Origin of the sequence: Streptomyces flaveolus, from assembly GCF_000716535.1 — a bacterium.
Classification (GTDB): Bacteria; Actinomycetota; Actinomycetes; order Streptomycetales; family Streptomycetaceae; genus Streptomyces; species Streptomyces flaveolus_A.
The window spans coordinates 1-54908 of sequence record NZ_JNWV01000012.1; the positions used below are offsets into that span (position 1 = coordinate 1).

At 72.3% G+C, this 54908-nt stretch carries 55 protein-coding genes, 3 tRNA genes and 1 pseudogene (1 of these 59 running past the window's edge); 23 read left to right on the forward strand and 36 right to left on the reverse strand.

Features of this window, described 5'->3' with window-relative positions; all coding sequences use genetic code 11:
* Positions 1-179 precede the first annotated feature (179 nt).
* The gene (locus tag OO52_RS14520; RefSeq protein ID WP_030650896.1) at positions 180-1277 is read left to right on the forward strand and encodes an LLM class flavin-dependent oxidoreductase; all 1098 of its coding nucleotides are present in this window, start codon (positions 180-182) and stop codon (positions 1275-1277) included.
* On the opposite strand, the gene OO52_RS14525 is transcribed toward OO52_RS14520, so the two are convergent.
* The gene (locus OO52_RS14525; protein ID WP_030650899.1) at positions 1256-3058 is read right to left on the reverse strand and encodes a putative bifunctional diguanylate cyclase/phosphodiesterase; all 1803 of its coding nucleotides are present in this window, start codon (positions 3056-3058) and stop codon (positions 1256-1258) included. The genes OO52_RS14520 and OO52_RS14525 overlap by 22 nt on opposite strands.
* Before the next feature lie 330 nt (positions 3059-3388).
* Between OO52_RS14525 and OO52_RS14530 the strand changes: the two genes are divergently transcribed.
* Entirely contained in the window at positions 3389-4639 is a 1251-nt protein-coding gene (locus tag OO52_RS14530; RefSeq protein ID WP_030650900.1) for a M6 family metalloprotease domain-containing protein, read from the forward strand.
* Here the strand turns inward: OO52_RS14530 and OO52_RS14535 are convergent.
* The 4 genes from OO52_RS14535 to OO52_RS14550 form a co-directional block, all read right to left on the reverse strand.
* Positions 4626-5183: a bifunctional DNA primase/polymerase gene (locus tag OO52_RS14535; protein ID WP_078966015.1), complete on the reverse strand. Its 558-nt coding sequence runs from the start codon at positions 5181-5183 to the stop codon at positions 4626-4628. The two genes, OO52_RS14530 and OO52_RS14535, sit on opposite strands and share 14 nt — an antisense overlap.
* Positions 5184-5294: 111 nt before the next feature.
* On the reverse strand, positions 5295-5663 hold the full coding sequence (locus OO52_RS14540) for a hypothetical protein (protein WP_030650903.1): 369 nt from the start codon (positions 5661-5663) through the stop codon (positions 5295-5297).
* A 127-nt stretch (positions 5664-5790) separates the two neighbouring features.
* Positions 5791-6522, reverse strand: coding sequence for a maleate cis-trans isomerase family protein (locus OO52_RS14545; RefSeq protein ID WP_030650906.1), 732 nt, complete (start codon positions 6520-6522; stop codon positions 5791-5793).
* Entirely contained in the window at positions 6519-7304 is a 786-nt protein-coding gene (locus OO52_RS14550) for a maleate cis-trans isomerase family protein (RefSeq protein WP_030650909.1), read from the reverse strand. Before OO52_RS14550 ends, OO52_RS14545 begins: the two co-directional genes overlap by 4 nt.
* Positions 7305-7442: 138 nt before the next feature.
* Here OO52_RS14550 and OO52_RS14555 point away from each other — a divergent pair, with 138 nt between their 5' ends.
* Complete coding sequence (locus OO52_RS14555) at positions 7443-8396, forward strand: D-2-hydroxyacid dehydrogenase (protein WP_030650912.1); 954 nt, start codon at positions 7443-7445, stop codon at positions 8394-8396.
* A gap of 28 nt (positions 8397-8424) precedes the next feature.
* Positions 8425-9831: an amidase gene (locus OO52_RS14560; protein WP_030650915.1), complete on the forward strand. Its 1407-nt coding sequence runs from the start codon at positions 8425-8427 to the stop codon at positions 9829-9831.
* On the opposite strand, the gene OO52_RS14565 is transcribed toward OO52_RS14560, so the two are convergent.
* A complete protein-coding gene (locus OO52_RS14565; protein WP_030650918.1) occupies positions 9812-10306 on the reverse strand; it encodes a DUF3830 family protein in 495 nt (164 codons plus the stop codon). The genes OO52_RS14560 and OO52_RS14565 overlap by 20 nt on opposite strands.
* 47 nt (positions 10307-10353) lie before the next feature.
* On the opposite strand from OO52_RS14565, the gene ehuB reads away from it, so the two are divergent.
* The 6 genes from ehuB to OO52_RS14595 all read left to right on the forward strand — a co-directional run bounded on the left by ehuB (position 10354) and on the right by OO52_RS14595 (position 14465).
* Positions 10354-11268, forward strand: coding sequence for an ectoine/hydroxyectoine ABC transporter substrate-binding protein EhuB (ehuB, locus tag OO52_RS14570; protein ID WP_030650920.1), 915 nt, complete (start codon positions 10354-10356; stop codon positions 11266-11268).
* A complete protein-coding gene (gene ehuC / locus OO52_RS14575) occupies positions 11268-11915 on the forward strand; it encodes an ectoine/hydroxyectoine ABC transporter permease subunit EhuC (protein WP_030650923.1) in 648 nt (215 codons plus the stop codon). The genes ehuB and ehuC overlap by 1 nt, the downstream gene beginning before the upstream one ends.
* The gene (gene ehuD / locus OO52_RS14580; protein ID WP_030650927.1) at positions 11912-12562 is read left to right on the forward strand and encodes an ectoine/hydroxyectoine ABC transporter permease subunit EhuD; all 651 of its coding nucleotides are present in this window, start codon (positions 11912-11914) and stop codon (positions 12560-12562) included. Before ehuC ends, ehuD begins: the two co-directional genes overlap by 4 nt.
* Positions 12552-13334, forward strand: coding sequence for an ectoine/hydroxyectoine ABC transporter ATP-binding protein EhuA (gene ehuA / locus OO52_RS14585; RefSeq protein ID WP_030650929.1), 783 nt, complete (start codon positions 12552-12554; stop codon positions 13332-13334). Before ehuD ends, ehuA begins: the two co-directional genes overlap by 11 nt.
* A 208-nt stretch (positions 13335-13542) precedes the next feature.
* Entirely contained in the window at positions 13543-14295 is a 753-nt protein-coding gene (locus OO52_RS14590; protein ID WP_030650932.1) for an IclR family transcriptional regulator, read from the forward strand.
* Positions 14296-14391: 96 nt separating this feature from the next.
* Positions 14392-14465, forward strand: a tRNA-Lys gene (locus OO52_RS14595).
* 56 nt (positions 14466-14521) lie between these two features.
* On the opposite strand, the gene OO52_RS14600 is transcribed toward OO52_RS14595, so the two are convergent.
* From OO52_RS14600 to OO52_RS14625, 6 genes are all read right to left on the reverse strand, one after another.
* On the reverse strand, positions 14522-16186 hold the full coding sequence (locus tag OO52_RS14600; RefSeq protein ID WP_051818741.1) for an AMP-binding protein: 1665 nt from the start codon (positions 16184-16186) through the stop codon (positions 14522-14524).
* A gap of 40 nt (positions 16187-16226) precedes the next feature.
* The gene (locus OO52_RS14605; RefSeq protein WP_030650937.1) at positions 16227-16691 is read right to left on the reverse strand and encodes a DUF3592 domain-containing protein; all 465 of its coding nucleotides are present in this window, start codon (positions 16689-16691) and stop codon (positions 16227-16229) included.
* 96 nt (positions 16692-16787) lie between these two features.
* Positions 16788-17219, reverse strand: coding sequence for a DUF3592 domain-containing protein (locus tag OO52_RS14610; protein WP_030650940.1), 432 nt, complete (start codon positions 17217-17219; stop codon positions 16788-16790).
* A gap of 92 nt (positions 17220-17311) precedes the next feature.
* Positions 17312-17917, reverse strand: coding sequence for a lytic polysaccharide monooxygenase auxiliary activity family 9 protein (locus OO52_RS14615; protein WP_030650943.1), 606 nt, complete (start codon positions 17915-17917; stop codon positions 17312-17314).
* A 147-nt stretch (positions 17918-18064) separates the two neighbouring features.
* Positions 18065-19201, reverse strand: a complete 1137-nt coding sequence (locus OO52_RS14620; protein WP_030650946.1) for an SPFH domain-containing protein — start codon at positions 19199-19201, stop codon at positions 18065-18067.
* A gap of 71 nt (positions 19202-19272) precedes the next feature.
* A complete protein-coding gene (locus tag OO52_RS14625) occupies positions 19273-20559 on the reverse strand; it encodes a peptidoglycan-binding protein (RefSeq protein ID WP_030650949.1) in 1287 nt (428 codons plus the stop codon).
* Positions 20560-20745: 186 nt separating this feature from the next.
* Here OO52_RS14625 and OO52_RS14630 point away from each other — a divergent pair.
* Positions 20746-20819: transfer RNA gene (locus OO52_RS14630), tRNA-Lys, on the forward strand.
* A gap of 118 nt (positions 20820-20937) precedes the next feature.
* On the forward strand, positions 20938-21627 hold the full coding sequence (locus OO52_RS14635) for a FadR/GntR family transcriptional regulator (RefSeq protein ID WP_030650952.1): 690 nt from the start codon (positions 20938-20940) through the stop codon (positions 21625-21627).
* A gap of 497 nt (positions 21628-22124) precedes the next feature.
* On the opposite strand, the gene OO52_RS14640 is transcribed toward OO52_RS14635, so the two are convergent.
* The 7 genes and pseudogenes from OO52_RS14640 to OO52_RS14665 all read right to left on the reverse strand — a co-directional run bounded on the left by OO52_RS14640 (position 22125) and on the right by OO52_RS14665 (position 27836).
* A complete protein-coding gene (locus OO52_RS14640) occupies positions 22125-22790 on the reverse strand; it encodes a class F sortase (protein ID WP_030650956.1) in 666 nt (221 codons plus the stop codon).
* 8 nt (positions 22791-22798) lie between these two features.
* Positions 22799-23368 carry a membrane protein gene (locus OO52_RS14645; RefSeq protein ID WP_030650959.1) on the reverse strand — a complete coding sequence of 190 codons (570 nt, stop codon included), beginning with the start codon at positions 23366-23368 and terminating at the stop codon, positions 22799-22801.
* A 102-nt stretch (positions 23369-23470) separates the two neighbouring features.
* Positions 23471-24250, reverse strand: a complete 780-nt coding sequence (locus OO52_RS14650; RefSeq protein WP_030650961.1) for an HAD-IIA family hydrolase — start codon at positions 24248-24250, stop codon at positions 23471-23473.
* A 156-nt stretch (positions 24251-24406) separates the two neighbouring features.
* Positions 24407-24669 (reverse strand): annotated as a pseudogene (locus OO52_RS52640) (GntR family transcriptional regulator); the annotation flags it as partial.
* A 37-nt stretch (positions 24670-24706) separates the two neighbouring features.
* A complete protein-coding gene (locus tag OO52_RS14655; protein ID WP_051818743.1) occupies positions 24707-25129 on the reverse strand; it encodes a GntR family transcriptional regulator in 423 nt (140 codons plus the stop codon).
* Between the two features lie 17 nt (positions 25130-25146).
* Positions 25147-26112: a hypothetical protein gene (locus tag OO52_RS14660; RefSeq protein WP_030650964.1), complete on the reverse strand. Its 966-nt coding sequence runs from the start codon at positions 26110-26112 to the stop codon at positions 25147-25149.
* Between the two features lie 500 nt (positions 26113-26612).
* Positions 26613-27836 carry an ROK family transcriptional regulator gene (locus OO52_RS14665; protein ID WP_030650967.1) on the reverse strand — a complete coding sequence of 408 codons (1224 nt, stop codon included), beginning with the start codon at positions 27834-27836 and terminating at the stop codon, positions 26613-26615.
* Between the two features lie 56 nt (positions 27837-27892).
* Between OO52_RS14665 and OO52_RS14670 the strand changes: the two genes are divergently transcribed.
* The 3 genes from OO52_RS14670 to OO52_RS14680 all read left to right on the forward strand — a co-directional run bounded on the left by OO52_RS14670 (position 27893) and on the right by OO52_RS14680 (position 30437).
* Entirely contained in the window at positions 27893-28966 is a 1074-nt protein-coding gene (locus OO52_RS14670) for a Gfo/Idh/MocA family protein (RefSeq protein WP_030650969.1), read from the forward strand.
* Positions 28966-29475 (forward strand): heme-degrading domain-containing protein, encoded by a 510-nt coding sequence (locus OO52_RS14675; protein ID WP_030650971.1) that lies wholly within the window; start codon positions 28966-28968, stop codon positions 29473-29475. The genes OO52_RS14670 and OO52_RS14675 overlap by 1 nt, the downstream gene beginning before the upstream one ends.
* A gap of 95 nt (positions 29476-29570) precedes the next feature.
* Positions 29571-30437: an LLM class F420-dependent oxidoreductase gene (locus OO52_RS14680; protein WP_030650973.1), complete on the forward strand. Its 867-nt coding sequence runs from the start codon at positions 29571-29573 to the stop codon at positions 30435-30437.
* 147 nt (positions 30438-30584) lie between these two features.
* On the opposite strand, the gene OO52_RS14685 is transcribed toward OO52_RS14680, so the two are convergent.
* The 4 genes from OO52_RS14685 to OO52_RS14700 all read right to left on the reverse strand — a co-directional run bounded on the left by OO52_RS14685 (position 30585) and on the right by OO52_RS14700 (position 33371).
* The gene (locus tag OO52_RS14685; protein WP_030650975.1) at positions 30585-31442 is read right to left on the reverse strand and encodes a fumarylacetoacetate hydrolase family protein; all 858 of its coding nucleotides are present in this window, start codon (positions 31440-31442) and stop codon (positions 30585-30587) included.
* 147 nt (positions 31443-31589) lie between these two features.
* Positions 31590-32300: a YidC/Oxa1 family membrane protein insertase gene (locus tag OO52_RS14690; RefSeq protein WP_030650976.1), complete on the reverse strand. Its 711-nt coding sequence runs from the start codon at positions 32298-32300 to the stop codon at positions 31590-31592.
* A gap of 163 nt (positions 32301-32463) precedes the next feature.
* The gene (locus tag OO52_RS14695) at positions 32464-32787 is read right to left on the reverse strand and encodes a DUF6412 domain-containing protein (RefSeq protein ID WP_030650978.1); all 324 of its coding nucleotides are present in this window, start codon (positions 32785-32787) and stop codon (positions 32464-32466) included.
* Positions 32788-32831: 44 nt separating this feature from the next.
* Entirely contained in the window at positions 32832-33371 is a 540-nt protein-coding gene (locus OO52_RS14700) for a winged helix-turn-helix transcriptional regulator (protein WP_031024790.1), read from the reverse strand.
* Between the two features lie 179 nt (positions 33372-33550).
* Between OO52_RS14700 and OO52_RS14705 the strand changes: the two genes are divergently transcribed.
* Positions 33551-34942: an MFS transporter gene (locus OO52_RS14705; protein WP_030650982.1), complete on the forward strand. Its 1392-nt coding sequence runs from the start codon at positions 33551-33553 to the stop codon at positions 34940-34942.
* A 57-nt stretch (positions 34943-34999) separates the two neighbouring features.
* Here the strand turns inward: OO52_RS14705 and OO52_RS14710 are convergent, their stop codons facing one another.
* Complete coding sequence (locus OO52_RS14710) at positions 35000-35830, reverse strand: class E sortase (RefSeq protein ID WP_030650985.1); 831 nt, start codon at positions 35828-35830, stop codon at positions 35000-35002.
* A 238-nt stretch (positions 35831-36068) separates the two neighbouring features.
* Here OO52_RS14710 and OO52_RS14715 point away from each other — a divergent pair, with 238 nt between their 5' ends.
* Positions 36069-37541, forward strand: a complete 1473-nt coding sequence (locus tag OO52_RS14715) for a beta-1,6-galactanase (protein ID WP_030650988.1) — start codon at positions 36069-36071, stop codon at positions 37539-37541.
* Positions 37542-37550: 9 nt separating this feature from the next.
* On the opposite strand, the gene OO52_RS14720 is transcribed toward OO52_RS14715, so the two are convergent.
* Together OO52_RS14720 and OO52_RS14725 are read right to left on the reverse strand one after the other, a co-directional pair.
* Positions 37551-38267 (reverse strand): TIGR03943 family putative permease subunit, encoded by a 717-nt coding sequence (locus OO52_RS14720; protein ID WP_030650991.1) that lies wholly within the window; start codon positions 38265-38267, stop codon positions 37551-37553.
* Positions 38268-38299: 32 nt separating this feature from the next.
* On the reverse strand, positions 38300-39325 hold the full coding sequence (locus tag OO52_RS14725) for a permease (protein WP_030650994.1): 1026 nt from the start codon (positions 39323-39325) through the stop codon (positions 38300-38302).
* Between the two features lie 123 nt (positions 39326-39448).
* Here OO52_RS14725 and OO52_RS14730 point away from each other — a divergent pair, with 123 nt between their 5' ends.
* Positions 39449-40465 carry a hypothetical protein gene (locus OO52_RS14730; RefSeq protein WP_030651010.1) on the forward strand — a complete coding sequence of 339 codons (1017 nt, stop codon included), beginning with the start codon at positions 39449-39451 and terminating at the stop codon, positions 40463-40465.
* Here the strand turns inward: OO52_RS14730 and OO52_RS52025 are convergent.
* Positions 40462-41520 carry a YDG/SRA domain-containing protein gene (locus OO52_RS52025; RefSeq protein ID WP_078917897.1) on the reverse strand — a complete coding sequence of 353 codons (1059 nt, stop codon included), beginning with the start codon at positions 41518-41520 and terminating at the stop codon, positions 40462-40464. The genes OO52_RS14730 and OO52_RS52025 overlap by 4 nt on opposite strands.
* Positions 41521-41633: 113 nt before the next feature.
* On the opposite strand from OO52_RS52025, the gene OO52_RS14740 reads away from it, so the two are divergent.
* On the forward strand, positions 41634-44777 hold the full coding sequence (locus tag OO52_RS14740; RefSeq protein WP_030651016.1) for a DUF3427 domain-containing protein: 3144 nt from the start codon (positions 41634-41636) through the stop codon (positions 44775-44777).
* A gap of 81 nt (positions 44778-44858) precedes the next feature.
* Here the strand turns inward: OO52_RS14740 and OO52_RS14745 are convergent, their stop codons facing one another.
* Both OO52_RS14745 and OO52_RS14755 read right to left on the reverse strand, forming a co-directional pair.
* Positions 44859-45338: a DUF2267 domain-containing protein gene (locus OO52_RS14745; protein WP_030651019.1), complete on the reverse strand. Its 480-nt coding sequence runs from the start codon at positions 45336-45338 to the stop codon at positions 44859-44861.
* Between the two features lie 281 nt (positions 45339-45619).
* Entirely contained in the window at positions 45620-46045 is a 426-nt protein-coding gene (locus OO52_RS14755; RefSeq protein ID WP_030651025.1) for an Hsp20/alpha crystallin family protein, read from the reverse strand.
* A 197-nt stretch (positions 46046-46242) separates the two neighbouring features.
* Between OO52_RS14755 and OO52_RS14760 the strand changes: the two genes are divergently transcribed.
* A complete protein-coding gene (locus OO52_RS14760) occupies positions 46243-46548 on the forward strand; it encodes a hypothetical protein (RefSeq protein ID WP_030651028.1) in 306 nt (101 codons plus the stop codon).
* A gap of 10 nt (positions 46549-46558) precedes the next feature.
* On the opposite strand, the gene OO52_RS14765 is transcribed toward OO52_RS14760, so the two are convergent.
* Positions 46559-47515, reverse strand: coding sequence for a GlxA family transcriptional regulator (locus tag OO52_RS14765; protein WP_030651031.1), 957 nt, complete (start codon positions 47513-47515; stop codon positions 46559-46561).
* A 153-nt stretch (positions 47516-47668) separates the two neighbouring features.
* Between OO52_RS14765 and OO52_RS14770 the strand changes: the two genes are divergently transcribed.
* Positions 47669-48142, forward strand: coding sequence for a membrane protein (locus OO52_RS14770; RefSeq protein WP_030651034.1), 474 nt, complete (start codon positions 47669-47671; stop codon positions 48140-48142).
* Positions 48143-48145: 3 nt separating this feature from the next.
* Here OO52_RS14770 and OO52_RS14775 read toward each other — a convergent pair whose 3' ends face one another.
* Both OO52_RS14775 and OO52_RS14780 read right to left on the reverse strand, forming a co-directional pair.
* Positions 48146-49699, reverse strand: a complete 1554-nt coding sequence (locus OO52_RS14775) for an MFS transporter (protein ID WP_030651037.1) — start codon at positions 49697-49699, stop codon at positions 48146-48148.
* A gap of 63 nt (positions 49700-49762) precedes the next feature.
* On the reverse strand, positions 49763-51076 hold the full coding sequence (locus OO52_RS14780; protein ID WP_196944921.1) for a DUF445 domain-containing protein: 1314 nt from the start codon (positions 51074-51076) through the stop codon (positions 49763-49765).
* 195 nt (positions 51077-51271) lie between these two features.
* Here OO52_RS14780 and OO52_RS14785 point away from each other — a divergent pair, with 195 nt between their 5' ends.
* Both OO52_RS14785 and rdgB read left to right on the forward strand, forming a co-directional pair.
* On the forward strand, positions 51272-52606 hold the full coding sequence (locus OO52_RS14785; RefSeq protein ID WP_030651043.1) for an SGNH/GDSL hydrolase family protein: 1335 nt from the start codon (positions 51272-51274) through the stop codon (positions 52604-52606).
* Between the two features lie 26 nt (positions 52607-52632).
* A complete protein-coding gene (gene rdgB / locus OO52_RS14790; RefSeq protein ID WP_030651045.1) occupies positions 52633-53235 on the forward strand; it encodes an RdgB/HAM1 family non-canonical purine NTP pyrophosphatase in 603 nt (200 codons plus the stop codon).
* 43 nt (positions 53236-53278) lie between these two features.
* Here the strand turns inward: rdgB and OO52_RS14795 are convergent.
* The 4 genes from OO52_RS14795 to bcp form a co-directional block, all read right to left on the reverse strand.
* Positions 53279-53363 (reverse strand) — tRNA-Leu (locus tag OO52_RS14795).
* A gap of 11 nt (positions 53364-53374) precedes the next feature.
* Positions 53375-53935, reverse strand: coding sequence for an HNH endonuclease (locus OO52_RS14800; protein ID WP_030651047.1), 561 nt, complete (start codon positions 53933-53935; stop codon positions 53375-53377).
* Entirely contained in the window at positions 53932-54585 is a 654-nt protein-coding gene (locus OO52_RS14805; RefSeq protein ID WP_030651051.1) for an HNH endonuclease signature motif containing protein, read from the reverse strand. Before OO52_RS14805 ends, OO52_RS14800 begins: the two co-directional genes overlap by 4 nt.
* 138 nt (positions 54586-54723) lie before the next feature.
* A protein-coding gene (gene bcp / locus OO52_RS14810) for a thioredoxin-dependent thiol peroxidase (protein ID WP_030651057.1) crosses the window boundary here: on the reverse strand, positions 54724-54908 show its final stretch. The gene runs 283 nt beyond the window's last position; only the last 185 of its 468 coding nucleotides appear in the window; its start codon lies beyond the right edge, outside the window; the stop codon is at positions 54724-54726.

Sequence of the window (54908 nt, forward strand, 5' to 3'; positions counted from 1 at the left end):
CCGCCGGAGGCGGCCGATGGTCACAGCCCCGGACGGCTGGGAGGCCCACCACGCGGTCCTGTCCCACCTGAGGGAACACCGGGTGCCCTGGCGGCCGTAAAGGTCGGCGGGAATAAGCGGGGACTCTCTCCTGTTAGGCGTTTCAGGACAGCTCACGCTCGAATCAGGAGGCCCGCACCGTGTCGGCAGACGAGGCAGACGAGATCCGGGGCACCGCGCTCGGTACCGCCCCCGCCCCCCTCTCCGTACTGGACCTGGTGACCGTGGGCGCGGGCAGTACCGCCACCGACGCCCTGCGCACCAGCGTCGCGCTCGCCCGGTTCACGGAGTCCCGCGGCTTCCACCGGTACTGGGTCGCCGAGCACCATTCCATGCCCGGCGTGGCCTCCTCCTCCCCGGCCGTGATCCTCGCCCACCTCGCCGCCCACACCGACCGCATCCGGCTCGGCTCGGGCGGCGTCATGCTGCCCAACCACGCGCCGCTGGTGATCGCCGAGCAGTTCGGCACCCTGGAGGCCCTGGCCCCGGGCCGTGTCGACCTGGGCCTCGGCCGGGCGCCGGGCACGGACGGGGCCACGGCCGCGGCCCTGCGCCGCACCGACACCCTCAACGAGGGCGCCGACGACTTCCCGCAGCAGCTCGCGGAACTGACCCGGTTCCTGGACGACGACTTCCCGGACGGGCACCCGTACCGGCGCATCCACGCGATCCCGGGACCGATCCAGGGCAGCACTCCCGGCGGGGTCCAGTCGCCGCACCGGCCGCCGATCTGGCTGCTCGGCTCCTCCGGCTTCAGCGCCCGCCTGGCCGGTCTGCTCGGCCTGCCGTTCGCCTTCGCGCACCACTTCTCGGCGCAGAACACCGTCCCGGCGCTCGACCTGTACCGGGAGACCTTCCGGCCCTCCGCCGTCCTCTCCGAGCCGTACGCCCTCATCGGCGTCTCCGTCCTCGCCACGGACGACGAGCGGGAGGCCCGCCGGCAGAGCCGGGCGATGGCGCTGAACATGATCCGGCTGCGCACCGGCCGCCCCGGCCTGTTCCCCGACCCGGAGGAGGCCGAGCGGCACCAGTTCAGCCCGATGGAGGAGGAGTTCGCCGCCTCCTGGACGTCCAACATCGTGCACGGCACGGCCGACGAGGTCCGCGCCGGACTGGACGACCTGCGCAAGCGCACCGGCGCCGACGAGCTGATGCTCACCTCGCACGCGCACCGCGGTGAACTGCGCCTGCGCTCCTACGAGCTGATCGCGGACGCCTACGGATTGCCGACCGCGTAGGCCTGCGCCCCCAGCAGTTCGGAGATACGATCCGGCGGCACCGGACGGGAGTACAGCCAGCCCTGTCCGGTGTCGCAGCCGATCCGGCGCAGCCGGGTGGCCTGGGCGGAGGTCTCCACGCACTCCGCGGTGACGGTCAGGCCGAGCCGGTGGGCGAGCTGGATCATCGCCTCCACGATGACCTCGTCGGCCGGGTTGGGGGCGATCGCCTTCTTGTCGCCCTCGTACTGGAAGCCCCGGACGAAGGAGCCGTCCAGCTTCAGCGTGGAGACCGGCAGCCGGCTGAGGTAGGCGAGGTTCGAGTAGCCGGTGCCGAAGTCGTCGATGGCGATGCGTACGCCCATGTCGCTGAGGGCCTGCAGGGCCTGGAGCGGCCGGCCGGCCGAACCCATCACCGCCGACTCGGTCAGCTCCAACTGCAGGAGCTGCGGGGCGAGTCCGGTCTCGGCGAGGATCTCCGCCACGTCGGCCACCAGGTCCGAGTCCCACACCTGCCGTACGGCGACGTTGACGCTGACGAAGATGGGCGGTTCGCCGGGGTGGTCCAACTGCCAGCGGCGGGCCTGCCGGCAGGCGGTGCGGAGCGCCCAGCGGCCGAGCTGCACGATCGAGCCGTCCTCCTCGGCCAGTCCGATGAACCGATTCGGCGTCAAGGTGCCGAACTGCGGGTGGTGCCAGCGGATCAGGGCCTCGACACCGTTGAGCCGGCCGTCCTCCATGGCCACCAACGGCTGGTATTCGAGGGCGAATTCCTCGCGTTCGATCGCGGGCCGCAGCGTGGAGGACAGCGCCTGGCGGGTCATCCGGTGAGCGTTGCGCTCGGGGTCGAACAGGGTCCAGCGGGCCTTGCCGTCCGCCTTGGCCCAGTACAGGGTCGTGTCGGCCGCCTGCATCAGCCCGGTGGCCGTCGTACCGGCCGCGTGACGCTCGACGACGCCGATGGACGCGGTCAACGACAGCCGCTGACCGGCCAGGTCGAAGGGTTCCTCCAGCGCCTTCAGCGCGGACTCGGCGAGGTCGGCGAGTTGTTCGGTGCCGGTGGAGTCCTCCACCAGCAGGGCGAACTCGTCGCCGCCGAGCCGGGCCACGAGGGGGGTGGCGGCGCGGGCGTACCCGGTCTCGTCGGCGACCCGGGTCAGGCGCTCGGCGACGGCCGCGAGGAGCCGGTCGCCGATGCGGTGGCCGAGGGTGTCGTTGACCGCCTTGAAGCCGTCGAGATCCAGGTAGCACAGGCCGATCCGGCCGGTGCCGCTCTCCTCGTACGCCTCCGCTTCCAGCGCGGCCGTCAGGCGCTCGAAGAACAGCGTGCGGTTGGGCAGCCGGGTCACCGGGTCGTGCATCTGCAAGTGCCGCAGCCTCGCCTGGAGTTCGCGGCGGGAGCTGATGTCGGCGACCGACAGCAGGACGCCGGGTTCGCCGGTCAGCGGGGCGACGGTGACCTGAACCCACAGCGAGTGCCCCTCGGGGTGCTTCAGCCGGCGGGTGCAGCGCAGGCGGGCCTGCCGGCCGCGCAGCACCTCGCGGTAGGCGTGCCAGCTACGGGCGTCCGAGGCCAGGTCCACCAGGTCGGCGGCGACCCGCCCGACGAGGGTGTCCGGATCGGTCCCGAGCAGTTCACCGAAGGCGGTGTTGGCGCTGACGACCACCCCCTCGGGGGCCACGACCGCCATGGCGAGCGGGGCGGTCGCGAAGACACGGTGGTAGGTGGTGTAGTGACTGTCTGTGACGGCTGACCGGTCGAGGTCTGCCGCGGGCGTCGGCCCTTCGGACGTTCCGCTCACCGCTCGCTCCCGCAGTGCACTCGATCTGTGTCCGTGCCTGTCCGTGCCGGAAAGTGTGCCGATCATAGAGGCTGGCTCCGGGCCCTTCCAGCCGGTCTCCAGTGTCCCGGACAGAGCACAGGTTCTGACAGATCGTTTCTGCCCGCACCTGGACGGGTTCTTCAGGCCCCCGACCAGTTGTGACGTTCCGTGAGTGTTTCGGGGGTGTCGAGCGCCGGGGCGCGCCGGGGCGCAATAGGGGCGCGCTCACCCTTCTGGTGCAGGTAAACAGGGCAAAACACATCGATTGCCAGCAATCTGGGTGCGGGTCCCGAACCGCATCCGGAGGTCATGTCCGTGCCCAAGCTGCGCAGCACCGCCGCCGTGTGCACCACGATGTCGGCGCTCGCCGCGACCTCGATCCTCAGCGGCCCGTCGGCCGCCGAACCCTTCTCACCCGCGCCCTGCGCCCTGCACCGCACCGAGGCCCACCACTCGGAGGGCGTCGACAGCTGGAACCCGGGCTACACCCGCCCGACCGGCACGCTGGACGCCGTGATGATCTTCCTCTCCTTCCCGGACGCCGCCCCGCGCACCACCCCCGCCGAACTGACCGCCGACCACTTCCCGGCCACCAGCCGCTTCTACGCACAGGCGTCCTACGGCAGGTTCACCCTGCGCCCGCACCCGCTGAAACGCTGGCTGCGCATGCCGCGCCCGTCGACCTCGTACGCCATGCGGCGGGACTGGGACGCGGAGGACCGGGCCGCCTATCTGCGCGACGCGTTCGCCGTGGCCGACAAGGTGGTCGACTTCTCGCGGTACCCGATCGTGTATCTCGTCGCCGACCCGGACGCGCCCGGCGTCGACTCGGACGCCACGAAGGTCGTCAACCTGGACACGCCCCTGCGCGTCGACGGCACCGACGTCCGGCGGGTCGTCACCGTGTTCGAGCACCATCCGCCGGACCGGCTGGTTCTCGCCCATGAGACCGGCCACGTCTTCGACCTGCCCGACCTCTACCACCGCCCGGTCGACGGCAAGGGGGACTGGGACACCTACGTGGGTGACTGGGACCTGATGGGCAGCCAGTTCGGGCTGGCTCCGGACCTGTTCGCCTGGCACAAGTGGCGGCTCGGCTGGCTGGATCCGCGCCAGGTGGTGTGCGTGCGCGGCGCCGCGCCGACCCGGCTCACCCTGGAACCCCTCGAGGCCGGGCCCGGCGTGCCGGTGCCGGGGCCGGGCGGCACCCCCGCCTTCGGCCTCGGCCACGGCGTCAAGCTGGCCGTGGTGCGCACCGGCCCGGACAGCGCCCTCGCCTTCGAGGCGCGCGGTGCGGCCGGCAACGACCGGGTGTCCTGCCGGCAAGGGATCCTGGTCTACCGGGTGCGCGGTGGCGCCGAGTCCGGCGACGGCCCGATCCGGGTCGTGGACGCCCACCCGCGCACCGAGGCCTGCTGGGAGAACTCGGTCTACGCCCCGCTCGCCGACGCGCCGGTCTCCCTCGGGGAGAGCTTCACGGTCCCCGGCCAGGGCGTGAAGGTGGAGGCGGAGGGGCGGACGGCGTCCGGGGCGTGGACGGTGAAGATCACGCCGGGGTGAGTGACCGACCGGGCGAGGGACCGACCGTGCGACGGCCGGTTCGTATACGAAAACGGCGGGGAACGGCCGCCCAGAGCAGCACCTCGGGCCCCGGCAGCCAGGGGTGCCGGGTGTCCGGGGCGACCAGCCAGCGAGCGGCGCCCCCGGTATCTTCGCAGGTCAAGGGCGGTACGGTGACGGCGTCGCCGACTCCGTGGCACAGCAGCGGCGGCACCTCCCGGGCCCGCTGGGACCCCCACTCCTCCCAGTCCAGCAGCGAGGGCAGCCGCTGGGCCGTCCCCGGGGCGGCGAACAGCAGCGTCCGGCCCCGGAACACCGCGACCGGGCCCGAGCCCGCGCCCTCGTCCCAGAGCCGGTCCAGCATGCGGCGGCCGAAGACCGTGGGGGCGCTCACCACGTCGAAGACGGTGCCGCAGGGCAGGACGACCGGGGCGTCCGGGCGCTCCTCCCACAGGGCGAGGGTGCTCCGGGGGTACGTTCCCGCCGAGGCGAGCCAGGCGACGCCGTCGGAGCTGACACGGGTGACGTTCGGGGCGCTGGTCATGACGCCCATGTGTACAGCCAGTGAGCGGACCGTTCTCCTGGGTTGCCGAAAACCGGGACAGCGGCGTGCGAGGAGGAGTATCTTGCCCGCCTGGCATATGCCGTGCGAGTGCTACAGCGGGTCGGCGGTCGTCCGCCCCTCGCCCTCTCCCCGCATCAGGTCCCGCCCGAACTCGACCATCTTCTTCGCGTAGTCCTCCGTCCACTCCGCCCGCTCGGCGATGTCCGCCGGGGTCAGCCGGTCGAACCGGCGCGGGTCGGCGAGCTGGGCCGCCGCGATGGCCTGGAACTCCACGGCCCGGTCGGCGGCCGCGCGGAACGCCTGGGTCAGCTCCGTCGCGCGGGCGAGCAGCGCCCGCGGGTCCTCGATCGACTCCAGGGCGAAGAAGTGCTCCGGATCGGCGGCCGCCTCCCCGGGCTCGAAGAGCAGGGGCGCGGGGCGTAGCCGCGGTTCGTGACGACGCGGCGTGGGCTCCGCCATGTCTTGTCTCCTCCTCGTACGGTCGGTGGGCGCCGCCTTCAGGTGGGCCACCGTCCATTGTCCCGCGCCGGCGCAAGAGGCACCCACGAGCACCCGGGCGCGCCACGTCCGCAGGAGGAGCCCGGGGCTACACCTGCACCAGCGGCTGCCGGGTGAACAAGGTGCCCAGGGTCGGCGCGTTCACCCGGCGGTCCGCGAGCCTCAGGCCCTCCCACACCGTGACCTGGTTGGCGGTGAGCACCGGCTTGGACAGGGCCTTCTCCAGGAGGGAGAGGTGCGCGGCGGTGTGCAGGGCCGTGTCCGGCAGCAGGACGGCCTCCGCGTCGACGGCGTCCGCCGCGCGTGCCAGCGTCAGCACGTCCTCCTCCCCCCAGGTGCCGACCTCCGCCGCCGTGACGATCCCCGAGGACCGCGCGCCGGTCACCTCCAGGCCGCCGGCCCGGAGGAACTCCGCGAACAGCGCGGTGACCTCCTCGGGGTAGGTCGCGCCGACGGCGACCCGTCGTACGCCGATCTCCCGGGCCGCGTGCACGAAGGCGAAGGACGTCGACGAGGCCGGCATCCCGGCCAGCCGGGCCAGGTTGCGCACCTGCTCCTGGGCGCCTTCCCAGCCGTGCACGAAGCTGCCGCTGGTGCACGCCCACACCACCGCCTCGACGCCGGACAGCCGCAGCCCCTCCATGCCCTGGGCGAGCCGGTCGGCGGAGCCCATCTCGCGCAGCGCGTCCACCCGGTGCGCGTCCTCGCCGATGTCGGTGTGGACCAGGTCCACCCGGATGTCGCTGCCCAGGAGCTGCTCGATGCGTGGATAGTCGTCCTCGGCGGAGTGGCCCGGGTAGAGGAATCCGAGTGCGGTCATGTCCAGCCTTCCTGCGTCTCTTCGGGCAGTACGGGCCATGCGCGGGCGGCCGCGTCCAGCAGCGCCTGGTAAGGCCCCACGGCCCGGGTACCCAATCGGCGCAGCGCAGCCCACATCGTGACCTGGTTGGCCGAGATCACCGGCATCCGCAGCTCCGCCTCCAGCTGGGGGATGACGTCGTAGGTCGGCAGGTTGGTGCAGGAGAGGAAGAGGGCGTCGGCGGAGCCGGGGCGGGCCGCCCGGCGGGCCATGGCGACGACGTCCCGGTACGGCACCTTCCAGATGTGCCGGGTCAGCCCCATGTAGGCGCGGCCGGTGACCTGGACGCCGGCCTCGGCGACGTACTGCTCCAGGGCCCGGGTGACGGACACCGTGTACGGCGTGACCAGCGCGACCCGGCGGGCGCCCAGTTCGGTCAGCGCCTCCAGCAGGGCGCCCGAGGTGGTCAGCGCGGGCAGGGCGCCGGCCAGGGTCATCGCCGCGCACATCGCCCGCTCCCCGGCGATCCCGCCGACGAAGCTGCCGGAAGTGCAGGCGTAGGCGACGACCTCCGGGGCCACCGCGGTGAGCGCGCGGACCGCCTCGCCGAGGGTCTGGTGCTCGCTGACCAGCCGGGCCAGGTCCAGGCTCACCTCGACCGGCACGAACGGGGTCCGGGTCAGGTGCAGCGAGACCTCGTCGGGCACCCAGCGCCACAGCTCCCGGTCGAGGGCGAAGTCGAAGGGGGCCACCACGCCGACGCCGAGCTGGGGGCGGGGGCCGCCGAGAAAGGAGACGTCCATGGCTGGCACCGGCCTCACGCTGGGAGACGAGTGGGCAACGGATCGTGGGTACGCCCGTGTTGACGAAGGTAGGTTCGGGTGCGAGCGTGGTCAATCCGCGCATAATCCGCGCATGTCAGACGCCGGGAGCCGCCCCGCATGACGCCGACCGTCCCCACCGTTGTGGTCCTCGACGCCGACCCGCCGCCCCGGCTCGGCCGCCTCACCGGCCGTGCCCGGATCGTGCGCACGGACGCGGCGCACCTGGCCGAGCGGCTGCCCGGCGCGGACGTGCTGCTGGTGTGGGACTTCACCTCGGACGCGGTGCGGCAGGCGTGGCCCGGCGAGGGGCCCCGGCCGCGCTGGGTGCACACGGCGAGCGCCGGCGTGGACCATCTGATGTGCCCGGAGCTGGCCGCGTCGGACACGGTGGTGACGAACGCGCGCGGGATCTTCGACCAGCCGATCGCGGAGTACGTGGCGGCCCTGGTGCTGGCGGCCGCCAAGGATCTGCCGCGCACCCTGGAGCACCAGCGGGAGCGGGTCTGGCGGCACCGGGAGACCCGGCGGGTGGCGGGCACGCGCGCGTGCGTGGTCGGCTCGGGCCCGATCGGCCGGGCGATCGTCCGGACACTGAAGGCCCTGGGGGTGACGACGGCGCTGGTCGGGCGGGTGCCGCGGACCGGCGTGCACGGCCCGGACGACCTGGACCGGCTGATCTCCCGCGCGGACTGGGTGATCGCGGCGGCTCCGCTGACCGAGCAGACGTACCGCATGTTCGACGCGCACCGGTTCGGCGTGATGCAGCCCTCGGCGTTCTTCGTGAACGTCGGCCGGGGCGGCCTGGTCGACGAGGAGGCCCTCGCCCGGGCGCTGGCCCGGCGCTGGATCGCGGGCGCGGCCCTGGACGTGTTCGCCACCGAACCGCTGCCCGCCAACAGCCCGTTGTGGGAGCTGCCGGGGCTGATCGTGTCCCCGCACATGAGCGGCGACACGGTCGGCTGGCGGGACGAGCTGGGCGCCCAGTTCGTGGAGTTGTACGAGCGGTGGGCGGCGGGCAGATCTCTGCCGAACGTGGTCGACAAGACGCGTGGTTACGTGCCCGGTCACTGAAGGTCTGTCACCGACCCCTGGAGGGTGCATGCAGCTCACCGACCTGACCGCCGTCCGGCTCCTCGACGGTTACCGCAAGGGCGAGTTCAGTCCGGTGGAGGTGACCGAACAGGCGCTTGAGCGGGCGCGGCGGAGCGGGCCGGAGGTGAACGCGTTCGTGCGGCTCACCGAGGAGGACGCGCTCGCCCGGGCCCGGGAGTCGGAGGCGCGCTGGCTGCGCGGTGAGCCGGCCGGGCTGGTCGACGGCGTGCCGGTGACGGTGAAGGACATCCTGCTGCTGCGCGGCCACCCCACTCTGCGCGGCTCCAGGACCATCTCCGAGCAGGGGAGCTGGGACGAGGACGCGCCCCCGGTCGCCCGGCTGCGCGAGCACGGCGCGGTGTTCCTCGGCAAGACGACCACACCGGAATACGGCTGGAAGGGCGTCACCGACTCCCCGCTGACCGGGATCACCCGCAATCCGTACGACCCCACGCGCACCGCGGGCGGTTCCAGCGGCGGCAGCGCGGCGGCCGTCGCGCTCGGCGCGGGCCCGCTGTCGCTGGGCACGGACGGCGGCGGCAGCATCCGTATCCCGGCCGCGTTCTGCGGGATCTTCGGGCTGAAGCCGACGTACGGCAGGGTGCCGCTGTATCCGGCGAGCGCCTTCGGTACGCTGTCGCACACCGGGCCGATGACCCGGGACGCCGCCGACGCGGCCCTGCTGCTCGATGTGATCGGCACGCCCGACCCGCGCGACTGGTCGGCGCTGCCGCCCGCGCCGGGCTCGTTCACCCAGGCGCTGCGGGGCGGGGTGCGGGGGCTGCGGGTGGCGTACTCGCCGACGCTGGGCGGGCAGGTGGCGGTCCGGCCGGCGGTCGCCGCGGCGGTACGGCGCGCGGTGGCCGCCCTCGCGGACCTGGGGGCGTACGTGGAGGAGGCCGACCCGGACTTCAGCGACCCGGTGGACGCCTTCCACACCCTGTGGTTCAGCGGCGCGGCCCGGCTGACCCAGAACTTCTCCCCGCGCCGCCGGCAGTTGCTGGACCCGGGTCTGCGGGAGATCTGCGCGCAGGGCGCCCGGACGAGCGCGCTGGAGTACCTGGCCGCGGTCGACGTCCGGATGGCCCTCGGCCGGCGGATGGGCCGCTTCCACGAGCGGTACGACCTGCTGGTGACGCCGACGCTGCCGCTGACGGCGTTCGAGGCGGGGCTGGAGGTGCCGAGGGGCTGCCTGTCCCGCCGCTGGACGGGGTGGACCCCGTTCACGTACCCGTTCAACCTGACCCAGCAGCCGGCGGCGAGCGTGCCGGTGGGGGTGGACGGGGAGGGGCTGCCGGTGGGCATGCAACTCGTCGCCGCCCGGCACCGGGACGACCTGGTGCTGCGGGCCGCGCACGCGATGTACGAGGCCGGCCTGCCCCTCTCCGGGAAGGTCACGCCCGCCGGAAACTGAGCACCTCCCCCGCCGCCCCGGCGCGCCACAGGTCGGTGCAGGCCTCGGCCATGCGGTCGAGGCCTTCGGTGATCTGGCCCCAGACGATGCCGGGCACCCAGCCGACGTCGCCGTTGAGGAGCAGGTTGTTGCGCTCGTAGAACAGGGCGAGGTCGACCACCGTGGCGCCGGGGCGCACCTCGCGGTCGTAGCCGTAGGCCCGCGTGCCCAGTTCGGTGCCGGCGAAGGAGAAGTAACAGAGATCGCCGGGGATCGGGGTGACCGTCGGGTTCTCCAGTGGGGGTTCCGTGGAGGCGAAGGGCGGGAAGAGGGCGTAGATCTCGTTGCGCGCGTACTTGGCGTGGTAGACGTCGCCCGCGAGCGGCAGTGCCTCCCACACTGCCGCGCAGGTCAGGGGCGCGCGGTCGTCCAACAGTCGTGCCGTGCAGTGCACATCCCGCCGGTTCAGCGAGACGGTGACGAATCGTTCGGCCATGAAAACCAGGGTGCATAGCCCGATTCCGCTTGGGTAGCCGCGCCGCCATGGCTCCACCACTTGGCAACGACGTACACACCATCCGGTCGGAACACAGACACACCCGGCGCTCGGTGCTCGCGGGTCTCGCCGCGTTCGGCGCGCTGGGCGCGGCGGGCTGCACCCGGGTGGCGTCGGCGTCCGGGAAGAACGGCGGCGATCTGCTGGAGCGGCTGCGCGCGCAGGGTGTCGTACGGCTCGGGATCGCCGGGGAGATCCCCTTCGGGTACATCGACAAGGACGGCGAACTCACCGGAGAGGCACCGGAGCTGGCGAAGGCCGTCTTCAAGCGGCTCGGCGTGGACCGGGTGCAGCCGGTGCCGACGGAGTTCGGCTCGCTGATCCCCGGACTGAAGTCGCAGCAGTTCGACGTGGTGGCCGCGGGCATGTACGTCACCCCGGACCGCTGCGAGCAGGTGATCTTCGCGGACCCCGACTACCAGATGCCGGACGCCTTCATCGTCCGCAAGGGCAACCCGCTGGGCCTGCGCACCTACGCGGACGCGCTGCGCAGACACGCCAAGGTGGCCACCGGGACCGGGTACGCGCAGATCCAGCACGCCGTGGAGGCCGGCTACCGGGAGAACGACCTCGTCATCGTCCCCGACCAGGTCGCCGGGCTGAACGCGGTGGAGTCGGGGCGGGTCGACCTGTTCGCGGCCACGGCCGTCACCGCCCGGCTCGTCGCCCGGGGCTCCGCCAAGGCCGAGTCGACCGAGCCGTTCGTGGCGCTCGTCGACGGCAAACCGAAGGTGGACGGCGGCGCGTTCGCGTTCCGGCCGACGGAGACCCGGCTGCGCGACGCGTTCAACGCCGAGCTGCACAAGCTGCGCCGCAGCGGTGAGCTGTTCCGGATCGTGCGGCCCTTCGGCTTCACCAAGGCCGAGATGACGACCCTGACCGCGAAGGAGTTGTGCGGCTGATGACTGCGGGACTCTGGGAACTCGTCCTCCGAGGCATAGGCACCACGGTGCAGTTGCTGGTGTACAGCGCGCTGCTCGCCGCCGCGGTCTCGTTCGTCGCCGGTGCCGCGCGCACCCACCGGTCGCGGCTCGTCCGCTTCGTCGCGGCGTTCTACACCGAGGTGTTCCGCGGCACGTCGGCGCTGGTGATGATCTTCTGGGTGTTCTTCGTGCTGCCGGTCGCCTTCGGCTGGCAGCTCGTACCGATGTGGGCGGGCACGCTCGCGCTGGGCCTCACCTACGGCGCGTACGGCGCGGAGATCGTGCGCGGTGCCCTCGCCGCGGTGGACCCGGCGCAGCGGGAGGGCGGGATCGCGCTCGGCTTCTCGCCCTGGCAGCGGCTGCGGCTGATCCTGCTGCCGCAGGCGGTGCCGGAGATGATCCCGTCCTTCTCCAACCTGCTGGTCGAGTTGCTCAAGGGCACCGCGCTGGTGTCCATCACGGGCATGGGCGACCTGGCGTTCAGCGGCAACCTGGTCCGCCTCGCCCTCCAGCAGAGCGGCCAGATCTACGCGTACCTGCTGCTGATCTATTTCGTGATCGCCTTCCTGCTCACCCGTGGGATGCGCGGTCTCGAGCGCCGGCTGAAGGCGGAGGTGGCCCGATGACCTGGGACTGGACAGCGGTCACCGACTTCCTGCCGTACTTCTGGAAGGGTCTGGCCGTCACCCTGGAGGCGCTGGCCCTGGGGTCGCTGATCTCGTTCGCGCTGGGCCTGGTGTGGACGCTGCTGCTGCGGACGCCGACCCGGTGGGTGCGCTGGCCGGTGGGGGTCTTCACGGAGTTCGTACGGGACACCCCGCTGCTGGTGCAGCTCTTCTTCCTGTTCTACGTGCTGCCCGAGGCGGGTGTGACCCTGTCCCCGCTGACCACCGGTGTCCTCGGGCTCGGGCTGCACTACTCGACGTACACGATGCAGGTCTACCGGGCCGGCATCGAGGCGGTGCCGGCGGGCCAGTGGGAGGCCGCGACGGCGCTGAGCCTGCCGGTGCGGCGCACCTGGACGGCGGTGATCCTGCCGCAGGCCGTCCGCCGGGTGGTGCCGCCGCTCGGCAACTACGTCATCGCGATGCTGAAGGACACGCCGATGCTGATGACCATCGGTGTGCTGGAGATGCTGGGCCGGGCGCGGCTCGTCTCCCAGCAGCACTTCCAGTTCACCGAGCCCCTGACGGTGATCGGGATCGCCTTCATCGTCGTCTCCTACCTGGCCTCCCTTTGTCTGCGCACCCTGGAGCGACGCCTTGTCCGTTGAGACCCGCAAGCAGCCGGCCACGACCGGCACCCTGCCGACCGAGCTGATCCGCCTGGAGGGCGTGACCAAGCGGTTCGGGGAGAACACCGTCCTCGACGGCCTCGACCTGTCCGTGGACGCGGGCCGGCACGTCACCCTGATCGGCCCGTCCGGCTCGGGCAAGACCACGATCCTCAGACTGCTGATGACCCTCGCCAAGCCGGACGCGGGCACGATCACCGTGGACGGGCAGCGGCTGTTCCCGGCGCCGGAGAAGCAGGTCCGGGAGGTCCGCAAGAAGATCGGGATGGTGTTCCAGCAGTTCAACCTGTTCCCGAACATGTCGGTGCTGCGGAACCTCACCGAGGCGCCGGTCCGGGTGCTCGGGCTGTCCAAGGACGAGGCCGAGGCGCGGGCCCGGGAGCTGCTGGACCTGGTGGGCCTGGCCGACAAGTGCGACGCGAAGCCGACCCGGCTCTCCGGCGGGCAGCAGCAGCGGGTGGCGATCGCCCGTGCGCTGGCGATGCGGCCCCAGGTGCTGCTGCTGGACGAGGTGACCTCCGCGCTCGACCCGGAGCTGGTCGCGGGCGTGCTCGACCTGCTCCGGGACATCGCGCGCAGCACGGACATCACGATGCTGTGCGTGACCCACGAGATGGGTTTCGCCCGGGACATCTCCGACCAGGTCCTGATGTTCGACGCGGGCCGGGTCATCGAGGCGGGGCCGCCGGAGAAGATCTTCGGCGACCCGGAGCGGGAGCGCACCCGGGAATTCATCAGCGCGGTGCTGTGAAGCGCGGCCCCGTGCGTGCCGGGTCCGGAGCGGAAGAGCCGAGGTCCGTCCCCTGGGGCATGACTGTGGCATATGCCAGCGGGTTTCCGCCCCGGTTGGCGGCACGGACGCGCGGGGCGCAATCTCGCAACCCCCTCTCCGCAGGGCCTCTTTGACGGCTATCGTGGAGACGATCCGCCGACCCGGGTCGTGGCCGAGGGGGACCGACATGAGGATCGAGCCGACCGCCCCGTATCACTCCGCCCAGGACGCCCTGCGCGTGCTGGAGACCGTGGCCCGGCACCCCGCCGGTGCCAGCGACACCGAGCTGGCCCGCCGCACCGGCCTCGGCGCCGAGCGGCTCATTGCACTGCTGCGCATGCTGCGCCGCGAGGGCTACGTCGAGCAGATCGGCGACGGGGCGTACGTCACCGGCGACACCCTGCGCCGGATCACCTCGGCGCACGACCGGGAGCGGGCCCTGCGCGAGAAGCTCCAGCTCACCCTGGACCGGCTGCGCGACTCGGTCGGCGCGGCCGTCTACCTCAGCCGGTACCTCGACGGCGAGGTCCGGGTCACCCAGTACGCCGCCGGCCCGGCCGCCCCGGCGGTCAACGAGTGGGTGGACTTCCGCTACTCCGCCCACGCCACCGCCGTCGGCAAGAGCCTGCTGACCCAGCTCGACCACAACGCCCGCCGGGACCATCTCTCCCGGCACAAGATGGCCCGCCTCACCTCACGCACCATCACCAGCGACAAGCTGCTGCTGTCCCGGCTGGAGTCGCAGCCGCCGACGGTGCCGGTGCTCGATCTCCAGGAGTACGCGGTCGGCACGGTCTGCGCGGCCGTACCGCTCACCGCGGGCTCCACGGTCGGCTGCCTGGCCGTCTCGCTCCCGCTGGAGCACGCGCACCGGCTGAAGCGGGCGGCGGAGACGCTGAACCGGAACGCGGCTCCGGTGGTCCTGTCGCTGACGATCTGAGGGGCCCGCGGGTGGTCACCAGCACCCCTGAGGACCAGGTAGTATTTTCTTTGTCGCCAGCCGCGGGAGGAAAAACCCGAGGCAGGCGGGGGTCATGCGCCGCTAGCTCAGTTGGTTAGAGCAGCTGACTCTTAATCAGCGGGTCCGGGGTTCGAGTCCCTGGCGGCGCACGATGACGATGGCGAGCCACGTCCGCGGAAAGCGCGGACATGGCTCGCCATCTCTGTTATTGCGCGGCTTCGCCGCGCGCGGTGGGGGCTTCGCCACCCACACCCCCTGAAGCCGGGCCCTTCGCGGAAGCGAGGGACCCCTCGACGTCTTCCCCGGTCAGCCGGCGGTAGGACTCCTCGCCCGGCGGGCGCCACCACACCGGGTCGGGGCACACGCAGCCCTCCCGGCGCAGCCGAGCCCGCTCGATCTTGTTCGTCGCCGTCACCGGCATCCGCTCCACCACCCGCACGAACCGGGGCGCCATCTTCGTGCCGAGGTCCGGCTGGGCCCGCAGGAACGCGGCGAACCCCGCCGGGTCGAAGGTCCCGGCGATGGTCGCCATCACCTGGTCCCCGGTGACCGGGTCCGGGACGCCGTACACGGCGACGGCCTCCGCGCCCGGATAGCGGGCGACGATGTTCTCGATCATCGCGGCGGCCAGGTTCTCCCCGTCGACGCGGATCCGGTCGTCGGCGCGTCCGGCGAAGTACAGGTGGCCGGCGGCGTCCCGGTAGAAGAGGTCGCCCGTCCAGTACGCCCCTTCCCGGCGCCGCTCGGCCTCGGCGGCCGGGTTGCGCCAGTACCCCTCGAAGGGGTTCGGGCCCCGGTTGACCAGCTCACCGATCGCCTCCTCCCCGTTCAGCAGCCGCCCGGCACCGTCGAAGACGGCGGGCGGGCACTCCCGCCCGGTGGCCGGATCCAGCACCACCAGTCCGGGCCCGGCCGGGCCCACCGCACCCGCCGGGGTGCCCGGCGCCCACCGGATCGCCGCCCCGCCCTCCGAGGATCCGTACCCCTCCACCAGCCGCACCCCGAAGCGCCGCTCGAAGGCCGCCGCGTCCACCGCGCCCGCCTCCGTGCCGAAACCGAGCCGCAGCCGGTGGTCGCGGTCGTCGGGGGACGGCTCGGTGGCGAGGAGGTACTGGACGGCCCGGCCGACGTAGGTGAAGTAGGTCGCGCGGTAGCGGCGCACGTCGGGCAGGAAGCCCGAGGCCGAGAAGCGGCGGCGCAGCGCCACCCCCGCGCCGGCGGCCAGCGCGGGCGCCCAGTCCGCGATCACCGCGTTGCCGTGGAACATCGGCATGCACAGGTAGTGCACGTCGTCCGCGCGGACGGCGAACTGACGGACCAGGGCCTGCCCGGCCGCCGCCAGCCGCCCCTGGGAGCAGAGCGCGGCCTTGGGGGCACCGGTGGAGCCGGAGGTGAAGTACAGCAGCAGCCGGTCGGCGGGGGCCGCCCGGGACGGGTCGGGCACGGCACCGGCGTAGGGCGCGAGGAGGGCGGCGTACTCCGGGGTGTCCGTGACGAGCAGCCGCACGCCGGGCAGGTCGAGCCCGGCGAGCAGCGGCAGGTGGACCCGCTCGGTGACCAGCAGCGCGCACTCGGTGTGCCGGATGTCCCGGGCCAGCTCGGGTCCGCGCCGGGTGGGGTTGATCCCGGCGACGGCCGCCCCGGCGAGGGCGGCGGCGCCGAGCCAGAGCGGGAACTCCTCGGTGTTGTCGAGCAGCACCCCGAGGTGCGGTACGGCGCCGGGCGGGAGCAGGTCGGCCAGCAGCGCGGCCCGGGCGGCGGCACCGGCGGCCACCTCGTGGTGGGTCAGCGTCCGCTCCTCGCACCACAACCCCGGCCGGTGATCGCCCCAGCGCGCCGCGACCAGCGCGGCGACCGTCGTGGACTCCATGGCCGGGCACGGTAACTGACACAGCGTCAGAAGTGGAGGGCTACGGCAGCAGGCCGTCCGACTCGGCGAAGATCAGGTGGGCGAGGACCATGAAGCCGACGCAGAAGGAGCCGGCGACGCCGAGGAGGACCAGCCCGACGCCGGTGCCGACGGCGAGCCTGCCGGGCCTCGGCGGCAGCGCGGTGGCCCGCTGGGGAAGCTCCGGGAGATAGCGCACGGTCACGAAGTCGCCCTCCAGGACGGTCGCGGGGCCGCCCTCCTCCTCGAAGCGGAAGGTGCGGCCCTCGCGGGTGGTGAACTCGTAGACGTGGTGCACGGTCGTGCTCACGGAGGTGTCCCCGCCGCCCCCGCTGGTCGTCGTGAACATCCGCAGGCAGCGCGCCTCGGCGGTCAGCCCGTGCGTCCAGGTCCTGCGGAGCCGCCGGGCGCGGCGGACGAGCAGGTACGCGGCGTAGGCGAACCCCGCGATCATGAGGCCGGGCACGGCGTAGAAGAAGAGCTCCATGAGATCCCCCGAGGTCAGGTACGCCGTCCCCGCTCGGCCGGCGTGCGAGGAACGTACCCGGCACGCGGGGCGGACCGCCTCAAGGGAAGCTCAGTATCAGAACTGGGACAATGCGATCCACTCGCGCACGACGAAGACCGCGCAGCCCGCGAGCACCGCCACCCAGACGACGGCGACCGTCAGGTTCCTGCCGGGCCGCGGCTCGGCGACGGTGGCCTTTTCGGGCCGCCCCGGGGCGTAGTGGACGAGGACCTGGTCGCCCACGCCGCGGCCGGCCGGGCCGCCGCTCTCCTTGAAGCGGACGGCACGGCCGTCCTGGGTGGTGAAGTCGTACTCGTGCCACTGCACCCGCCGGGCGGCGTTGTCGACGACCTGGGCGATCGCCCAGGCGCGCACCACCCGGGCCGGTGCGGTGAACCCGCTCTGCCAGGCCGCGAGCCGCTGCCGTGTGCGGAGCACTATCGCCACGGCGCCCCAGGCGAGGACGGCGAGGAGCCCCGCCATGCTGATGTGGAACAAGGCGTCCATGGCGCCTGTCACCCCCGTGTGCGGTTCCCGGACTCACGTGCGCCGGTGCCGGAGCACCGGCCCGGCGCACGCGGACCTTACCCGAAGGGTGATCAGAAGGTGACGTCGGAGCAGGCGTAGAACGCGTTGCCCGTGTCGGCGATCGTCCACACCGCGAGGATGACGTGGTGTCCGCTCAGACCGCTCGGCAGGGTGCCGCTGTGGCTGAGGGTGGCCGGCGGGCGCTGGCCGTTGTAGGGCACCGTCAGGAACGGGGTGAGGTTGAGGTCCGAGCGGGAGAGGTTGTGGTTCTGGTTCCAGCCCGGCTTGGTGACGTAGTACTTGAAGTCCGTCGTGGCGTGCATGGCGGTGAACTGCCAGCGGAACGTGTACGACTGTCCGCCCGTCACCCTGGTCGTGGGCCAGGCGGCTCCGGACGGCGTCTTGGGTGCGCTGAGCTGGGCGAACTGGCTCAGGCCTCCGTTGCAGAGCTGACCGTCGGCGGGCCCGCCGGCCGGGAAGCCCTTGGGGCCCTCGACGCTCTGCGGCTCCCACTGGATCGGGCCGCAGTTCGCCACGGTGCCGTTCTGGCAGAGCTTCTGCCTGCTGATGGGGAGGTCGGTGTAGCCGTGCCCGCTGGCGCCGCCGGTGGAGAGCGCGAACGCTCCGGCGGTCACCGCGCCCAGCACGACCGCGGACAACTTGGTCTTGGTGCGCATGCTGCCGCTCCTGAGAACGTGGGGAGTTCGGTGAGCCGTGCAGATTAGGTCTAGACCAAGTCTCAGATTATTGCCGCCAGTTGAACATGTCCATACCAATCGCGGACCGGCCGCGCGCCCGCTCCGCCCCGGTTCGCCGCGCCCGCTCTACACCGGCTCCCCACGCCCCGAGCAGAACGCCACCGTCAGGTCACGGACCAGCACCTTGCGCTCGTAGTCGTCCAGTTCGACCAGACCGCGCATGGTCAGCCGGGTCACCGTGTCCTCCACCGAGTCCACCACCGAGCTGAGCATGCTGGCCCGCTGCCGGGCGTCCAGCGCGGCGATCCGGCGCCGGTGCATCGCCCCGGCCACCTCGGGGGCGTACTCCACCCGGACCGGCCGCACCGAGAACACCTCCACGCCGACCGGCGCGGTCTCCGCCGCGACCAGCCGGGTCAGCGCCGCCCCGGCCGCCGTCACCCCGCCCCGCGTCCCACCCGCCGGTTCCACCGGCACCCGGGCCAGCGCCGCCTCCACGCACTCCCGCAGATACGTCTCGTGGTCGTCGATGCCGAGCAGGGCCCGCGCGGTGTCCCGCACCCGCCACACCACCAGCACCACCACCCGCAGCGCCAGCCCGTCGGGATCCGCGGCCGGCATCGCCGCGCTGCGCCAGTGCCGCAGCCGCACGTCCACCCGGCGGCGCGGCAGCAGCGGGTTCACCCACAGCAGCCCGGTGCGCCGGACCGTCCCCCGGTACCGCCCGAACAGCCCCAGCACCCAGGCCCGCCCGGTCCGGCCCCGGGCCAGCCCGCCGAAGCCGAACGCCCCGAGCATCCCGGCCCCGGCGTACGCGGCCCACTGCGCGGGGCCGAGACCGGTGCCCGGGCCCGACGGCAGGCCCAGCGCCTGCGCGGCGAGCGGCGGGAGCAACCCCGCCCACCAGGTGGTGGCCAGGCAGCCGGTGACCCCGCAGACCCCGGCGAGCACCCCGGCCGCCCCGGGCAGCACCCGCGCCGGGCGTTCCGCCAACTCCGGGTCGACCTCCGGCAGCGGCCGTCTGCGCACCGGTGCCGGGCGCCGGAGGCGGGGCTGCTCGCCGGTGCCCTGCCGGCGGGCCACCACGGCCGGCCGGAGCGGCACCTTCACCGGGTCGGGATCGTCCCGGAAGAGCAGGTGGACGGGGATCTCGGTGGTGGCCTCGTTCTGGATCAGCCGGGCGGGCCGGATGCAGGGGCCGGTGGCCGCGCCCTCCGACTGCCCCTCGGACTCGGGCGGCGTGTGGGATGTGGTCGTACTCATGCGTGCTCCAGCCTCCGCGCCAGACGCGTCATGAACAGGGGGGTTGGGGTGGGGGTCGGGTGCCGGGCCGGTCAGGCGAACAGACGGCGCCAGGTCTCCGGCCCGGGGTAGCCGTCCGCCGCGCCGCCCCGCCAGCCCTGGGCGCGCTGGAAGGCCTCGACGGCGCGCCGGTCCGCCTCGCCCCAGTGCGGACCCGGACCGAGGGCGTAGAACCGGCCGAACCCCTTCTTCACCAGCTGGGCGCCGAGCCGGGTGATGTGGTCGTTGCTCTGGCCCGGCCGGAAGTAGTTCCGGCCCGGGTAGCCGGGGACCCCGTGCGAGGCGGGTCCGGCGGCCGGGGACGCGATGTCCCTGCCCCGGCCCGTGCTCAGCAGCTCCCAGGTGCGCCGGCCGGGGATCCCGTCGGCGTCCGCGCCGGTCCAGCCCTGGGCCCGCTGGAACGCCTGGGTGGCCCGCAGGTCCGCCGCGCCCCAGACCGGCCCCGGGCCCGTGGCGTAGAAGGAGGCTCCGCCCCGGGCGATCAGCATCTGGCCGAGCAGGGTGACGTACTTGTTGTCGGCGCCGGGGCCGAAGTAGGCCGCGCCCGGGTAGGCCACCACCGCCTTCCCGCCGGCCGCCGGCTCGGCGGCGGCCCCGGCCTTGGTCACGCCCTTGTAGCGGTAGGGGACGTACTTGCCGGCGTTGCTCCAGTACGGGTAGGGGGTGGCCTGGCGGCGGGTGCGCGGGGGCGTCTGCTCGTAGACCGTGTAGTAGGTGTGCGTGTGGTCCGTCCAGCCGCCGAAGATCACGACGTGGGAGCCCTTCTCGGGGTTGTCGGGGTTGTGGTAGAGCAGGATGTCGCCGGGTTGCAGCTCCTCCTTCTTGATCTTGACGCCGAACTGGCCGAGGCTGCCGGTCCACTCGTTGTTCGGCAGCCCCCAGGCCATGGAGACATAGCCCGAGCAGTCCTGCCGGTAGCCGTCGGACCAGAAGTCGTACATGCTGTACGGCACCTTGGCGGCCACCCAGATCTTGGCCCGGTTGATGATCTGGGTCCGGGTGGTGGCGGGGATCGGGACGGTGCCCGGCTCCGCGGGCTGGCCCGCCCGGCCGTGCAGGGGGGCCCTGGCGCCCTGCGGGGTGTCGGGTACGCCGTCGCCGGGCAGGGCCTGCCGGTGCGGGGAGTGTCCGGGGGTGAGGGCGGCGGCCGGCGCCACCGTGCCGAGCGCGGCGGACGCGGCGGCCACGACGACGACGCCGCGGGCCGTCGGACGGCCGCGGGTGGGCAGGAGGCGGGGGGTCGGCCTGCGCCCGTGGACGCAGCCGGGACAGTCACAGTCGCTCGCGGGGTCGATGTCCTCGAACAGCGGAGCGGTCATGCGATCTGCCTCACATTCGGGCGTGGTTTGTCCGCGAGTGTGCACGTTGATCAGTTTCCCAACTGGGTACGAAGCGCGCATTTTGACGGTCCGAATGATGTACGCGGCTCCCCTTGCGGCTGCCGCGCCATCTCCCGGTGGTCGGGAGCACCCCTGGAGGTCGGGTAGAGTTTTCTCCGTCAGCAGGCGCCGCTAGCTCAGTTGGTTAGAGCAGCTGACTCTTAATCAGCGGGTCCGGGGTTCGAGTCCCTGGCGGCGCACCGACCGGAAGGCCCCTCGCGAAAGCGGGGGGCCTTCCGCATGCCCTGTGCCCGCGGGCACTGTGCCGCATGCTCCCGCCGTATCCCCTCCGCCCGAATGGCCGGATACCCTCTGGCCATGGCAGCCCGGGACCTTCAGGAGCGGATCAAGAAGCTGATCGTGGACCAGCGGCTGCCCTCGGGTGCCCCGCTGCCCACCGAGCCCGAGCTGATGCGGCTCCTCGGGGCGAGCCGGAACTCGGTGCGGGAAGCCCTGAAGGCGCTCCAGGCGATGGGCATCGTGGAGATCCGGCACGGGTTCGGCACGTACGTCGGCTCGATGTCGTTCGCGCCGATGATCGAGGGGCTCGCCTTCCGTACCGTCGCCGGCCACTACCGCGGCGAGGACTCCCTGCTCCAGCTGCTGGAGCTGCGCGAGGCCGTCGAGACCGGGCTGGTGTCCCGGCTGGCCGGGCGGCTGCCGGAGGCGGACCTCGTCGAGCTGGAGGCGCTCGTGGAGCGCATGGAACGGGAGGCCGCCGAGGGGACCGGGCTCGGCGAGACCGACCGCGCCTTTCACGCCACCCTCTACCGGGGACTGGACAACGTGCTGCTCGGCGAGGTGCTGGAGGCGTTCTGGGACGCCTTCCACCGGGTGCATCGGGACCTGGTGGACGTGCCGCAGGATCCACGGGTCACCTGCCGGCAGCACCGGGAGATCCTGGACGCCGTGCGGTCCGGCGACTCCCTGCGGGCGGAGCGGGCCATAAGGGACCACTTCGGCAACATCCGCAGCCGGCTGACCCCACTGGCCGCGCCCCACCGGTGACCACCGCCCCCGACTCTCGACCGGCCGTCCCGGTGGGATCCGCCGGTTTCGGTGGGATCCGCCGGTTCCGAGGTGATCCGCCAGTTCCGATGGGATCCGCCCCGCCGGTGACCACCATCGCGGAAGCGCACCGGCCCACCCCGCAGGGCCCGCCCCACCGGTAGCCACCGCTCCGGACGCTCTAACCAGCCCACCCGACAGGATGCGCCCCACCGGGGACCACGGATCCGGAAGCCCAACGGCCCGCCCGGCAGCGTTCGCCCCACCGGGAACCACCATCCCGGGCGCCCAACCGACCCACCCGACGGCCCCACCGGTAGCCACCGCTCCGGACGCTCTAACCAGCCCACCCGACAGGATGCGCCCCACCGGGGACCACGGATCCGGAAGCCCAACGGCCCACCCGCCGGCATTCGCCCCACCGGGAACCACCATCCCGGACGCCCCACCAGCCCTCCCGACGGGATCCGCCCCGCCCGGAGCCGCCGTTCGGACGCTCAGCCGGTCGTGCCGGTGAGGTACGCCGAGACCACCACGTTCGCCGTGTAGCTGCGGCTGGCTCGGTCGAAGGAACCGCCGCAGGTGATCAGGCGGAGTTCCGCGCGGCCCGGCTTGCGAGGGCCGTAGGCCTGCCGGGCGTCGAAGTCGTCCCGGGGCAGCACGCGGACGTCGTCGACGGTGAACTCGGCGACCTTCCCGTCCGCGCGGAACACCCGGACCCGCTCGCCGGGCTTGGCGGCGCTGAGCCGGTAGAAGACGGCGGGCCGGGTCTCGGTGTCGACGTGCCCGACCAGCAGGGCCGCTCCGGCGGCACCGGGCTCAGGGCCGGCGCCGTACCAGCCGACCACGCCCGGCTGGTCGTAGGGCGGCGGGTCGACCGCGCCCCGCGCGTCCAGACCGCGGGCCACCACCGGTGCCTGGACGCCCAGGCGGGGGATGTCGACGCGCTGGGGCACCGCGCCGGTCAGGGGCCTCGCCGCGCGCGGCAGCCGGGCGGGGCCGGCGGCGCGGCCGAGGACGTCACCCGTGGTGAGGCCGTCCGTGCCCCACGGGACGTCGGTCACCGCGCGCCCCCATAGCCACAGCCCGAACAGCAGCAGCGTCCAGGCCAGGCCGGTGACGAACCGGCCGGTACCGGTGGTGCGCCCGTGGTCGTCGGACATGTCGGCGCTCAGCGGGGGGCGCGGCTCCGGCGGGCGCGCAGCCCGACGGCGACCGCGGCGGTCCCGGCGAGCGCCAGACCGGTGGCCGCCTGGACGGCGTCGGGGCCGGAGCCACTGGTGGCCACCGTGGCGAAGTGGGCGGTTCCGCCGCCGCCCGCGGGGACCGGGGCGATCGGCGAGGGGGACTGGGCGGGCAGCCGGATGGGCTCTTCCGGCCGGCCGGCGGCGGCGCCCGGGCGCGCGACCGTGATCATGCCGGTGAGCACGGTGCCTGCGCAGGTGACCTTCACCGGGTAGGTGCCCGGCTCCAGGGCGGACCGGACCCGGGTCTCGCCGCTCAGGCTGCCCTGGGCGCCGGTCAGCCGGGCGTCGGCGACGAAGGCGGACGAGGCGGCGGTGCCCTGCTCACCGGAGCAGCCGCCGACCCGCAGGGTGACGTCGTCGCCCGGCGCCGGGCTCGCCGGGGTCACGGTGACCGCGCCGCCGTCCGCCGCCTGGGCAGACGGGGCGACCGCGGCGACGGCGGCGAGGGCGACCGCGGGGATTGCCGTACAGAGCGTGAGGCGTAGTGAGCCCATCGTGAACCTCCAGTTATCAGGAGGCTCCCCCGCCCAGGGCGCCCCCGCATCCCCGGGAGGCACCGGATTGCTCCGAACGGGTGAGGCCGGTTCCGGCCGGGCTCAGACCAGGTCGACCAGGTCCGCGATGGAGTCGACCACCTCCGACGGGCGGAACGGGTAGCGGTCCACGTCGGTCGGCTGGGTCACGCCGCTGAGCACCAGGAACGTCCGCATCCCGGCCTCCAGGCCGGCGAGCACGTCGGTGTCCATGCGGTCGCCGATCATCGCCGAGGTCTCGGAGTGGGCGCCGATCGCGTTCAGCCCGGCCCGCATCATCAGCGGGTTGGGCTTGCCGACGAAGTACGGCTTCTTGCCGGTCGCGGCGGTGATCAGGGCGGCGACCGAGCCGGTGGCGGGCAGGTCGCCTTGGGTGGACGGGCCGACGTTGTCGGGGTTGGTGGCGATGAACCGGGCGCCGTCGTTGATCAGTCGGACGGCCTTGGTCAGGGCCTCGAAGGAGTAGGTGCGGGTCTCGCCGAGGATCACGAAGTCGGGGTCGTGGTCGGTGAGGATGTAGCCGATGTCGTGCAGCGCGGTGGTGAGACCGGCCTCGCCGATGACGTAGGCGCTGCCGGCGGGCCGCTGGTCGTTCAGGAACTGGGCGGTGGCGAGGGCCGACGTCCAGATGTTCTCCACCGGGACGTCCAGACCCATCCGGCGCAGCCGGGCGTGCAGGTCACGGGCGGTGTAGATGGAGTTGTTGGTGAGCACCAGGAAGGGCCGGCCGGACTCGCGCAGCTTCTTCAGGAAGGCGTCGGCCCCGGGGATCGGGACACCCTCGTGGATCAGGACGCCGTCCATGTCGGTGAGCCATGACTCTATGGGCTTGCGGTCTGCCATGCTGTGCGTCTCCTGGCGTACGTACGGTCGAGAAACGGGGGCGCCGGAACCACGGCGTACCGACGGCCCCCAGCCTAGTCAGGACCGGCCGATCCTGACCCCGTCGATCACCGTGTACCCACTGGTCAGCTAGCGGTGACGGGCTTCCGGGCCGCGCCGCGCGGCGGCGACGTACGTGCTCTCCAGGCCGACCCGCTCGTCGTCGGCGAGCGGCACGCGCTCCAGGTGCCAGACCGGCTCGCCCCGGGGCGCCCGGTCTCGGCGGGGCGTCCGGCAGGGGAACCGGTCGAGGGTGACGCGGGTACGGCCGGGCGTGCGCCCCTGCCGACGCCCGCCCTCGATTTGGCCGGCGAGGGACAGCGCTGGGCCAGTTCGGGCCCGGCGGCAAGGCAAGGCCCCCCGGGGGGAGGACGCCGCCCTCCCGCAGTTCCTCCAGCAACGCGGCGGTGGCCCGGGTCAGCGGCGGCCGCGGGCCACCAGGTGCGCGGTGGTACCCACGGCGACCAGCGCGGCGACGGCCGTGAGCAGGCCGTGGGCGAGTCCCGGGCCGGTGCGGGCCAGCTCGCGCGCCCGCTCTCCGGCCGCCCGGTCTCGGCCGGGAGGGTGTCCGGGCAGGGGAACCGGTCGAGGGTGACGCGGGTACGGCCGGGCGTGCGCCCCTGCCGACGCCCGCCCCGGTGTGGCCGGCGGGGAACAGCGCTGGGCCAGTTCGGGCCCGGCGACATGGCAAGGCCCCCCCGGCCCCGATGCCGCAGCCGCCCGCCCCTCCAGCGCCAGCTCCCGCACGGCCTGCCGTACGGTCTCGCGCGCCATGTCGTACCGCTCGGCGAGATCCCGCTCGGTGGGGAGGACGCCCCCCTCCCGCAGTTCCTCCAGCAACGCGGCGGTGGCCCGGGTCAGCGGCGGCCGCGGACCACCAGGTGCGCGGTGGTGCCCACGGCGACCAGTGCGGCGACGGCCGTGAGCAGGCCGTAGGCGAGTCCCGGGCCGGTGCGGGCCAGCTCGCGCGCCCGCTCTCCGGCCGCCTCGTCCTGGGCGAGGGGCAGCGAGGCGCCCGGGGCGTCGGTACCCGAAGCGCCGGACGTCGGCGAGGCAGCGGACGGTGTGCTGCCGCCGGACGGGGCGGCCGGCAGGCCCTCGGCCGCCTGCGCGTCCGCGGTCGCCTGCGGGTCCGCGGTCGCCTGCGCGTCCGCGGTCGCCCGCACCCCCTCCGACGGCTCCGCGGAGCCCTCCTGCGCGGCCTCCTGGGCGTCCTCCAGGGAACCCTCCGGGACGTCCTCCACTTCCTCGCCGATCCCGAAGCGGTAGGCGTTGGACTGTCCGACCCAGTCGCCGTCCTGGCCGCGCCGCTGCACGACGGCCGCGTTGGCGGTGACCTGGTCGGATTCGGTGTCGGAGGTGAGCGCGAGCCGGACCCGGACGCTGACGGTCCGGCCGGGCGGCACGGTGAACCCGGCGAAGCCGGCGCCGTCCAGCACCCCGACCAGCTCCTGCTCGTCGGTGCTCTCGAAGGTCACCGGCCGGGCCCGGGGGCCGTCGTAGAAGTCGAGCTGGGGCTGCCCCGGCCGCAGGGCGCGCTTGTCGTCGACGAGGACCACGACCGGGTGGATGTCGGCGCAGGTCCGGCCGGTGGTGTTGGTGAGGTCGATGTACCAGGTTCCGTATCCGCCGCCGGCCTCGTAGGACGTGGGGCCGCCCCGGATCCGGGTGGCCAGCGGGAAGGACCGCGCGTCGGCGGCGACGCACGAGGGGGTCGTTTCGGCGGACGCGGCATGCGCCGACGCGGGGACGACGGCGGGGACGACGACGGCGGCGGCTGCGGTGAGGCAGAGGGACAGGGACGTACACAGTCGCATGAACACATGACCATGCCGGGTGGGGCGGGGGACCGCCCGCGCCACTCCGGTGGCGGCGACGAAGTCCGCTCGGTCAGCGCAGCGGGGCCGCCCCGGACAGCCCCAGTCCCCACCGGGATCGGCTCCGGTGGAGGCGCTGACCGGCGGTCCGGTGCGAGCGGAACGCCAGGGCTGAGCGGGGGGGCGGCACGGGGCTGAGCGGGGCGTCCGGCGGAAGGCTGAGCAGAGCACCGGTGCAGGACGAGCGAAGCGCTGGCACAGGGCGAAGGAAGCGACCGGCACGGGGCCGGGCGGAGCGACAACGCAGGGCGAACGGAGCACCGGATCGGGACGAGCTGAGGGCCGGGCCCGGACTGGGCGGAGGGCCCGCGCAACCTGAGCGGGGCGTCCGGCACACGGCGAGTTGAGCACCCGGCGCACGGCGGAGCTGAAGTCGGCACACGGCGAACTGGGCACCCGGCACACCGCGGAGCTGAGCATCGGCGCAGGGCCGTGCGCAGCCCTCCTCAGGCGTCCCCCCGTCCGAACAGCGGCGCCAGCAGCAACTGGGCGGCGCCCTCGGCCACGATCCGCTCCCCGCGCGGAGCGACCCGTACCGGAACCGCGTCCCCGCCCGCACCCTCCCGCCGGGCCAGGGCCCCCAGCACCTCTCCGACCCCGCTCACGTAGGCCTCAGGCGCCCCGGAGACCGTCCTGCCTCCCAGCAGCACCACGTCGATGTCCAGCAGCCCCACCAGGTTGCCGGCCGCCACCCCCAGCACCCGCGCCGCCTCGGCCACCTCGCCACGCCCCACGGCCCCGAGGCACAGCACCTCCACACACCCCCGGTTGCCGCACTCGCACAGCGGCCCGTCCAGTTGGATCACCTGGTGGCCGAACTCCCCGGCCCCGGTCCGCGCCCCGCGGTGCACGCTCCCGTCGATCACCAGCCCGGCCCCCAGCCCGGTACCGAGGTGCAGGTAGGCGAAGGACCGGCCCGCCGCGCCCTCCTCGCCCCCGACCGCCAGCCCGAGCGCCGCCGCGTTGGTGTCCTTGTCCACCACCACCGGCACCCCGAGCCGCTCCGCGAGCGCGTCCCGCAGCGGAAACCCGTCCCACTCGGGAAACCCGGTGACCCGGTGCAGCACGCCGTTCACATGGTCCAACGGCCCCGGCAGCGCGACCCCCACGCCCAACAGGGAGCCCACACCGGCAAGCCCGGCACCACTGGCACCCGTAGCACCGGCACCGACACCGGTACCGGCGCCGGCCTCAGCACCGCCGCCACCCCCCAGCCCCCCGACAACCTCCCGAACCGCCCCGCACACCGCCCCCAGCACGGCCTCGGCCCCCGCGCCCAGGTCCAGCTCCCCGCGCCGCTCCCCCACCACGGCCCCGTCCAGGTCGACCAGCACCACCCGCAGCTCGTCGCGGTCCAGATGCACCCCGACCGCGTGGCCCGCCTCGGGTACCAGCCGCAGTACGGTCCTCGGCTTGCCCCCGGTCGACGCCCGGCGCCCGGCCTCCGCCGCGAGCCCCTGGGCCCGCAGCCGCGCGGTGATCTTGCTGACGGCCTGCGGGGTCAGCCCGGTGCGCTCCGCCAGCTCCAGCCGGCTGATGCCCTCGGCCCCGGCGTCCCGCAGCAGCCCCAGCACCAACGCGGTGTTGTGACTGCGCAGGGCCCCCAGGTTCGCGCCCGCGGCCCCGCCGTTCGCCGACCCCGGCGCCGTCGCCGTCCTCACCCGATTCACACCCCCATTGTCCTCGCCGCTTGCACTTCCGCAACAGCGTTGCCAAAGTGGGAGGCATGACTGCTACCCCCCTCCGCGTCGGTCTGATCGGCTACGGCCTCGCCGGCTCGGTCTTCCACGCCCCGCTGATCGCCGCCACCGAGGGCCTCGCCCTGGACACCGTGGTCACCTCCCACCCGGAGCGGCAGCAGCAGGCCCGCGCCGAGTTCCCGGACGTGCGGATCGCCGCCACCGCCGAAGAGCTGCTCGACCGCGCGGACGAGCTGGACCTGATCGTCGTCGCCTCCCCGAACAAGACCCACGTCCCGCTGGCCACGGCCGCCCTCAAGGCGGGCCTGCCGGTGGTCGTGGACAAGCCGGTCGCCGGCACCGCGGCCGAGGCCCGCGAGCTGGCCGCCCTCGCCGAGGAGCGCGGCCTGCTCCTCTCCGTCTTCCAGAACCGCCGCTGGGACAACGACTTCCTGACCCTCCGGCGGCTCCTCGCCGACGGTGAACTCGGCGACGCCTGGCGCTTCGAGTCCCGCTTCGAGCGCTGGCGCCCGCAGCTCAAGGGCGGCTGGCGCGAGTCCGGCGACCCCGCAGAGATCGGAGGTCTGCTCTACGACCTCGGCAGCCACGTCGTCGACCAGGCCCTGGTCCTCTTCGGACCGGTCACCGAGGTCTACGCCGAGTCGGACGTCCGCCGCCCCGGCGCCGAGGCCGATGACGACACCTTCATCGCGCTCACCCACGCGAGCGGCGTCCGCTCCCACCTCTACGTCTCGGCGACGACCGCCCAGCTCGGCCCCCGCTTCCGGGTGCTCGGCTCCCGTGCGGGCTACGTCAAGTACGGCCTGGACCCCCAGGAAGCGGCCCTGCGCGAGGGCAGCCGCCCCGGCACCACCCCCGACTGGGGCGCCGAGGACGAGTCCCTGTGGGGCCGGATCGGCTCCGGGGAGTCCCCGCTGACCGGTGGCGGCACCCCGGTGCCGACCCTCCCCGGCGACTACCCCGCGTACTACGCGGCCGTCGCCGCCGCCCTGCGCGGCGCCGGCGCCAACCCGGTGACCGCCCTGGAGGCGGCCGCCGCGCTCGACGTACTGGAAGCGGCCCGCAGGTCCGCCCGCGACAAGGTGACGGTGACCCTCTGATGCAGCACCAGCAGATCACCCCGAGGACGACGCCCGAACTCACGCCGAGCCTGGAGGAGCTTCAGGCCCAGGAACGCCGGCTGGTCTTCCGGCAGTTCACCCACGACGACGCCTGGGCGCTCGGCTCCCTCCTGGTGGAGCTGGCCCGGGAGCGCCAGGCGCCGGTCGCCATCGACATCCACCGCGCCGGCCAGCAGCTCTTCCATGCCGCGCTGCCGGGCTCCGCTCCGGACAACGACGCCTGGATCGCCCGCAAGCGCCGGGTCGTGGAGCGCTACGGCTCCGCCTCCTACCTGGTCGGCGCCCGCTTCCGCGCCAAGGGCACGACGTTCGAGGAGTCCTCCCGTCTCGACCCGGACGTCTACGCGGCGCACGGCGGCTCCTTCCCGATCACGGTCGAGGGCGTGGGTGTGATCGGCGCGGTGACCGTCTCGGGGCTGCCCCAGCTCCAGGACCACCGGTTCGTGGTCGAGGCGCTGGAGGAGTTCCTGGGCCGTTCGGCCGACTGAGCGAACGGCGGGAATCCCGCCGGGACGCCCTCCGGTTGGCAGGGAGAGAGGCCGTGGGATCACGGCGCGGACCACCACCGGAGGGCTCACATCCGATGACCGCTTCACTGAAGGAGACCGTCGGGCGCCACGGCGTCTGGAGCGTCGAGCTGCGCTCGGAGGACCCGGCCCGGCGCGGGGAACTGGACGAGGCCGCGGCCGAACTGGAGGAGCTCGGGTACGGCGCCGTCTGGCTGGGCGGCAGCAGCACCGTCGACCACGCGGCCCCGCTCGTCGGCGCGACGCGACGCGTCGTCGTCGGCACCAGTATCCAGAGCGTGTGGCAGCGGGACGCCGCGACGACGGCGGCCGGCTTCGCCGAGGTGGAGGCGGCGCATCCGGGCCGCTTCGCGCTGGGTCTCGGCGTGAGCCACGGCCCGCTGGTGAAGGACTACCGCCGCCCGTACGCGGCCATGGTCGGCTACCTCGACGAGCTGGACGCGGCGGGCGTGCCCGCCGACCGCCGTGTGCTCGCCGCGCTGGGCCCGAAGATGCTGGAGCTGTCCGGGGACCGCGCGGCCGGCGCGATCCCCTACCTGGTCACGCCCGAGCACACCGCGCAGGCCCGGGAGATCCTGGGCGACGGGCCGCTGCTGGCACCGGAGTTCAAGGTCGTGCTGGAGGCCGACCCGGCCCGTGCCCGGGAGACGGCCCGCGCCTACCTGGCCCGCTACCTGCAGTTCCCCAACTACACCCGCAACTTCCTCCGCCTGGGCTTCACCGAGGCGGACATCGCGGACGGCGGCAGCGACCGCCTCGTCGACGCGGTCTTCGCCTGGGGCGACGAGACCCGGATCCGCGAGCGCGTCACCGCCTTCCACGAGGCGGGCGCGGACCACGTGGCCCTCCAGGTGGTACGGGCGGACGCGGGCGACTCCCTGCCGAGGAAGGAATGGCGCACCCTCGCCGCACTGCTGGCGTGAGCCGACCGGCGTCGGGAGCGCGGGGCCGTGTTCGACGTACGGCCCCGCCGCGCGGGCGCGACCGGCCCGAACCTCCCGCGTCCGGCGACGGATCCGGGGCTTCCCGGCGCTCCCGTCCCGGTGCTGCCGGCGCTCCCGGCGGAGCGTCTACGCGTTCTTCAGCTCCTGCCGCTGCCGCCCGAGCCCCGCGATCTCCAGCTCCACCACGTCCCCGCCGCGGAGGTACGGCTTGGGCTCGGGCCGTCCCATGGCCACCCCCGCCGGGGTCCCCGTGTTGATGACGTCGCCGGGGTACAGCGTCATGAACCGGCTGAGGTAGCGCACGACCTCGCCCACCGGGAAGATCTGCTCGGCCGTCGTGCCGTCCTGCTTCAACTCCCCGTTCACCCACAGTTTCAGCGACAGCCGCTGCGGGTCCGGGACCTCGTCGGCCGTCACCAGCCACGGCCCGAGCGGGTTGAACGTCTCGCAGTTCTTGCCCTTGTCCCAGGTCCCGCCCCGCTCGATCTGGAACTCCCGCTCGGAGACGTCGTGCGCGACCGCGTATCCGGCGACGTGCGCGAGCGCCTCCTCGGCCGAGTCCAGGTAGCGGGCCGTACGGCCGATGACGACCGCGAGTTCGACCTCCCAGTCGGTCTTCGTCGAGTCCCGAGGCACCAGCACGGTGTCGTTCGGCCCGACGACGGTGTCCGGCGCCTTCATGAACACCACCGGCTCGGCGGGCGGTTCGGCCCCGGTCTCGCGGGCGTGGTCGTGATAGTTGAGCCCGATGCACACGATCTTGCCGATGCGGCCGAGCGGGGGCCCGATCCGCAGACCGGTGGCGTCCAGCGCGGGCAGCTCACCGGCCTCGGCGGCGGCCCGGACCCGGCCGAGCGCGGTGTCGTCGGCGAGGAGCGCGCCGTCGATGTCGTCCACGAGGCCCGACAGGTCCCGCAGGGTCCCGTCGGCATCGAGCAGTGCGGGGCGCTCCGCCCCCGCCGTACCGACTCGCAGCAGCTTCATGGTCACCATCTCCCTCGATCGGCGGCGCCCGGCCGATGTGTGCAGCCATCGGAGGACTGGCCGATCCTCCAATCACGTCGTCCAGTCCACAAGACCCTGTTCACGTACTGGACCGTAACCAGGGGCAGAAGGAGCAACCTTTACCGATCAGCGGGACAACAGGGACTGTTCCGCCGCGCTCCAGGCCGTGCTGGTGACGACGTACAGCGCGGCGGCGAGCGGGACGACCGCCACGGTGACGAGCGTGAAGAAGGACAGGAACGGTGCGACGCGGTTGACGGCGCCGAGCCCGGGCACCTCGCCGCCGGTGCCGGCGGGTGCCGGCTGCTCGGCCATCGTCCGTCTGGCGCGCCGGTAGTTAACCGTGGCGACGGCCGCGACGACGGCGAAGAGGCCGCAGTAGACCAGTCCGGCCGGGCCGAACGCCCCGCCGTCCGCCAGCGCGTCGGCCCAGTGGCCGCCGAGCGGGGCCGCGAGCAGCCGGTGGCCGAGCAGGCCGTTGGCCTCGCCGCCGATCGTGGTGCTGGAGAAGAGGTGGTAGAGGAGGAAGAACGCGGGGAGCTGGAGCAGGCTGGGCAGGCAGCCGGAGAGCGGTGAGACCTTCTCCTCGGCGTGCAGGTCCAGGACCGCCCGCTGGAGGCGCTGCGGGTCCTTGGCGTGCTTCTCGCGCAGCGCGGCGATTCTCGGCTGGAGCGCGGCGCGGGCGCGGCGGCCACGGGCGGCGGCCCGGGACAGCGGGTGGACGAGGAACCGTACGAGCGCGGTGAACAGGACGATCGCGGCGGCTGCCGCGGAGGCGTGGAAGAGCGGGGCCAGCAGGTCGGCCAGGTGCTCGACCAGACGCGCGAAAACGGACATGGGTGAGCCCTCCGGGGTCTCGTCGTGCCGGGAGTGACCGGGAGCGGACGGTCATGAGGGACCGGGAGCACCTGGTCAGGAGGACCGGGAGGAGCCGGTCCTGGAGGGAGATCGGCAGGACGACCCGCGCGGGGTCACGCGCTGACGTGTGTGCGGACGTGCCCTACGCGGCGGTCGCCGGACCGGTGAGTCCGGGAGCTCTGGGCCGCCGCCGGCCGGGCGCGTCGGGATCGCGCTGGGGCAGGAAGGCCGTACGGCGGGCCCGGTCGCGTATCGCCGTGCGGACGCGCGTCGGCGGTACGGCGGGCACGCCGCGCGCGGCCAGCAGGGCGCAGGCGGCGAGCGTGGCGGCCGCGGTGGCGGTCGCGGCGAGGGCGACGGCGGTGGTGAGGCCGCCGGTGCCGAGCAGCGCGGCCTGGAGCAGCAGGAGCTGCGCGAGGATCAGCAGGAGGGCGAGGGGGCGCGCGGCGCCGACACGGCCGGACATCAGCACTCCCCCCTTAGCACCACTCGTCTTCTTCGCACCGCTCGTCAGCGTGCCGGTTGCAGCGGCTCCGTCTCCAGGGGCTCCAGCAGCCGCTTGGGCCGCAGCAGCGCCCTGCTGACCGGATCCGCCGGCGCGGAGTCGAGTTCCGGCCCCGGCACCATGACAACGTCCGCGACCGGCACGAGAGTTCCGCACGCCGCGCACTTTCCGTACGGCTCGACGTCCCCGCCGCAGTCCGCGTGCCGGAAGGACCGCAGCCGGTGCGCGTCGACATGCTCGCGCCCCCAGTGGCCGAGGGCGCGCAGTACGGGCCACAGGGCGGCGCCGCGCTCGGTGACGACGTACTCGTCCCGGGGCGGGCTCTCCTGGTACCGGCGCTTTTCGAGGATCCCCTCCTCGGTGAGCGTGCGGAGCCGGGCCGAGAGGACGGCGCGGGGGATCCCGAGGTGGACGAGGAAGTCGTTGTAGCGGCGGACGCCGTAGATCGCGTCGCGGACGACGAGCAGCGTCCACCGCTCGCCGACGACCTCCAGCGCGCGGGCGATCGAGCACTCCTGCGTCACATAGTCCTTGCCCAGTGCCATGTCCTCCACTGTAACCACTGGCCGGACATTGGTTCAGCGAACGAACCGACAGTGCTACGGTGGCGAGCACGAGGTTGGTTCAATGACCGAACCAACTACGGACGACCCACATGCCGAACCCCACGGCCAGACCCCGGCGGACAGGACCGGGGCCCGGAAGACAGGACACAGGACAGGCCATGACCCGGCTCGACTCCGCCACCTCCCCCGCCTCACTACGCCGGAGCACACCCCGGGACGCCCCCGCGCGCCCCCGCGCCACCCTCGCCCTGACCAGCGCCGCCACCGCCGTGGCCCTCATGACGTACACGGCCCCGATGGTCACGCTGCCGGACACCGCGGCCGCCCTGCACACCCCGCTGTCCGCCCAGGCCTGGCTGCTCAACGGCGCCCCCCTCGGCCTCGCCGCCCTCCTCCTGGTGGCCGGCAGCCTCGCCGACGACTACGGCCGCCGCCGGATCTTCCTCGCCGGCACCCTGGCCCTCGGCCTCACCACCGCCCTCGGCGCCTTCACCACGTCGACCTGGCAGTTCACCCTGGCCCGCGTCGCCCAGGGCGCGGCCAGCGCGGCCCTGCTGGCCAGCTCCCTCGGCCTGATCGTGCACGCCTTCCCCAGCCCGCGCGGCCGGCTGCACGCCACCGGGGTGTGGGGCGCCTTCGTCAGCGGCGGCATCGCCGCGGGCCCGCTGCTCACGGGCGCGCTCCCCGACTGGCGGGTGGCCTACGGCGTCCTGGGCGCCGCCGCCCTCGTCGTGGCCGCGCTCGGCACCCGGGCGCTGACCGAGTCGCGCGCCCCGCGCGGCGGCCGGCCGGACGCCCTCGGTGCGCTCACCTTCGGCCTGGCGCTGGTGGCCCTGGTCGCGGCCCTGACGCTGGGCCGGGACGGCTGGCTGCGCGCGCCGGTCGGGCTGCTGTTCGCGGCGGCCGTCGTCCTGGTCGCCGTGTTCGTCGCCGTGGAGCGCCGGACCGGTACCCCGATGATCGACCTCGGACTGCTGCGGCACGCCCGTTTCCTGGCCTCCTCGGCGGGCGGCCTGTTCACCGGCCTGGCCGTGATCGGCCTGTTCAGCTTCCTGCCGGCGCTGCTCCAGCAGTCGCTCGGGCTCTCCCCGCTGGCCACGGCCGGACTGTTCCTGCTCTGGTCCGGCCTGAGCTTCGTCGTCGCCCTCCAGGTCAAGCACCTGGCCGGCCGCGTCACCGCCCGCACCCAGCTCGCCCTGGGCTTCGTCCTGCACACCATCGCCATGGTCACGATGCTCGGCGCCATCGGCTCCGGCTCCTGGACCCGGCTGCTGCCCGGCCTGATCGTCGGCGGCATCGGCAGCGGCCTGCTCAACGGCGCGCTGCCGCTGCTCGCCGTCGATTCGGTGCCGCCGCAGCGGGCCGCGATGGGCTCCGGCGCGCAGCAGACCTTCCGCTACATCGGCTCCTGCGCCGGCGTGGCCCTGACCATCGCCATCGCCACGTCGGGCGGCAGCCTGGCCCGGGGCACGAACATCGCCCTGCTGGTGTCGGCGGGGCTGGCGGTGGCGGGCGCGGTGAGCGTGCTGGCGCTGCGGGAGCGGGCGTGAGCAGTGCGGGCATGACCGGACGTGCCCAGGCGCGGACGGGTGCGCGTCGGGCCCGGCTCACCTGGGCCGCATCGACACCAGCTTCCCCCAGACCACCAGCCGGTACCGGGAGGTGAACTCCGGGGTGCAGGTGGTCAGGGTGATGTAGCGGCCCGGCTCGACGTACCCGTACCCCGGCCGCACGAGCGAGCGCGGGACGGGCCGGACGACCGCCGCGTCCACGGGCGACGTGCGCGGCAGGATCCGGTCGACGTCGTACGTGTACGTCGCCGTCCGCGTCTCCACCTCGATGGCGTCCCCGCGCCGCAGCCGGGGCAGATGCCGGAAGGGCTCGCCGTGCGTGTTCCGGTGCCCGGCGAGCGCGAAGTTCCCGGCCCGGCCCGGCTGCGCGGTCCCGGGATAGTGGCCGACGTACCCCTTGTTCAGTACGTCCGCCTTGCTCACGCCCTCGGCGACGGGGACGCGCAGGCCCAGCCGGGGGACGGTGAGCACGGCGTACGCCTGGGACCGCCGGGGCAGGGCTGCGGGGGTGGACGGGCGCCGAGGGGCACGAGAGGCGCCGGGATCCCCGGTTCGCGCGGCGGAGGGCACGCCGGAACCGCCGGGAGAGCCGCCGGCGCCGTCCACCGTGGCGCCGGCCGCGCTCGTCGTACCGTCGTCGCCGGCCGTCGTACCGCCGCGCCACTCCCGCTCCAGCGCCGCCACCTTCCGCTCGGCGCCACGCCGGGCCTCCCGGTTGGTCCACCACATCTGGTGCGCGACCAGCAGCAGGAGGACCAGCCCGGCCGTCACGAGCACCTCGCCCCCGCTCCACAGCACCCGCCTGCGCCGGGCGCGCCGGCGCCGATCGCTGTGCCGTACGACCCGCACGCCCGCCGCAGCCCGCATCCGCGCCCACCTCCACCGGAGCCGCCCGCACGATAGGCGCACCGCCTCCAACTGGCCAGTGACACAAGGGCGGTGGTCCGGAGGCAGGCTTCTTCAACGGGTTTGAGAAAGGGCCGTCACAACCCTCGACAACGCCGTCCGGCACCCCCGATGCTTCCTGTGGCATGCCGGGGGGACGAGTCGGCACCGCTCCCAGGAACGCGGTGCCGGAGCCGCACGGAGAGGCAGCGAACGACCCATGATCCGACGCAGAACTCTGCTGGCCGCCGCGGGCGGCGGCCTCCTCGGCAGCGCGCTGGCCACGGGCACGGCCCGGGCGGACGCGACGATCGCCGTGAACCCGTCCACGACGTACGGCACCTGGGAGGGCTGGGGCACCTCCCTGGCCTGGTGGGCGAACGTCTTCGGCGCGCGGGACGACTTCGCCGACATCTTCTTCACCACCACGAACACCACGTACAACGGCACGTCCCTGCCCGGCCTGGGCCTGAACATCGCCCGCTACAACCTGGGCGCGTGCAGCTGGAACAGCGTGAACGGCGCGTCGATGGCCGTCTCCCCGAACATCCCCTCCTTCAAGCAGATCGAGGGCTACTGGCAGGACTGGACGAACGAGGACCCGGCGTCCGCCGCCTGGAAGTGGACGGCGGACGCCACCCAGCGGGCCATGCTGGTGAAGGCGGCCCAGCGCGGCGCGATCACCGAACTCTTCGCCAACTCCCCCATGTGGTGGATGTGTTCCAACCACAACCCGTCCGGCGCGGCCGACGGCGGCGACAACCTCCAGTCCTGGAACCACCGCCAGCACGCCTCCCACCTCGCCGCGGTCGCCCTGTACGCGAAGCAGCACTGGGGCGTGGACTTCGCCACGGTGGAGGCCTTCAACGAGCCCTCCTCGTCCTGGTGGACGGCGACCGGAACGCAGGAGGGCTGCCACATCGACGCGGGCGTGCAGGCGGCCGTACTGCCGTACCTGCGCAGCGAGTTGGACAAGCGCGGCCTGACGGGCACGCGGATCTCCGCATCGGACGAGACGAGCTACGACCTTGCCCGCACCACCTGGAACTCCTTCTCGGCCACGACGAAGGGCTACGTCGACCGGGTCAACGTCCACGGCTACCAGGGCTCTGGAGGCCGCCGCGACCTCCTCTACACGGACGTCGTCACCACGGCCGGCAAGGCCCTGTGGAACTCCGAGACCGGCGACGGCGACGCCACCGGCCTGACGATGGCGAGCAACCTCCTCTACGACTTCCGCTGGTTGCACCCCACCGCCTGGGTGTACTGGCAGGTGATGGACCCGAGCGCGGGCTGGGCGACGATCGCCTACGACCCGGGCACGCTCCAGCCGGGCGCGGTGCAGACGAAGTACTACGTCCTGGCCCAGTTCACCCGCCACATCCGCCCCGGCATGACGATCCTGGACACCGGCGTGAGCTATGCGGTGGCGGCCCTGGACCGGCCGGCGAAACGCCTGGTGATCGTCGCCGCGAACACCTCCTCCTCCGCCCAGACCCTGACCTTCGACCTCTCCCGCTTCACCGCCGTGACCGGCGGCTCGGGCGGCCTGGTCCCCCGCTGGAACACGGTCACCACGGGGGGCGACCGGTACACGGCCCGCTCGGACACCCGCCTGAACGGCACATCGGTGGCCGTCCCCTTCGCGGCGAAGTCGGTGCAGACGCTCCAGGTCGACGGTGTCACCGTGTGACGGGACTCGTCATCGCAGCGGCAGGGCGTCCTGGTAGCCGTTCGCCGGCCGCGGGACCCTCGTGACCGTGCGGGCGTCCAGCGCGACCGCCGCGGAGCCGGTGCCGAGCCGCCCGCCGGGGTGCCAGGTCCCCGTGACCGTCACCCATGTGTCGGCGGGCAGCTCGGGGCCGCCGTGGATCCGCACCTTGACCGACTGGGCGTCCGCGGCGCAGCAGTTGAGGATGATCCGGGTCAGCTCCCAGCCGCCGCGCGTGCCGGAGAGGGGCGTGACGAACCCGGTCATCCGGATCGTGCGCCCCTTGATGGCCTGCCCGCGGTCCTCCCGCACCCGGCTGGTGAAGTCGGAGAGGGTCATGGGCAGGGGCGAGGTGGCGGGCAGCGGCTCGAAGTCGCTGTCATGGGTGACGGCCTTCGCCGGCTGCCGGGCGGCGGTGTAGGCGCCGAGGGCGGGTGGGGCGTAGAGCAGCAGGCTGAGGGCGGGCAGGAGCAGCAGCCAGGAGACACGGGGCAGGCCCGAGTGGTCGTGCCCGTGACCGGTGCCGGCGTCGCCTCTGTCGAGGGCGGCGCTCGCGATCCCCAGCAGGAGCAGGACGGCCCCGGAGGCGATGAGCGGGAGCCGCATGCCCTCCTTGACGTAGCGCAGGCAGAGGTCGGTGAAGAGGGAGACGTGCAGCAGCCCGAGCCCGCAGAGGACGAGCAGCCCCGCCTGGAGCGACCGTTTCACAGACCCTCCCCCAGCCCCTCTCGCGTACCGGCTCACAGCAGCACCCCTCCGATCAGCGCGCTGCACGTGACGGCGACGACGACGGTCGCGGCGGAGAACCTGACCGCGAAGGCCCGCCCGAAGGTCCCCGCCTGGAGGGCGATGAGCTTCAGGTCGACCATGGGCCCGACCACCATGAACGCCAGCCGCGCGACCGGCGGGAACCCGGTCAGCGAGGCGGCCAGGAAGGCGTCGGCCTCGGAGCACACCGCGAGCAGCACGGCGAGCCCGGCCAGGAAGAGCACGGACAGCCAGGGCGCGGCGGCGAAGGTGTCGAGCACGGAACGCGGGACGGCCACGTTGAAGGTGGCCGCGGCCATGGCGCCGAGCACCAGGAACCCGCCGGCGTGCAGGAAGTCGTGCTGGAACCCGCGCCGGAACTCGTCCCACCGGCTGTGCCCGTGCTGGTGCCCGGTGTGCCGTACGACGGGCCTGAGCCACTCGGCCCGCCCGAACCGGAGCCACAGCCAGCCCATGACGACGGCGGTGGCGAGGGAGGCGAGCAGCCGGGCGAGCACCATGGCGGGGTTGCCGGGGAACGCGATGGCGGTGGCGGTGAGCACGACGGGGTTGATGGCGGGCGCGGAGAGCAGGAACGCGAAGGCGGCGGCCGGGTTCACCCCGCGGCCGATGAGACTGCCGGCGACCGGCACGGAAGCGCACTCGCACCCCGGCAGCACGACCCCCGCGACCCCGGCCACCGGTACGGCCAGCGCGGGCCGCCGGGGCAGGATCCTGTTGAACACGCCGTCCGGCACGAAGGCGTTGATCGCGCCGGACAGGGCCGTGCCGAGCAGCAGGAAGGGCAGGGCCTGCACGGTGACGGCCAGGCACACGGTCCGCCAGGCCTGCACGGCCGGGGCGTCGCCCCAGCGCCCGATGAGGAAGAGGAGGGTGCCGGGCACGACGGCGGCCCCGAGGAGCAGGACCGGCCAGTGCCGGGGCGGCGCGGGGGTGTCAGCCCCCTCCCCGACGCCGGCCGGACGATCGTCCTCGACCAGCACTCCCGCCTTCTGCATGCCGACTCCGCGTGTAGACGTCGGGACAGAAGATATCCAGACGTGCGTACCGGCGGGGCGGCCCCCTCCTCGGCAGCCCTCCGCGCCTCACTTTTGTCGCGTCCCGGCAGTACGGTGTCCCCCATGCGCCCCGACACGCCTGCCGAGAACGTCGACCACACCGCCGAAGCGGCACGCCTGGAGCGGACCGCCGGCCTGTATCCCGAGGACGCCGAGACCCTCCTCCTGCGGGCGGCGGCCCACCTGGAGCTGTCCGGCGACCGCCCCGCGGCGACCACGCTCTACGACCGCCTGCTGTCGTCCGCCGACGGGCTGGACAACCCCGCCCTGGTCCGCGCCCTGAAGGCGTCGAACCTGTGGGAGTACGGCCATGAGGCCGAGGCCAGGGCGATCATCGAGGGCATCCGCGCGACTGCGCCCCGGGACCCGGCCCCGTGGGTGATCGTGGCGGAGGCCCTGGAGTCCCACGACGAGCTGGAGGCGGCGGCGAAGACGTTCAGCGAGGCCGCCGACCTCCTGCTGCCGGACGCGTCGGAGGAACCCCCTCCCGCGACCCACCCCCTCCTCTACGGCCGCCACCGCGTCCGCCGCATGCTGGGCCTGCCGCACGACGACCGGGACACTCTCGCGGACACCCTGCACACGTCCCCGGTCTCCCTGGACGAACTCCACGACCCCAAGCGCGTGTGGTCGCTGGGCTCGGACAACCCGGCGGAACTGGCGGCGGAGATCTCCCGCCTCCGCGCCGAACTGGGCGCCTACCGCGAGGCCCTCTCCCGCCCGTTCCCGGTCGCGGTCCTGCACTGGCCGGCCCCGGAACTCTCCGAGCTCCTGTCGGCGTACCCCGCCCTGTCGTCGGAGTACCCGTCCCACACCGACCACTTGGCGACCATAGAGTCCTCCCTGCGCGAGCTGTCCGCCTCGGGCACGGCCAACCTGGGCATCGTCACGGGCACGGTCCCGTCCTACGAGGCGTTCGCGGCATCGGAGGGCTCGTCCCCGTCGGACCCGACCCTGCTGCCCCAGTACGCGACGACGCTGGCGGCACGGGGGCGGGCGGTGGCTTGGCCGCCGGGGAGGGGGGCTTCTTGCTGGTGTGGGTCGGGCGGGGCGTACCAGGAGTGTCACGGGGTGGACTAGCGGCTCAACCACCACTCGCGGTGGTAGCGGACGTAATCCAGGTGGATCTTGTGCTTCCGGTGCCGCTTGAGCTTCGGCCGAACGTCCACGCCGAAAGCTCCTGCCCGTACGACAATCGACCAGTCGTCCTCGATGACGATGGCGCCTATGTCTAGGCGGACGTGACAGTTCGGGCAGAGGCAGAGGACGTTCGGCTCGACGTCAGGGCCCCTGTGCGGCTTGCTCAGGGGTCGAATGTGGGCGCCTTCGCTGTACGGCTTGCTGTCCGGGCCAAGCAGGCGAAGGCCGCACACTTGGCACTCTCCGTCATGCAGCCTTTTCACGTTCCGTATCACTGCGTCGTCCCGAACCAGACGCTGCACGCGGGCAGTCCGTGCCTGAGGGAACTTCTCACCCGAGGGCGGCTCCTCCTCGGCGTCCCCGGCCTCCTCTTCGGGCTCGTCCTCGGCGCCTTCGTCGTCTCCCTCCTCCTCGGGCACCTGCTCCTGCCGTTCCAGCAAGTCGGCGATCTGGCGCTCCAGGGAAGTCGGATCTTGCCTGTCTTCAGGAAGACGCTTCAGATCGAACTGGCAGATCTCGACAGGCGTACCGTCGGGGGCCGGGGACTGTGCGATGGCGGTACGGATGTCCGTGACCAGGTATAGGCCGTCATACCTGTAGCAGTCGATCGGCGAGTACCGCTTGTCCCCCTTCCAACCGCGGATGACCCGAACGGGATGGCCGCGTTCGTAACTTCGCTTCAAAGCGGCATTGTCCGCATAGTCCCAGGACTGGCTGCGCCGGAGCCTTGGCACGCCCTTGACCTTGTACTTGTCCACGTCCGGTGAGGCTCCCGTGTAGCGGATGCTCTCCCAGTCGTCGTGATCGTCCTCATACCCCCCGTGCAGGACGATGGCGTCCGCGATCCGAGTGCCGTCCTTGTCTACGAGTGTTGAGATGCCCCTGACCGTGTCGCTGTGCAGGTTGTTGCGCTTCACCTGTCTCCGTCGGTGAAACTCCGCGCCTGGAGCGATGCCATCGATGTGACCGATCCTTTGTTCTCCCACGGGCGCCATACTGAACGGAATCGATCACTTGTGTCACTCCAGATTCGCAGTTTGACGCGAACACGGGCTGTCAGTGGTCCCTGTTACAACTGGTCGTACCGCGAGGGACTAAGGGGGCGGGCGTGACGCAGTCAGAGCAGGCGCAGCCAGTGGCAGGGGTGTACGAGGAGCTTGTCACCCGTCGACTGCGAGACCACTTGCAGCAGTTGGGAGCAGCCGGCTGGAGAGCGGTGGATGCGGAAGTCAGTGAAGAGTCCACTCCACACGTGCTCGCCCGCCACATCAGCGAAGCGGTACGCATTCGGCTGAGCCAACTCCCGCATGACAAGCAGGTCAACGCGGCCAACGCGATCCTGCGCTCGCTGGTCTCCCACACTCCTGACCCCGAGGTGGGCGAGGTGGTCGACACGATCGCTGATGGCCCTCGGCAACTGCTCGCGCTGGCCGAGCAGGAAGCTCCAGGTGTCTACGCCATGCGCCCGCTGACCCCGTTGTCCGAGACAGCACTGATCACCAACGCTCCGGATGACCCAAGTCTCGGGACCGAACTGAGGGCGGAGTTGGCCACGGCAGACCGCATCGACCTGCTCTGTGCCTTCGTGAAGTGGTACGGCATCAGGGTCCTTGAAGACTCGCTTCGTGCGGCGAAGGACCGCAAGGTGCCCATCCGGGTGATCACCACCACATACATGGGCGCCACTGATCGGTTTGCCCTCGACCGCCTGGTCCGCGAGTTCGGCGCCGAAGTCAAAGTCAATTACGAGATCCGGTCCACCCGACTGCACGCCAAGGCATGGCTGTTCCGTCGCAATACCGGCTTTGATACGGCGTACGTCGGCAGCTCGAACCTCTCGAAGAGCGCGCTGCTCGACGGCCTGGAGTGGAACGTACGGTTGGCATCCGTTGCCACTCCCAAAGTGCTGGAGAAGTTCGAAGCAACCTTCGATGCCTACTGGGCCGACCCTGCCTTCGAGACGTACGACCCCGACCGTGACGGTGAACGACTCACTGAAGCACTGGCCCACGCAGGCGGCACGGGTAAAGCCGGCGAGCTCAAGATCAGCCTGTCCGGTCTTGAAGTCCACCCGCTCCCCCATCAAAAGGACATGCTGGAGCGGCTTCGCGTAGAGCGCGAGATTCGAGACCACCACCGCAACCTCCTGGTCGCCGCAACAGGTACCGGCAAGACGGTCATGGCAGCCCTGGACTACCGGAACCTGCGCAATGCCGTTGGTGGGAAACTCCCGCGGCTACTCTTCGTCGCCCATCGCAAGGAGATCCTGAAACAGTCACTGCGGACGTACCGCGAGGTACTGGACGACGCCTCCTTCGGCGAGTTGCTGTTCAACGGCCAAGAGCCCCGCGACTGGACGCACGTGTTCGCCAGCGTCCAGTCCCTCAACCTCCGCCGGTTGGAGCAACTTGCACCCGACCACTTCGACATCATCGTCATCGACGAGTTCCACCATGCAACAGCGGACACCTACCGGCGGGTACTCGAACACTTCCAACCCACCGAGCTCCTGGGTCTGACGGCCACTCCTGAGCGGATGGATGGCCGGAATGTGCAAGACGAGTTCTTCAACGGACGTATCGCAGCAGAGCTGCGGCTCTGGGAGGCTCTCGAGAACGACCTCCTGTGCCCGTTCCACTACTTTGGACTACCCGACGGCACCGATCTGACGACGGTGAGCTGGCGATCAGGCAGCTACGAGCGAGAGCAACTGGGCAGTCTCTACACGGGTGATCATGCGCGGGCTCGCATCGTCATCAAACAGGTCCGGGACAAGATCTCCAACCCCGCTGCGATGCGCGCCCTCGGCTTCTGTGTGACCAAGGCGCATGCGCGCTTCATGGCCGAGTGCTTCCGTCAAGCAGGGCTTCAAGCGGCGCATCTCGACAGTGAGTCGGCCCCCGAGGTCCGCGAGCGAACCTTGGAGGACCTGAAGGCCGGCCGCATCCAGGTCATTTTCTCCGTGGACCTGTTCAATGAGGGGCTGGACATCCCAGACGTCGACACGCTGCTTCTGCTCCGCCCGACCAGCAGCGCGACCGTCTTCCTTCAACAGCTTGGACGCGGCCTGCGTCGCACCCCGCACAAGCCCGTGCTCACCGTGCTCGACTTCATCGGGCAGCACCGGGCCGAATTCCGCTTCGAAGAGCAATTCCGTGCTCTCACGAACCTCTCTCGCAACCGCCTTGTCGACAACATTGAGCGAGACTTTCCCCAGTTGCCCTCGGGGTGCCAAATCATCCTCGAAGGCAAGTCGAAGGATCTCGTTCTCGACAATATCCGCACCCAGCTCAAGGCCACGATCACCACGTTGGCCAAGGAGGTCCGGGACTACAGCACGCCCACGTTGGCAGAATACTTGCGTGAGAGCCGGCGGGAGATCCACGAGCTTTACAAGAGTGACAGCTCTTGGACCAAGGTGCTCCGCAGGGCAGGAAAGATCACTGAGCCCGCTCCGCCCGGGGAAGAGGAACTCCTCAAGCGCGTCCACGCCTTCCTCCACGTCGACGACCCCGAACGCGCCAAGGCCTACCGCCGCCTACTGCGGAATGACGCCCCTGACTACGACTCGCTGTCCCCCGCCGACCAGATGTACGCCCGCATGCTGTTCTTCAACCTCTGGGACAAGGCAGGTGGCTTCGCCAGTTACCAGGAAGGCCTGCGATCCCTCCATGACCAGCATGCATTCCGCCGCGAACTGCGCGAGGTCCTGTCGTACGTCATCGACCGGACGGATCATTACCCCATCACGCTGGAGGGTCCCCTCAGTCACCTTCCGCTGAAAATCCACAGCGCGTACAACCGATCCGAAGTCTTGACAGCTCTCAGCCTCGCACGTCTGGGCGGCCAAATGCCGGGCGTCTTCAGTCAAGGTGTCACCTGGGTCGAGAACATCGCCACGGATGCACTCCTCATCACCTTGGAGAAGAACGAACGAGACTTCTCACCCAATGTGCGCTACAAGGATTACGCGATCAGCCCCACGCGCTTCCACTGGGAATCACAGAACAGCACATCGGAGAGCTCAGCGACAGGACAGCGCTACCAAGAGCACGCTGAACGAGGAAGTCACGTCCTACTGTTCCTGCGCCGCTACAAGGAGACCAGCATCAGGAAGGCTGCCCCTTGGATGTTTCTGGGTCCCGCTTCCTATGCGGAGCACTCGGGAAGCAAGCCGATGGCGATCATCTGGGATCTCCATCATGAGCTGCCAGCGGACGTGTGGACTTACTCCTCGATCGCCGCGGGTTAAACCACTCAGGCTCTCCCACACGAGGTCGGCAGGGACGGCGGGCGCCGCGTGCGGTGGCGGCGCCCGGTGTCCTCGTAAGGTCTAGACCGTAGGTGCCAGATCCGCCCGCCCGAACAGCAAGGCGTAGCCCGGAGGGAGTTGGTCCAGGACTCGGGTGGTCAGTGATTCGCCGACGCGGGCTGACAGGACGCTCAGGACCGAGCTGACGTCCCAGCGGGCCGTCGCGGGGGTCGAGCCCTCGATGCGGGTGGCCACCGACTCCACGAACTCGCGGGCCGTCAACGGGTGGGTCGCGGGGATCTGCGAGGCGATCACGCGGCCGGCCTCCCGGGGGAGGGCCTGGGCCAGGGCCACGCGTTCGTCGCCGGTGACGTGGCCGCCGAGGGCCGACAGGACGATGCGCGTGACGCGTTCCGCCTCCGCCCTCGTCGGGTACTGACCCGCGTCTCGCACCGCCTCGGTCAGCTCCAGCCAGTCGGTGTCCTGCGTCTCGTCCTTGGTGCGCGGGCGCAGGGACGGGGCGGGGATGGTGGTTCTGGGCTGCGGGGTCGTCACGGTCATCGTGCTGGCTCCTCCTCCGGGACGCTTCGGGGCACCGGAAGCCCGGTACCCCGTAATGCAGCGGACATGGGCGGGAGTTCGGCCAATGTGCGGCATGGGCTGCATGGACTGCTTGGGCTCCATGCGCTGCATGGGCTGCATGGGCTGCATGGGCTGCTTCGGCTGCATGTGCGTGCCGTGCGCTTCCGTGCCCCGCCGCCGGCGTGGCGTACGGGGCACGTGTTTGTCCTGCGTCGCGAGCGGCATCTGCCTCCTGCCGTCACACGGCCTGTGCGGCGGCCTCAGCCGCTGATCTCCTTGCGGTCGCCGCCCCCGCCGGTGATCTGGATGCGGCGCGGCTTGGCCTGCTCGGCCACCGGGATGCGCAGGGTCAGGACGCCGGCCTCGTACGAGGCGTCGATGCGGTCCGTGTCGAGCGTCTCCCCCAGGAACAGCTGGCGGGTGAACGTACCCGTGGGCCGTTCGGCGACCAGCATCTCCGCGTCCTCGGGGGCGGGGCTGCGCCGCTCCGCGCGGACGTTGAGGACATTGCGCTCGACGTCGAGTTCGATCGTCTCCGGGTCGATGCCCGGGAGGTCGAAGTGGACCAGGAACTCGTCGCCGGAACGGTAGGCGTCCATCGGCATCGCGGACGGACGGGGGTTCGCGCCGAACAACTGCTGCGTGAGCCGGTCGAAATCCCGGAACGGATCCGTACGCATGAGCATCACAGGTCACTCCTTCCATCAGGGGCTGGTGTGCGATGCCCTACGACTTCTTATATAACTCTCCGCCGAAAACTTGACAAGCCTCGACTCAGGTTCGACCCGGGTCGGATTCGCCCACCCACCTGCGCGTCCGTCTCGGGCCGGCGTTAGCCTCGGGCCAGACCCAATGGCAGTGAAACGGACACGAGGAGGCCACCATGGCCACAGTTCCCAGCGCGGTCGTCGCCGCCACCGGGCTCGTCGGCGGTTACGGCGTCGCCCGCTGGACCAAGAAGCGACAGCTCGGCGGGGCCGTCCTGGCCGTCGCCGGCGCCGCGGCCGCCCAGCAGTGGCGCACCCGCGCCGGCGGGAAGGCCGCGGGCGCGCTGACCGCCGCCTACGTCGCCGCGTTCGCCGGCTCCCACCCCCTGGCCAAGAAGGTCGGCGCCTGGCCGTCCGTCCTCGGCGTCGCCGGCGCCGTCGCCCTCGCCTCCTGGGCCGTCGCCGACCGCAAGACCGCCTGAGCCCCCCTCTTCACGACACCCTCTCCCCCGCCCGGAACGCCCTCCGGTACGCCTGCGGGCTCGTCCCCACCACCCTCCGGAAGCGTTCCCGGAAAGCCGTCGGTGAGCCGAAGCCCGTCTGGACGGCGATGCGTTCCACCGGGTACGGGGTGGTCTCCAGCAGGTGCTGGGCCCGCCGTACCCGCGCCCGGTGCAGCCACTGGAGAGGTGTCGTACCGGTCTGCTCCCTGAAGCGGCGGTTGAGGGTACGGGTGCTCATGCCGGCCTTCGCCGCGATCTCGGCCAGCGTCAGATCCTGGTCGCAGTGGTCCTCCAGCCAGGCCAGCAGGGGCTCCAGGGTGGTGCCGGCGGGGGCCGGAGGCAGGTCGTGGACGATGAACTGGGCCTGACCGCCCTCGCGTTCCAGGGGCATCACTGACATCCGGGCCGCGTGCGCGGCGACCGCCGAGCCGAAGTCCTTGCGGATCATGTGCAGGCACATGTCCAGGGCGGCCGCGGCGCCCGCCGACGTCAGGAACTGGCCGTTGTCGACGTACAGGACGTTCGGGTCGACCGTCACCGCCGGGTGGCGCCGGGCCAGGTCCGGGGCCGCGACCCAGTGGGTCGTCGCGCGCAGACCGTCCAGCAGGCCCGTCGCCGCGAACAGGAACGCGCCCACGCAGACCGACGCGATCCGGGTGCCGTTCGCCGCCGCCGCGCGCAAGGCCTCGGCGACCCCGGGCGGCAGCGTCTCCGGAGGCTGTGCCACCCCGGGCAGGATGATCGTGTCGGCCTCCGCCAGCGCCTGAAGGCCGTAGGGCGCCCGGACCGTGAAGGCGCCCGCGCTCACCTCCTCCCGCACCGAGCACACCCGCACCCGGTACGGCTCCCGGCCGTCGGGCAGTCGTGCCCAGCCGAAGGTGTCGATGGGTGCGGAGAGATCGAACGGGATGACGCCGTCCAGCGCCAGTACGGCCACCGTATGCATGGCAGGAAGGTAGCGGTACGACGGCTTCTCGCCAACCGGCGCCCAGCAGCGGGGAAGGGCGGCGCTCCACCCGGCCACCCGCTGGCCGGAACCCGTCGAACCCTGGCAATCTCGCCACTTCTGCAAGATCCCGGCGCCCTCTACCGTCCCCCCGTGACCAAGTTCCTCCTCGCCGTCCACGTCATCGCCGCGATCCTCGCCATCGGTCCCGTCGCCGTCGCCGCCAGCATGTTCCCGCCGGCCGCCCGCCGCGCCCTGACCACCGGGCCCGGCGACGACAGACACGGCCACGGCACCCCCGACCCCACCGCCACCCTGGCCGTGTTCCACCGCATCTGCCGCGTCTACGCCGTCGTCGGCGTCGTCGTCCCCGTCTTCGGGTTCGCCACCGCGAGCGAGATGGGCGTGCTCGGCAGCGCCTGGCTGATCGCGTCGATCGTCCTCACCGCCCTCGCCGCCCTCGTCCTCGCCGCGCTGATACTGCCCGCCCAGTCCGCGCTCCTCGAAGGGAGCGCGGGGACCGGACGGACCGCCCGGCTCGCCATGGTCACCGGGCTGTTCAACCTGCTGTGGGCCGCCGTGACCGTCCTGATGATCGTCCGGCCCGGCTCCACGACCGGCGCCTGACGGTCACGGCCTGCTCGCCGCCGGCGGCGGCGTGGGACCAGGGCCCTGCGAACCCGGCGTACCCCGGGACGGCCGGGCACCCTGGGCCGCCGCCTTGGCCCGGCCGGCCACCGCCGTCAGCGGACGGGCGATGTCCTCCAGGGAGCGCCGTTCGGCCCGCACCGCCAGGAACGCGGCGACCAGCCCCGCCGCGCACATCAGCGCCGCGCCGATGCAGAAGGCGAGGACGGTGTCACCGACCCGGCCCGTGCCCGTGAGGTCGGCGAACAGCAGCGGGCCGCTGATGCCGCCGGCCGCGGTGCCCAGGGCGTAGAAGAACGCGATGGACATCGCCCGCGTCTCCATCGGGAAGATCTCCGACACCGTGAGGTAGGCGCTGGAAGCGCCCGCCGAGGCGAAGAACAGCACCGCGCACCAGCAGGCGGTCAGCGTGCCCGCGCTCAGCGCGCCCCGGTCGAACAGCCAGGCCGTGCCGAAGAGCAGCAGGCCCGAGAGCAGGTAGGTGGAGGAGATCATCACCCTGCGGCCGACCGTGTCGAACAGCTTGCCCAGCAGCAGCGGGCCACAGAAGTTGCCGACCGCGATCACCGCGAAGTAGTAACCGGTGTGGCCGGAGGGCACGTCGAAGAACTTGGTCAGGATCGCGCCGAAGCCGAAAGTGATCGCGTTGTACAGGAACGCCTGGCCGATGAAGAGGGAGAAGCCGAGCACCGCCCGCCTCCGGTAGCGGCCGAACACCGTACGGGCGATCTCCATGAACGACACGCTCTTGCGCTGGTGGATCTCCAGCTCCCCCTCGGGCGCGGGCAGCCGCTCGCCCCGCTCCTCCTCCACCCGGCGTTCGATGCCGGAGACGATCTCCTCCGCCTCCCGGTCCCGGCCGTGGATCAGCAGCCACCGCGGACTCTCCGGGACGTGCCGCCGTACGAGCAGGATGACCAGCGCGAGGACCGTGCCGAGCGCGAACGTCAGGCGCCAGCCGACGTCCTTCGCCAGCAGGCCGGTGTCGAGCGCGACGATCGACAGCAGGGAACCGCCGACCGCGCCCAGCCAGAAGCTGCCGTTGATGATCAGGTCCACCCGGCCGCGGTAGTCCGCCGGGATCAGCTCGTCGATCGCGGAGTTGATGGCCGCGTACTCACCGCCGATGCCGAAGCCGGTCAGGAAGCGGAAGAGGAAGAACCACCAGGCCTCCCAGGACACGGCCGTGAGCGCCGTCGCCGCCAGGTACACCGCCAGCGTGATCATGAAGAGGTTCTTGCGGCCGAACCGGTCGGTCAGCCGGCCCCAGAACAGGGCGCCCGCGCAGGCACCCGCCACATACAGCGCGGCGGCGACGCCGGTGACCTGACCGGAACTGATCGCCAGGCCGCTGCCGGGCTCCGACAGCCGGCTGGCGATGTTGCCGACGACCGTGACCTCCAGGCCGTCCAGGATCCACACGGTTCCCAGACCGATCACGATCGTCCAGTGCCAGCGGGACCAGGGCAGGCGGTCGAGTCGGGCGGGGATGTCGGTGGTGAGGGTCCGGCCGGTGCCGGCCTCGGCTGTGCTCATGGGCGCTCCCTCCGCGTCGAAGGACGGGATAACGGGTGCCCTGGCCCACGCGGAACAGTCCGGTCAGGCCCCCAGCCAGCGCGAGACGCTGTAGATCAGCAAGCCGGCCAGAGAGCCCACCACCGTGCCGTTGATACGGATGAACTGCAGGTCACGACCGATGTGCGCCTCGATCTTGCGGGTGGTGTGCTCGGCGTCCCAGCCCGCCACCGTGTCCGTGATCAGCGACGTGATCTCCTTGCGGTACGTCGTCACGACGTGCACCGCGGCACCCTCCACCCAACTGTCGACCTTGTCCTGCATCTTCGGCTCGGTCGCCATCCGCGTGCCCAACGACAGCAGCGCGGCCCGCACCCGCGTCCGCAGCTCGCTGCGCTCGTCCTCCGCCGCCGCCACGATCATCGACCGTACGGCCGTCCACACGGACGCGATCAGGTCCTGCACCTCACCCCGGCCCAGCACCTCGCCCTTGAGCCGCTCCACCCGCGCCCGGGTGTCCGTGTCGGACTGGAGATCGGAGGCGAAGTCGGTGAGGAAACGGTCCAGCGCGCCGCGCGCCGGATGCGAGGGCATGTCCCGCATCTCCGTGACGAACCGCAGCAGCTCCTTGTAGACCCGCTCCCCCACCTTCCGGTCCACGAACCGCGGCGTCCACCCGGGCGCACCGCCCTCCACCGCCACCATCACGTCGTCCCGGTGCAGCACCAGCCAGTCGTGCGCACGGGCCACCACCAGGTCCACCACCCGCCGGTGCCCGCCGTCGGCGACGATCCTCTCCAGCGTCTTGCCCAGACCCGGGGCGATCTCCTGCGCGTTCGCCCGCCGGGTGATCGCCTCACCGACGACCGCCTGCACATCGGAGTCCCGCAACACCGTCAGCGCGCCCCGCAGCGCCGTCGCCAGCTCGGCCGTCACCCGGTCCGCGTGCTCCGGCTCGGCCAGCCACGCCCCGAGCCGGCTACCGATGCCCACCGCGCGCAACCGCTGCCGAACGACGTCCTCGGAAAGGAAGTTCTCACCCACGAACTCGCCCAGGGAGACGCCGAGCTGGTCCTTCTTCGTGGGGATGATCGCGGTGTGCGGAATGGGCAGCCCGAGCGGATGCCGGAAGAGAGCCGTGACCGCGAACCAGTCGGCGAGCGCACCGACCATGCCCGCCTCGGCCGCCGCCGCCACATAGTCCGTCCACACCCCGGCGCCCGCGTTCCCGGCCGTCTTCGCCACGACGTAGACCACCGCGACGAACAGCAGCATGCCCGTCGCCGTGAGCTTCATCCGGCGTACCCCGCGCCGGCGCTCCTCGTCCGCCGGGGTGAACGCCGTCATCGTCTTGTACGACGCGACCCGCCCCGGTGTTCCCGTTTCGGTAGGTTCCATCAGCTCCACCCGTTCGGTGATCCCGCACACAATTGTCCCTTCCTGACCGACTCCCGGAACGGAACAGGAGTTCCCGGCGTCTGTCTGGAGGGGAGTCGTGGCAGGGTCCTGTCAGTTCTCCCCACCCCATGTCGCATCATGGGTGAGCAAGATCGGAGCCCCCGGCTCCCATCTGTCGAGGAGAACAACACAAGCGTGACCAAGCGTCATGGTTATGCCGTCCTGAGCGCGCTCGTCGCCCTGGTCGCAGCCCTGTCCGCCGCCATATACCTCACCGTCGCCACCGACGACGGCACCCCGCGCGGCACCCTTACCGACAACCGCCCCCACCGGGACCCCAACGCCGCCCCCGCCTCCACCGGCACCTGGGTCGGCGCCTGGGCCACCGCCCCCGTCGGCGGCGAACCCGGCACCGAGACGACCGGCCTCGCGGGCCGCTCCGTCCGCAACGTCGTCCACACCAGCACCGGCGGTACGAGTGCCCGCGTCACACTGTCCAATCTCTACGGCCAGTCCGCCCTCACCATCAGCCACGCCTCCCTCGCCCTCTCCCTGGGCGACGACAGCGCGGCCGCCGACGCGGAAACGATGCGGCGCCTCACCTTCAACGGCGCCCCCAGCGTGGTCATACCCGCCGGCGCGCAAACCGTCAGCGACACCGTACGCATCACCGTCCCGCACGGCGCCGACGTCCTGATCACCACCTACTCCCCCACCCCCTCCGGCCCCGTCACCTACCACCCCCGCGCCCGGCAGATCTCGTACACCGCCACCGGCGACCACACCGAGGACGCCACCGGCACCCCCTACACCGGACAGACCCCCTACTGGCGGTACGTCACGGCCCTCGACGTACTCAGCAACGAGGCCACCGGCACCGTCGTCGCCTTCGGCGACTCCATCACCGACGGCGTCACCTCCACCACCGGCGCCAACCACCGCTGGCCCGACATACTCTCCGGCCGGCTGCGCAGCGCCCTGCAAGACGGACGGCAACTGCCGCGCTACAGCGTCGTCAACGAAGGCATCAGCGGCAACCAGGTCCTCGCCGACGGCCTCGGCCGGCCCGCCGAGAACCAGAGCGGCCTCGACCGCTTCGGCCGGGACGCGCTCTCCCGCCCCAACGTCAAGGTCGTCGTCATCGACCTCGGCGTCAACGACATTCTGCGCAACCGCCGGCTCGCCGACGCCGACCGCATCGTCACCGGCCTGCGCACGCTCGCCCGCCAGGCCCACGCCCGCGGCCTGAAGGTCGTCGGCGCCACCCTGATGCCGTTCCAGGGCCACCGCGGCTACACCCCCGCCCGGGAAGCCGTACGGCAACAGATCAACGCCCAGATCCGGGCCGGCGGGGTCTACGACGCGGTCGTCGACTTCGACAAGGCCCTCCGGGACCCCTACGACCCGCGCCGGCTGCGCCCCGAGTACGACTCCGGCGACCACCTGCACCCCAGCGACCTGGGCTACCGCACCATGGCCGAGGTCTTCGACCTGCGCACCCTGAACGGCGCGGGCCAGGCGGAACTGTGACCGGACGGCGAGGAATACTGGCGGGCATGACCCGCTTGATCCTCGCCACCCGCAACGCCGGAAAGATCACCGAGCTGAGGGCGATCCTCGCCGAAGCCGGGCTCCCCCACGAACTCGTCGGCGCGGACGCCTTCCCGGACGTCCCCGACGTCGAGGAGACCGGCGTCACCTTCGCCGAGAACGCCCTGCTCAAGGCACACGCCCTCGCCCGGGCCACCGGACTGCCCGCCGTCGCCGACGACTCCGGCCTGTGCGTCGACGTCCTGAACGGCGCCCCCGGCATCTTCTCCGCCCGCTGGGCCGGCCGCCACGGCGACGACAAGGCCAACCTCGACCTGCTGCTGGCCCAGCTCTCGGACATCGCCGACGAACACCGCGGCGCCCACTTCGCCTGCGCCGCGGCCCTCGCCCTGCCGGACGGCACGGAGCGGGTGGTGGAGGGACAGCTGCGCGGCACCCTGCGGCACGCCCCCGCCGGCACGAACGGCTTCGGCTACGACCCGATCCTCCAGCCCGACGGCGAGACGCGGACGTGCGCGGAGCTGAGCCCGGAGGAGAAGAACGCGATCAGCCACCGCGGCAAGGCGTTCCGGGCGCTGGTGCCGGTGGTGCGGGAGCTGTTGCGCTGAGAGAGGCCGAGGGGGCCGCCCAGCCGGACGACCCCCTCACACGTGCGGCCGGTGGGACTCGAACCCACACGGGATTTCTCCCACGGGCACCTAAAACCCGCGCGTATCGCCTATTTCGCCACGGCCGCCCCAAAACGGACTATTTGTTTACAGGCCGTTTTGCCTCGCTCAGTGTACGGGGCCGCGCCTTTCGCCGTGCGCCCCCTCGGCACCAGGTACTCGTGACCGCGTGGCAGTTGGGACAGAGCAGCCGGAGATTCTCACGCCGGTCGTCGCTCCAGTCACCGTCGATGTGGTCGACCTCCAGCGTCATCGGCTGCCCGCACCACTGCGGTCCTACGCCGCACTCGGCGCACTCCTCCGGTACGCCCACCTCGCGGAGCGCACGGCGCAGGAGGTGGGTTCGCGTCCGGCGCCGGCCGTCGTGCTTGACCAGGATGTCCTCGGGGCGCCTGGCGCGGTCCGTGCGGGTCTTGCCGCGTTGGTGCGCCTGCCCCAGGAAGTGGGCGGTCGAGATGCCCTCCTCGGCGACCCACTGCCGAAGCAGCGCGCGCTGCGTACCGGTATCCGGCCGTCCGAGGCGGCGTAGCGTCTCTGCGATGGAGATCGACTCGGTGACCGCCGCACGCAGTTCCCGGTGCGCGGGGCTGCCATGACTGCCGGAGTCGGAGAAGTGGGAGATGTCGGCCCCGCTGCTCATACGGCGCCGCCCCGGGAACGGCCCTTGCCGCGGCCTCGGTAATTGTCCGTGATCGAGTGACAGTTGGGACAGAGGAACCGCAGGTTCTCGATCCGGTTGTTCCGCCAGTCCCCGTCGATGTGATCGACCTCCAGCGGGAGCGGACGACCCCTCCACTCCGGCCCCGTACCGCAGCGGGCACAGCGCTCCTGCCGGCCCACGGCCGTCATCGCCCACTTGAGCCGGTCGCTGGGAATGCGCCGGTCCTGGCCGGCCGGTTGTTCCACGAGCAGGGCCTCCGGCGTGCGGGCGCGCCAGGGTTTCCCTCGCCGGGTCGGCAGCTGGAAGTGCGAGGTGTCGATGCCGTACGCCTTGATCCTGCGGCTGATGTGCGTGTGATGGCCGCCGACGACCTCCAGGCCGAGGTGGCGCAGCACCTCGCACATGTTCGTGGAGGCAGCCACGGCCCCTTCAAGCCGCTCCCGCGTCCACTTCACCCCCTCCCGCTCGAAGTGCGAGACGTCCACCCCGAACTTCTTCATCCGCCCGAGCACGTACCGCCGTGTCGGACTCCTCGGATCCACCCCCAGCCTCTCCAACGCCTCCGACAACGTCCTCGCTCCGCGAGCCGCCTCTTGCAGCCGCTCCCTCGTGTACGCGCCGGCCCCCATCGAGCCCCCTCCGCTCCGGGCGTGCGTTCGTCGCCCGTACGGGATAACGAACCGTTTATCGGACAGTCACGCCCGGAATCATGGAAAACGGCCCGCGCCGGGGGCTCCCGGGGCGGGCCGTGCGTAGGGCGGGCGGGGTCAGATGCCCAGGTCCTTGATGATCTTCGCCACGTGGCCGGTGGCGCGGACGTTGTAGAGGGCGCGTTCGACCTTGCCCTCCTCGTCCACGACGATCGTGGAGCGGATGACGCCCATGTAGGTCTTGCCGTAGTTCTTCTTCTCGCCGTAGGCGCCGTAGGCCTCGGTGACCATCTTGTCCGGGT

Excerpts from the sequence above, each read along its gene's own strand:
- ehuC (WP_030650923.1), top strand. The coding sequence starts at position 11,268 with ATGACTGCGGGACTCTGGGAACTCGTCCTCCGAGGCATAGGCACCACG.
- OO52_RS14695 (WP_030650978.1), bottom strand. The coding sequence starts at position 32,787 with ATGTCCGGCCGTGTCGGCGCCGCGCGCCCCCTCGCCCTCCTGCTGATC.
- OO52_RS14730 (WP_030651010.1), top strand. The coding sequence starts at position 39,449 with ATGCGCCCCGACACGCCTGCCGAGAACGTCGACCACACCGCCGAAGCG.
- rdgB (WP_030651045.1), top strand. The coding sequence starts at position 52,633 with ATGACCCGCTTGATCCTCGCCACCCGCAACGCCGGAAAGATCACCGAG.
- OO52_RS14545 (WP_030650906.1), bottom strand. The coding sequence starts at position 6,522 with ATGACCGCACTCGGATTCCTCTACCCGGGCCACTCCGCCGAGGACGAC.
- OO52_RS14635 (WP_030650952.1), top strand. The coding sequence starts at position 20,938 with ATGGCAGCCCGGGACCTTCAGGAGCGGATCAAGAAGCTGATCGTGGAC.
- OO52_RS14805 (WP_030651051.1), bottom strand. The coding sequence starts at position 54,585 with ATGGGGGCCGGCGCGTACACGAGGGAGCGGCTGCAAGAGGCGGCTCGC.
- OO52_RS14745 (WP_030651019.1), bottom strand. The coding sequence starts at position 45,338 with ATGACCGTGACGACCCCGCAGCCCAGAACCACCATCCCCGCCCCGTCC.
- OO52_RS14615 (WP_030650943.1), bottom strand. The coding sequence starts at position 17,917 with ATGCGCACCAAGACCAAGTTGTCCGCGGTCGTGCTGGGCGCGGTGACC.
- OO52_RS14800 (WP_030651047.1), bottom strand. The coding sequence starts at position 53,935 with ATGAGCAGCGGGGCCGACATCTCCCACTTCTCCGACTCCGGCAGTCAT.
- OO52_RS14540 (WP_030650903.1), bottom strand. The coding sequence starts at position 5,663 with ATGGCGGAGCCCACGCCGCGTCGTCACGAACCGCGGCTACGCCCCGCG.
- OO52_RS14765 (WP_030651031.1), bottom strand. The coding sequence starts at position 47,515 with ATGCATACGGTGGCCGTACTGGCGCTGGACGGCGTCATCCCGTTCGAT.
- OO52_RS14690 (WP_030650976.1), bottom strand. The coding sequence starts at position 32,300 with ATGTCCGTTTTCGCGCGTCTGGTCGAGCACCTGGCCGACCTGCTGGCC.
- OO52_RS14600 (WP_051818741.1), bottom strand. The coding sequence starts at position 16,186 with ATGGAGTCCACGACGGTCGCCGCGCTGGTCGCGGCGCGCTGGGGCGAT.
- OO52_RS14535 (WP_078966015.1), bottom strand. The coding sequence starts at position 5,183 with ATGACCAGCGCCCCGAACGTCACCCGTGTCAGCTCCGACGGCGTCGCC.
- OO52_RS14680 (WP_030650973.1), top strand. The coding sequence starts at position 29,571 with ATGACCGCTTCACTGAAGGAGACCGTCGGGCGCCACGGCGTCTGGAGC.
- OO52_RS14640 (WP_030650956.1), bottom strand. The coding sequence starts at position 22,790 with ATGTCCGACGACCACGGGCGCACCACCGGTACCGGCCGGTTCGTCACC.
- OO52_RS14650 (WP_030650961.1), bottom strand. The coding sequence starts at position 24,250 with ATGGCAGACCGCAAGCCCATAGAGTCATGGCTCACCGACATGGACGGC.
- OO52_RS14775 (WP_030651037.1), bottom strand. The coding sequence starts at position 49,699 with ATGAGCACAGCCGAGGCCGGCACCGGCCGGACCCTCACCACCGACATC.
- OO52_RS14700 (WP_031024790.1), bottom strand. The coding sequence starts at position 33,371 with ATGGCACTGGGCAAGGACTATGTGACGCAGGAGTGCTCGATCGCCCGC.
- OO52_RS14645 (WP_030650959.1), bottom strand. The coding sequence starts at position 23,368 with ATGGGCTCACTACGCCTCACGCTCTGTACGGCAATCCCCGCGGTCGCC.
- ehuB (WP_030650920.1), top strand. The coding sequence starts at position 10,354 with ATGGCTCCACCACTTGGCAACGACGTACACACCATCCGGTCGGAACAC.
- OO52_RS14550 (WP_030650909.1), bottom strand. The coding sequence starts at position 7,304 with ATGGACGTCTCCTTTCTCGGCGGCCCCCGCCCCCAGCTCGGCGTCGGC.
- OO52_RS14530 (WP_030650900.1), top strand. The coding sequence starts at position 3,389 with ATGTCCGTGCCCAAGCTGCGCAGCACCGCCGCCGTGTGCACCACGATG.
- OO52_RS14560 (WP_030650915.1), top strand. The coding sequence starts at position 8,425 with ATGCAGCTCACCGACCTGACCGCCGTCCGGCTCCTCGACGGTTACCGC.
- OO52_RS14760 (WP_030651028.1), top strand. The coding sequence starts at position 46,243 with ATGGCCACAGTTCCCAGCGCGGTCGTCGCCGCCACCGGGCTCGTCGGC.
- OO52_RS14685 (WP_030650975.1), bottom strand. The coding sequence starts at position 31,442 with ATGAAGCTGCTGCGAGTCGGTACGGCGGGGGCGGAGCGCCCCGCACTG.
- OO52_RS14710 (WP_030650985.1), bottom strand. The coding sequence starts at position 35,830 with ATGCGGGCTGCGGCGGGCGTGCGGGTCGTACGGCACAGCGATCGGCGC.
- OO52_RS14590 (WP_030650932.1), top strand. The coding sequence starts at position 13,543 with ATGAGGATCGAGCCGACCGCCCCGTATCACTCCGCCCAGGACGCCCTG.
- OO52_RS14625 (WP_030650949.1), bottom strand. The coding sequence starts at position 20,559 with ATGACCGCTCCGCTGTTCGAGGACATCGACCCCGCGAGCGACTGTGAC.
- OO52_RS14715 (WP_030650988.1), top strand. The coding sequence starts at position 36,069 with ATGATCCGACGCAGAACTCTGCTGGCCGCCGCGGGCGGCGGCCTCCTC.
- OO52_RS14565 (WP_030650918.1), bottom strand. The coding sequence starts at position 10,306 with ATGGCCGAACGATTCGTCACCGTCTCGCTGAACCGGCGGGATGTGCAC.
- OO52_RS14605 (WP_030650937.1), bottom strand. The coding sequence starts at position 16,691 with ATGGAGCTCTTCTTCTACGCCGTGCCCGGCCTCATGATCGCGGGGTTC.
- OO52_RS14670 (WP_030650969.1), top strand. The coding sequence starts at position 27,893 with ATGACTGCTACCCCCCTCCGCGTCGGTCTGATCGGCTACGGCCTCGCC.
- OO52_RS14620 (WP_030650946.1), bottom strand. The coding sequence starts at position 19,201 with ATGAGTACGACCACATCCCACACGCCGCCCGAGTCCGAGGGGCAGTCG.
- OO52_RS14610 (WP_030650940.1), bottom strand. The coding sequence starts at position 17,219 with ATGGACGCCTTGTTCCACATCAGCATGGCGGGGCTCCTCGCCGTCCTC.
- ehuD (WP_030650927.1), top strand. The coding sequence starts at position 11,912 with ATGACCTGGGACTGGACAGCGGTCACCGACTTCCTGCCGTACTTCTGG.
- OO52_RS14725 (WP_030650994.1), bottom strand. The coding sequence starts at position 39,325 with ATGCAGAAGGCGGGAGTGCTGGTCGAGGACGATCGTCCGGCCGGCGTC.
- OO52_RS14555 (WP_030650912.1), top strand. The coding sequence starts at position 7,443 with ATGACGCCGACCGTCCCCACCGTTGTGGTCCTCGACGCCGACCCGCCG.
- OO52_RS14675 (WP_030650971.1), top strand. The coding sequence starts at position 28,966 with ATGCAGCACCAGCAGATCACCCCGAGGACGACGCCCGAACTCACGCCG.
- OO52_RS14705 (WP_030650982.1), top strand. The coding sequence starts at position 33,551 with ATGACCCGGCTCGACTCCGCCACCTCCCCCGCCTCACTACGCCGGAGC.
- OO52_RS14755 (WP_030651025.1), bottom strand. The coding sequence starts at position 46,045 with ATGCTCATGCGTACGGATCCGTTCCGGGATTTCGACCGGCTCACGCAG.
- OO52_RS14780 (WP_196944921.1), bottom strand. The coding sequence starts at position 51,076 with ATGGAACCTACCGAAACGGGAACACCGGGGCGGGTCGCGTCGTACAAG.
- OO52_RS52025 (WP_078917897.1), bottom strand. The coding sequence starts at position 41,520 with ATGGCGCCCGTGGGAGAACAAAGGATCGGTCACATCGATGGCATCGCT.